This window comes from Cryobacterium sp. TMT4-31, assembly GCF_004403385.1.
Lineage (GTDB): Bacteria > Actinomycetota > Actinomycetes > Actinomycetales > Microbacteriaceae > Cryobacterium > Cryobacterium zongtaii.
Genome location: NZ_SOGI01000010.1, coordinates 1 through 56665, shown reverse-complemented (window position 1 = coordinate 56665; position 56665 = coordinate 1). Strand labels below are relative to the sequence as shown.

The 56665-nt window shown below is 69.4% G+C and carries 52 protein-coding genes (1 of these 52 cut by a window edge); 23 read left to right on the top strand and 29 right to left on the bottom strand.

Annotation, left to right across the window (positions count from 1 at the left end):
- Nucleotides 1–298: the 3' end of a hypothetical protein gene (locus E3T19_RS02210; protein WP_166788766.1), read on the top strand. It extends 653 nt beyond the left edge of the window; only the last 298 of its 951 coding nucleotides appear in the window; its start codon lies beyond the left edge, outside the window; the stop codon is at nt 296–298.
- A 40-nt stretch (nt 299–338) separates the two neighbouring features.
- Here E3T19_RS02210 and E3T19_RS02205 read toward each other — a convergent pair whose 3' ends face one another.
- Both E3T19_RS02205 and E3T19_RS02200 read right to left on the bottom strand, forming a co-directional pair.
- Nucleotides 339–878 carry a helix-turn-helix domain-containing protein gene (locus E3T19_RS02205; RefSeq protein WP_134407986.1) on the bottom strand — a complete coding sequence of 180 codons (540 nt, stop codon included), beginning with the start codon at nt 876–878 and terminating at the stop codon, nt 339–341.
- A 62-nt stretch (nt 879–940) separates the two neighbouring features.
- Complete coding sequence (locus E3T19_RS02200; protein ID WP_166788765.1) at nt 941–1345, bottom strand: DUF1801 domain-containing protein; 405 nt, start codon at nt 1343–1345, stop codon at nt 941–943.
- A 139-nt stretch (nt 1346–1484) separates the two neighbouring features.
- Between E3T19_RS02200 and E3T19_RS02195 the strand changes: the two genes are divergently transcribed.
- The 3 genes from E3T19_RS02195 to E3T19_RS19205 all read left to right on the top strand — a co-directional run bounded on the left by E3T19_RS02195 (nt 1485) and on the right by E3T19_RS19205 (nt 5131).
- Nucleotides 1485–1688 (top strand): hypothetical protein, encoded by a 204-nt coding sequence (locus E3T19_RS02195; protein WP_134407984.1) that lies wholly within the window; start codon nt 1485–1487, stop codon nt 1686–1688.
- Nucleotides 1689–1718: 30 nt separating this feature from the next.
- Nucleotides 1719–2696: an aldo/keto reductase gene (locus E3T19_RS02190; RefSeq protein WP_134407983.1), complete on the top strand. Its 978-nt coding sequence runs from the start codon at nt 1719–1721 to the stop codon at nt 2694–2696.
- Nucleotides 2697–3175: 479 nt separating this feature from the next.
- Nucleotides 3176–5131, top strand: a complete 1956-nt coding sequence (locus E3T19_RS19205; protein ID WP_194092040.1) for a DUF2207 domain-containing protein — start codon at nt 3176–3178, stop codon at nt 5129–5131.
- Here the strand turns inward: E3T19_RS19205 and E3T19_RS02180 are convergent.
- Both E3T19_RS02180 and E3T19_RS02175 read right to left on the bottom strand, forming a co-directional pair.
- On the bottom strand, nt 5128–5637 hold the full coding sequence (locus tag E3T19_RS02180) for a GNAT family N-acetyltransferase (RefSeq protein WP_088456835.1): 510 nt from the start codon (nt 5635–5637) through the stop codon (nt 5128–5130). The genes E3T19_RS19205 and E3T19_RS02180 overlap by 4 nt on opposite strands.
- Nucleotides 5638–5815: 178 nt before the next feature.
- A complete protein-coding gene (locus E3T19_RS02175; protein ID WP_134407982.1) occupies nt 5816–6550 on the bottom strand; it encodes an HAD family hydrolase in 735 nt (244 codons plus the stop codon).
- Nucleotides 6551–6739: 189 nt separating this feature from the next.
- Between E3T19_RS02175 and E3T19_RS02170 the strand changes: the two genes are divergently transcribed.
- Both E3T19_RS02170 and E3T19_RS02165 read left to right on the top strand, forming a co-directional pair.
- On the top strand, nt 6740–7759 hold the full coding sequence (locus tag E3T19_RS02170) for an LLM class flavin-dependent oxidoreductase (protein ID WP_088456833.1): 1020 nt from the start codon (nt 6740–6742) through the stop codon (nt 7757–7759).
- 268 nt (nt 7760–8027) lie between these two features.
- Nucleotides 8028–9899, top strand: coding sequence for a GGDEF domain-containing protein (locus E3T19_RS02165; RefSeq protein WP_134407981.1), 1872 nt, complete (start codon nt 8028–8030; stop codon nt 9897–9899).
- Between the two features lie 30 nt (nt 9900–9929).
- On the opposite strand, the gene E3T19_RS02160 is transcribed toward E3T19_RS02165, so the two are convergent.
- From E3T19_RS02160 to E3T19_RS02150, 3 genes are read right to left on the bottom strand one after another with little or no spacing between them, the layout of a single operon-like run.
- Nucleotides 9930–10907 (bottom strand): NAD(P)H-quinone oxidoreductase, encoded by a 978-nt coding sequence (locus tag E3T19_RS02160; RefSeq protein WP_134407980.1) that lies wholly within the window; start codon nt 10905–10907, stop codon nt 9930–9932.
- 36 nt (nt 10908–10943) lie between these two features.
- Nucleotides 10944–11945, bottom strand: a complete 1002-nt coding sequence (locus E3T19_RS02155) for a DUF2332 domain-containing protein (protein ID WP_241979946.1) — start codon at nt 11943–11945, stop codon at nt 10944–10946.
- Nucleotides 11938–12177 carry a hypothetical protein gene (locus tag E3T19_RS02150; protein WP_134407978.1) on the bottom strand — a complete coding sequence of 80 codons (240 nt, stop codon included), beginning with the start codon at nt 12175–12177 and terminating at the stop codon, nt 11938–11940. The genes E3T19_RS02155 and E3T19_RS02150 overlap by 8 nt, the downstream gene beginning before the upstream one ends.
- A gap of 264 nt (nt 12178–12441) precedes the next feature.
- Here E3T19_RS02150 and E3T19_RS02145 point away from each other — a divergent pair, with 264 nt between their 5' ends.
- Entirely contained in the window at nt 12442–13308 is an 867-nt protein-coding gene (locus E3T19_RS02145; RefSeq protein WP_134407977.1) for a phospholipase, read from the top strand.
- Between the two features lie 22 nt (nt 13309–13330).
- Here E3T19_RS02145 and E3T19_RS02140 read toward each other — a convergent pair whose 3' ends face one another.
- Both E3T19_RS02140 and E3T19_RS02135 read right to left on the bottom strand, forming a co-directional pair.
- Entirely contained in the window at nt 13331–13663 is a 333-nt protein-coding gene (locus E3T19_RS02140; RefSeq protein WP_134407976.1) for a DUF4190 domain-containing protein, read from the bottom strand.
- 14 nt (nt 13664–13677) lie between these two features.
- Complete coding sequence (locus E3T19_RS02135; protein WP_088456826.1) at nt 13678–14409, bottom strand: META domain-containing protein; 732 nt, start codon at nt 14407–14409, stop codon at nt 13678–13680.
- 168 nt (nt 14410–14577) lie between these two features.
- Between E3T19_RS02135 and cls the strand changes: the two genes are divergently transcribed.
- The 3 genes from cls to E3T19_RS02120 all read left to right on the top strand — a co-directional run bounded on the left by cls (nt 14578) and on the right by E3T19_RS02120 (nt 17371).
- Nucleotides 14578–16032: a cardiolipin synthase gene (gene cls, locus E3T19_RS02130; RefSeq protein WP_088456825.1), complete on the top strand. Its 1455-nt coding sequence runs from the start codon at nt 14578–14580 to the stop codon at nt 16030–16032.
- 22 nt (nt 16033–16054) lie between these two features.
- On the top strand, nt 16055–16741 hold the full coding sequence (locus tag E3T19_RS02125; RefSeq protein ID WP_088456824.1) for a GAP family protein: 687 nt from the start codon (nt 16055–16057) through the stop codon (nt 16739–16741).
- Nucleotides 16742–16867: 126 nt separating this feature from the next.
- Complete coding sequence (locus E3T19_RS02120) at nt 16868–17371, top strand: cupin domain-containing protein (RefSeq protein ID WP_134407975.1); 504 nt, start codon at nt 16868–16870, stop codon at nt 17369–17371.
- Here E3T19_RS02120 and E3T19_RS02115 read toward each other — a convergent pair.
- Nucleotides 17333–18034 carry a DedA family protein gene (locus tag E3T19_RS02115; RefSeq protein WP_134407974.1) on the bottom strand — a complete coding sequence of 234 codons (702 nt, stop codon included), beginning with the start codon at nt 18032–18034 and terminating at the stop codon, nt 17333–17335. The genes E3T19_RS02120 and E3T19_RS02115 overlap by 39 nt on opposite strands.
- A 265-nt stretch (nt 18035–18299) precedes the next feature.
- Between E3T19_RS02115 and E3T19_RS02110 the strand changes: the two genes are divergently transcribed.
- The gene (locus E3T19_RS02110; protein ID WP_134407973.1) at nt 18300–19166 is read left to right on the top strand and encodes a DUF4433 domain-containing protein; all 867 of its coding nucleotides are present in this window, start codon (nt 18300–18302) and stop codon (nt 19164–19166) included.
- 93 nt (nt 19167–19259) lie between these two features.
- Here E3T19_RS02110 and E3T19_RS02105 read toward each other — a convergent pair whose 3' ends face one another.
- From E3T19_RS02105 to E3T19_RS02095, 3 genes are all read right to left on the bottom strand, one after another.
- On the bottom strand, nt 19260–19853 hold the full coding sequence (locus E3T19_RS02105) for an MOSC domain-containing protein (protein ID WP_174776696.1): 594 nt from the start codon (nt 19851–19853) through the stop codon (nt 19260–19262).
- Nucleotides 19854–19888: 35 nt separating this feature from the next.
- A complete protein-coding gene (locus E3T19_RS02100; protein WP_134407972.1) occupies nt 19889–20713 on the bottom strand; it encodes a DUF4097 family beta strand repeat-containing protein in 825 nt (274 codons plus the stop codon).
- 105 nt (nt 20714–20818) lie between these two features.
- Nucleotides 20819–21028, bottom strand: a complete 210-nt coding sequence (locus E3T19_RS02095) for a hypothetical protein (protein WP_088456819.1) — start codon at nt 21026–21028, stop codon at nt 20819–20821.
- Nucleotides 21029–21176: 148 nt separating this feature from the next.
- Between E3T19_RS02095 and E3T19_RS02090 the strand changes: the two genes are divergently transcribed.
- Both E3T19_RS02090 and E3T19_RS02085 read left to right on the top strand, forming a co-directional pair.
- The gene (locus E3T19_RS02090) at nt 21177–21908 is read left to right on the top strand and encodes an endonuclease/exonuclease/phosphatase family protein (protein ID WP_088456818.1); all 732 of its coding nucleotides are present in this window, start codon (nt 21177–21179) and stop codon (nt 21906–21908) included.
- Nucleotides 21909–22021: 113 nt separating this feature from the next.
- The gene (locus tag E3T19_RS02085; protein ID WP_134407971.1) at nt 22022–23272 is read left to right on the top strand and encodes an exonuclease domain-containing protein; all 1251 of its coding nucleotides are present in this window, start codon (nt 22022–22024) and stop codon (nt 23270–23272) included.
- 141 nt (nt 23273–23413) lie between these two features.
- Here the strand turns inward: E3T19_RS02085 and E3T19_RS02080 are convergent, their stop codons facing one another.
- Nucleotides 23414–23704, bottom strand: a complete 291-nt coding sequence (locus tag E3T19_RS02080; RefSeq protein ID WP_088456816.1) for a GNAT family N-acetyltransferase — start codon at nt 23702–23704, stop codon at nt 23414–23416.
- 96 nt (nt 23705–23800) lie between these two features.
- On the opposite strand from E3T19_RS02080, the gene E3T19_RS02075 reads away from it, so the two are divergent.
- Nucleotides 23801–27313, top strand: a complete 3513-nt coding sequence (locus E3T19_RS02075) for a bifunctional RecB family nuclease/DEAD/DEAH box helicase (protein WP_241979940.1) — start codon at nt 23801–23803, stop codon at nt 27311–27313.
- Here E3T19_RS02075 and E3T19_RS02070 read toward each other — a convergent pair.
- Nucleotides 27310–27669, bottom strand: a complete 360-nt coding sequence (locus E3T19_RS02070) for a hypothetical protein (protein ID WP_088456815.1) — start codon at nt 27667–27669, stop codon at nt 27310–27312. The two genes, E3T19_RS02075 and E3T19_RS02070, sit on opposite strands and share 4 nt — an antisense overlap.
- 3 nt (nt 27670–27672) lie before the next feature.
- Complete coding sequence (locus E3T19_RS02065) at nt 27673–28179, bottom strand: MarR family winged helix-turn-helix transcriptional regulator (protein WP_103461655.1); 507 nt, start codon at nt 28177–28179, stop codon at nt 27673–27675.
- A gap of 110 nt (nt 28180–28289) precedes the next feature.
- Here E3T19_RS02065 and E3T19_RS02060 point away from each other — a divergent pair, with 110 nt between their 5' ends.
- Nucleotides 28290–28922: an NADPH-dependent F420 reductase gene (locus tag E3T19_RS02060; RefSeq protein ID WP_088456813.1), complete on the top strand. Its 633-nt coding sequence runs from the start codon at nt 28290–28292 to the stop codon at nt 28920–28922.
- Nucleotides 28923–28933: 11 nt separating this feature from the next.
- On the opposite strand, the gene E3T19_RS02055 is transcribed toward E3T19_RS02060, so the two are convergent.
- The 4 genes from E3T19_RS02055 to E3T19_RS02040 form a co-directional block, all read right to left on the bottom strand.
- On the bottom strand, nt 28934–31954 hold the full coding sequence (locus E3T19_RS02055; protein ID WP_134407970.1) for an SNF2-related protein: 3021 nt from the start codon (nt 31952–31954) through the stop codon (nt 28934–28936).
- A gap of 48 nt (nt 31955–32002) precedes the next feature.
- Nucleotides 32003–32458, bottom strand: a complete 456-nt coding sequence (locus E3T19_RS02050; protein WP_134407969.1) for a GyrI-like domain-containing protein — start codon at nt 32456–32458, stop codon at nt 32003–32005.
- A 66-nt stretch (nt 32459–32524) separates the two neighbouring features.
- On the bottom strand, nt 32525–34810 hold the full coding sequence (locus E3T19_RS02045; protein WP_134407968.1) for a bifunctional diguanylate cyclase/phosphodiesterase: 2286 nt from the start codon (nt 34808–34810) through the stop codon (nt 32525–32527).
- Nucleotides 34811–34934: 124 nt separating this feature from the next.
- A complete protein-coding gene (locus E3T19_RS02040) occupies nt 34935–37133 on the bottom strand; it encodes a S9 family peptidase (RefSeq protein WP_134407967.1) in 2199 nt (732 codons plus the stop codon).
- Nucleotides 37134–38622: 1489 nt separating this feature from the next.
- Between E3T19_RS02040 and E3T19_RS02030 the strand changes: the two genes are divergently transcribed.
- The 3 genes from E3T19_RS02030 to E3T19_RS02020 all read left to right on the top strand — a co-directional run bounded on the left by E3T19_RS02030 (nt 38623) and on the right by E3T19_RS02020 (nt 41980).
- Complete coding sequence (locus tag E3T19_RS02030; protein ID WP_241979939.1) at nt 38623–39360, top strand: HNH endonuclease signature motif containing protein; 738 nt, start codon at nt 38623–38625, stop codon at nt 39358–39360.
- A gap of 133 nt (nt 39361–39493) precedes the next feature.
- A complete protein-coding gene (locus E3T19_RS02025) occupies nt 39494–40276 on the top strand; it encodes an HAD-IA family hydrolase (protein ID WP_198415084.1) in 783 nt (260 codons plus the stop codon).
- A gap of 9 nt (nt 40277–40285) precedes the next feature.
- Nucleotides 40286–41980 (top strand): CYTH and CHAD domain-containing protein, encoded by a 1695-nt coding sequence (locus E3T19_RS02020; protein ID WP_134407965.1) that lies wholly within the window; start codon nt 40286–40288, stop codon nt 41978–41980.
- Between the two features lie 25 nt (nt 41981–42005).
- Here E3T19_RS02020 and E3T19_RS02015 read toward each other — a convergent pair whose 3' ends face one another.
- The gene (locus E3T19_RS02015) at nt 42006–42431 is read right to left on the bottom strand and encodes a MarR family winged helix-turn-helix transcriptional regulator (RefSeq protein WP_240632234.1); all 426 of its coding nucleotides are present in this window, start codon (nt 42429–42431) and stop codon (nt 42006–42008) included.
- A gap of 69 nt (nt 42432–42500) precedes the next feature.
- Here E3T19_RS02015 and E3T19_RS02010 point away from each other — a divergent pair, with 69 nt between their 5' ends.
- Complete coding sequence (locus E3T19_RS02010; RefSeq protein WP_088456807.1) at nt 42501–43310, top strand: tryptophan-rich sensory protein; 810 nt, start codon at nt 42501–42503, stop codon at nt 43308–43310.
- Complete coding sequence (locus E3T19_RS02005; RefSeq protein ID WP_134407964.1) at nt 43307–44908, top strand: MFS transporter; 1602 nt, start codon at nt 43307–43309, stop codon at nt 44906–44908. The genes E3T19_RS02010 and E3T19_RS02005 overlap by 4 nt, the downstream gene beginning before the upstream one ends.
- Here the strand turns inward: E3T19_RS02005 and E3T19_RS02000 are convergent.
- The 7 genes from E3T19_RS02000 to E3T19_RS01970 form a co-directional block, all read right to left on the bottom strand.
- Nucleotides 44886–45767 carry an FHA domain-containing protein gene (locus tag E3T19_RS02000; protein WP_134407963.1) on the bottom strand — a complete coding sequence of 294 codons (882 nt, stop codon included), beginning with the start codon at nt 45765–45767 and terminating at the stop codon, nt 44886–44888. The two genes, E3T19_RS02005 and E3T19_RS02000, sit on opposite strands and share 23 nt — an antisense overlap.
- A gap of 4 nt (nt 45768–45771) precedes the next feature.
- The gene (locus E3T19_RS01995) at nt 45772–46014 is read right to left on the bottom strand and encodes a hypothetical protein (RefSeq protein ID WP_088456804.1); all 243 of its coding nucleotides are present in this window, start codon (nt 46012–46014) and stop codon (nt 45772–45774) included.
- A 160-nt stretch (nt 46015–46174) separates the two neighbouring features.
- A complete protein-coding gene (locus tag E3T19_RS01990) occupies nt 46175–46453 on the bottom strand; it encodes an HPr family phosphocarrier protein (protein ID WP_088456803.1) in 279 nt (92 codons plus the stop codon).
- 96 nt (nt 46454–46549) lie between these two features.
- Nucleotides 46550–48235 (bottom strand): phosphoenolpyruvate--protein phosphotransferase, encoded by a 1686-nt coding sequence (gene ptsP, locus E3T19_RS01985; protein WP_134407962.1) that lies wholly within the window; start codon nt 48233–48235, stop codon nt 46550–46552.
- Nucleotides 48236–48277: 42 nt separating this feature from the next.
- Nucleotides 48278–50323 (bottom strand): fructose-specific PTS transporter subunit EIIC, encoded by a 2046-nt coding sequence (locus E3T19_RS01980; protein WP_134407961.1) that lies wholly within the window; start codon nt 50321–50323, stop codon nt 48278–48280.
- Nucleotides 50320–51291, bottom strand: a complete 972-nt coding sequence (locus E3T19_RS01975; RefSeq protein WP_103461643.1) for a 1-phosphofructokinase family hexose kinase — start codon at nt 51289–51291, stop codon at nt 50320–50322. The genes E3T19_RS01980 and E3T19_RS01975 overlap by 4 nt, the downstream gene beginning before the upstream one ends.
- Nucleotides 51288–52076 carry a DeoR/GlpR family DNA-binding transcription regulator gene (locus E3T19_RS01970; RefSeq protein ID WP_088456799.1) on the bottom strand — a complete coding sequence of 263 codons (789 nt, stop codon included), beginning with the start codon at nt 52074–52076 and terminating at the stop codon, nt 51288–51290. Before E3T19_RS01970 ends, E3T19_RS01975 begins: the two co-directional genes overlap by 4 nt.
- 379 nt (nt 52077–52455) lie before the next feature.
- On the opposite strand from E3T19_RS01970, the gene E3T19_RS01965 reads away from it, so the two are divergent.
- A complete protein-coding gene (locus E3T19_RS01965) occupies nt 52456–52650 on the top strand; it encodes a hypothetical protein (RefSeq protein WP_134407960.1) in 195 nt (64 codons plus the stop codon).
- Between the two features lie 3 nt (nt 52651–52653).
- Here the strand turns inward: E3T19_RS01965 and E3T19_RS01960 are convergent, their stop codons facing one another.
- Nucleotides 52654–53391: a glucose 1-dehydrogenase gene (locus tag E3T19_RS01960; protein ID WP_088456797.1), complete on the bottom strand. Its 738-nt coding sequence runs from the start codon at nt 53389–53391 to the stop codon at nt 52654–52656.
- A 107-nt stretch (nt 53392–53498) separates the two neighbouring features.
- On the opposite strand from E3T19_RS01960, the gene E3T19_RS01955 reads away from it, so the two are divergent.
- Complete coding sequence (locus E3T19_RS01955) at nt 53499–54644, top strand: exonuclease SbcCD subunit D (protein ID WP_134407959.1); 1146 nt, start codon at nt 53499–53501, stop codon at nt 54642–54644.
- A partial coding sequence (locus tag E3T19_RS01950; protein ID WP_166788764.1) for an AAA family ATPase occupies nt 54641–56665 on the top strand: 2025 nt, incomplete at its 3' end. The genes E3T19_RS01955 and E3T19_RS01950, both read left to right, overlap by 4 nt.

Below are 56665 nucleotides of genomic sequence, written 5' to 3'. Positions count from 1 at the left end.
ACTGCCCGGGCGGGACTATGTCTTGTTCGTCGCGGGCATCCGCCGGTTCGTCGACCCAGCCTGGCTGACTGATGCGCCATGGACCGATTCGACGTGGCCGCAGTCGCCGAACCTGATCTGGCCGGACGACCACGCCTGGGTGCTGGTGAGCGAGATCGACTTCGACTCCACGGTGATCGCCGGCACCCAGGCGCTCGTGGACGCGCTGGTCGCCGATCCCACGATCGAGGTCCTGGAGCTGCGGGAGGGCGCCGACCTCACCTCTGAGGGTGACACGGTCAACCTTCCGCCGAACTGACCGCAGCGCCGGCCGCCGGCGGCCCAGGCGAGCCCGGCGATCAGGGGTGCGCGGCGGCGAGGGGGCGGGTGGGGCCGATATCAGGGTCGTTTTCGCCCGGCCCCGGCACGATGGCGATGTCGGCCAACGGCACCACGACGCCGGCGGCGGTGACGAACGCGACCGAGGTGGGTTCGCTGGTGTCGGCGTACTGGTAGAGCCGGCTGGGGCCGTGACCGGACGGCCGGTAGTCGTCACCCCACTGGGCAAGCGCGCCGAGCACCGGGAGCAGCGCGTCGCCGGCGGCGGTGAGGTGGTAATCGAAACGTTCACGGGCGCCCGGCTCGCGGTAGCCGCGGCGTTCGAACACCCCGGCGGCCACGAGCGAGCACAGCCGGGAGGTGAGGATGTCGGTGGGGATGCCGAGCACCCGTCGGAAGTCGCTGAACCGGGTGTGTCCGCGGAAACCCTCCCGCACGATCAGGATCGTCCACCGGTCGCCGAGCACCTGCATAGTGCGCGCGATGGAGCAACGCAGGTCGTCGCCGGAGCGTTTCGAGGAGACGGGGTGCGTTCGAGCATCGGAGGGTCCCGTTGTCATGTGCGTATTCTATCTTTGGTTGGATTATCCAACCCAGCCCGTAACGACACCGGGACCTTCGGTCATGGGGAGTCGGTGCCCTCGGCGAGCCAAGCGCGCACGACTTCGACGGCCGCTGCACGTTTGTGCTCCAGATCGGCGAGATCGGTGACGAGCAGGCTCGCCCGGATATCAGAGTGCCAGGTGAGCAGGCCGTTCGGGTCACCGATGAAAGCAGATGCGGCTTCCGGGTTCTCGGCGGTGGTCGCGCCCCGGTGCAGCACCAGCCGCACCCCGTTTTTGCCCTGAGCGCTGATCGTGACTTGGTCGACCCCGGCGAGTACAAAACTGGGGGAGTTCCACTTGATGTGTTCCTCTGCGACCGGGTTGGCCTCCAGAACGAGCTGCCGCAGCGCCTGGATCACGGGCAGTCGTTCTGCGGGCTGCGCGGCGAGGTACTCCTCCACTGAGCGATAACGATCGACCATGAACGGAGCGTACCGCGGGAGTGCCGGCACCGGGGGGGGCATCCGCGACGGCACAATTGACGCCGGCGCGCCCAGACGGTAGACCTTTGTGAAGGCCCAACCGGCCCGAGTGACCCATCCGCAACGCTTGGAGGACCTAGTGTCCGAAACGTTCAGCCTGATCCTGGGGATCCTCATCCTGGTGGTGGCGATCGCCGTCTCCGTGTTCCTCTACGTGATCTCCCGCCGCCCTCGCTCAGCTCCGCTCTCCGCTCAGGAGCGCGCCGAGCACGACTCCCGCAGCGAGACCGAAGCGGCCCAGAGCCCGAAGATTCGGAACACCGGGAGGGGCGCCGGCCTCTAAGCGGCTCGGCTTCGCAACGAAGGGAACGCCATGAAATACGTGCGACTGGGCAGCACCGGACTCGAGGTGTCGGCGATCACGCTGGGCTGTATGAGCTTCGGCAACCCGATGCGCGGCAATCATTCCTGGACGCTGCCGGAGGAGACCAGTCGCCCGCTGATCTGGCAGGCGCTGGAAGCCGGCATCACCACCTTCGACACCGCCAACGTGTACTCCGACGGCAGCAGCGAGGAGATCCTCGGCCGGGCGCTGCGGGACTTCAGCTCGCGGGACCGGTACGTGCTCGCCACGAAGGTGCACGGGCGGATGCGGCCGGGCCCCAACGGTGCCGGACTCTCGCGCCGCGCCATCCTGGCCGAGATCGACCACAGTCTCACCAGGCTGGGCACCGATCACGTCGACCTCTATCAGATCCATCGCTGGGACCCGCTGACGCCGATCGAAGAGACCATGGAGGCGCTGCATGACGTGGTCAGGGCCGGAAAGGCCCGGTACATCGGCGCTTCGTCGATGTACGCGTGGCAGTTCGCGAAGGCTCAGTACACCGCCGATCTCCATGGTTTCACCCGCTTCGTGTCGATGCAGGACCAGTACAACCTGCTCAACCGCGAGGAGGAACGCGAGATGCTGCCGTTCTGTCTCGATCAGGGCGTTGGCGTGTTGCCGTGGAGCCCGCTGGCCCGCGGCAAGCTCACCCGCGATTGGCATGAGACCACCGACCGCTCCGAAACCGACACCTTCGGCCAGACCCTGTACAAACAGCAGGAGGAGGGCGACCGCGAGATCGCGGGCGCCGTGGCCCAGGTGGCCGCAGAGCGCGGGGTGCCCCGCGCCCAGGTGGCGCTGGCCTGGGTGCGCCAGCAGCCGGCCGTGTCCTCGCCCATCGTGGGCGTCACCCAGGCACACCACCTCCTGGATGCCGTCGCGTCCGTGGACCTCACCCTCACCGCCGACGAGCTGGTCCGGTTGGCCGCCCCCTACCGGCCGCACACGCCCGAGGGCTTCTAGGCCCGCGGATGTCGGTGGCTCCGTCTAGCCTGACGTCACCTACTCACTCACCCTCGTGCCGAGTAAACGGAGCAGATCATGAGGGTACTCGTGGCGACATCGGCAACCCAGGGCGCGCGGGCAACGGATTTTGCGTATTGCATCGAGGGCGAGCTTGTTTGGCTGCATGGGGTGTGTTCGGCGAGCGAGCGCAACCCGTCCGGAGCGTGCGGGTGCGGACGCTCGTTCTCCGGCCTGAGCTCTACCAGGCACACGACCACAGCCTTGGTGCGGGACATCCCCGGGCTCACTCGGCAGGAGTACCTGGCCGCGTCGATGGCGGGACTCGAGCTCATGGGATGGTGCCCGGACTGCAGCGGCTTTCCGGTGGCTGACTTCGTCGATTGGCTGTTAGCCGTGGCCGGGGACCTGCCCGAGGGGACAGTCGTGGAGCGGCATGCCTTCGATCTCAATGTGAGGTGGTCACTAGGCTCGGGGGCGTGACGCGTCTTCTGAAGGTCCTGTCCGCTGTTGTCGTTGCTGCTGTGCTGGCGCTCGGCGCCCCGCTGGCGGCGAACGCCACTGCGCTGAGCCCGGTAACGGCGGCATCGGCAGCTCCGGCTGCGCATTCGAACGTGGTCGGGAGCGTGCGCGCGGCTGTGCCCGCCGACACCTCGGATTTCACCTTCGCGCTGTACGCGGGGGAGTACTACCTGGGCCGCGACGATGCCGGGCTCTCCACCCTGCGCACTGTCGAGACCTTCGTGGCCGAGTTCCCCGACTTCGACCAGAACCGCGGCATCATCCGCGCCATCCCCAACGACTATGACGGTGTGCCGCTGAACACGACGGTAGAGTCCGTCACCGATGCTCAGGGCGAGCCGGTGTACTTCGAGACCGAGATCAACGGTGGTTTCACCGAGCTTGCGCTCGGAACCGACGAGTTCGTGCGCGGCACCCAGACCTACGTCATCAGCTACACCCAGCAGAACGTGGTGCGCGCGTTCGCTGACACCAACGACGACGAGTTCTACTGGGACACCAATGGCACCGGTTTCGACCAGCAGTTCGGTACCGTCGCCGCCCGGGTGCACGTCGATCCGGTGATCGCCCCCTTCCTGACCGGCAACAACGCCTGCTACACCGGGGCTCAGGGGGAGAGCGGCGATTGCCAGATCGTGCAGGAAGCTGACCCGGATGCCGCCGCCCCGGCCGGCCAGATGTTCACCGCCGAGGCCGCCGATCTGGGCCCGGGCGAGAATCTCACCATTGCCATCGGTTTCACGCTCGGCACCTTCGTGCAGGTGCCCGCCGAGGCGCGGTCCGACGCCGACAACTCGTCCGGCTTCGGCGGGTTCCCGTTCGGGCTGCTGGGCATGGCCATGCTCGGCGGGGTGTTCGTTCTCGCCCGGAGCTTCGCGCGCCCTCGCGATCCGAAGGGCGACACCATCATCGCCCAGTACAGCGTTCCGGACGGCTACAACCTCCTCGAGGCCGCCGACCTCATCGGTCGGCCGAAGTCGGCCATGGCCGCGCAAATCGTGAGCTTTGCGGTGCGCGGTAGCGTGCGCATCCTGGACTACCCGGTCAGCGCCGACGGCGGCGACTACACGCTGCAGCTTCTCCGCACCGACGGCGTCGACGATCAGGAGCTCGCCGTGCTCGCCACCTTCTTCCCCGGCCTGCCGGCTGGTGCGGTGTGCGAACTCGGGGTCACCAACGACCCGCTCGCCCGCGGGCTCAAGGCCGCCACAGCAGATGCGACGGTTCGCAACACCGCCCGCGGCTGGCGCGCTCGACCGGCCCTGACCCCGGCAAGGATCCGTCTGCTCGTCGGTCTCGGCGTGCTGGTCGCTTCGGTCGTGGCAGTTCTCGTGATCGGCGACCCGCCCGCGATCTGGTGGTCTCCGTTGTTGCTCCTCGCCGCGTCCGCCGTGATCGTGGGCATCGTCGCGGGGAGTCGGCCGCTGCTGCTCACCGCGGCCGGCCTGGAACGGCGCGACTACCTCGCCGGCATGAAGATGTATCTCGACCTGGCCGAGGCGGACAGGTTCCGCATGCTGCAGAGCCCGGATGGCGCCCTGCGAGTGACCGTGCCCCGTACCGTGCCCGGGATGGAACCCGCCGCATCCACCCTCGACACCGTGGAACTGGTGAAACTCTACGAAAAGCTCCTGCCGTTCGCGGTGCTCTGGGGTGTGGAGAAGGAGTGGGCCGCTGAGCTCGAGGTGTACTACGAGCAGGCCACGACCGCGCCGGACTGGTTCCTCTCGCAGAACGCGTTCAGTGGCATCCACCTGGCCACGGCCCTCGGCGGCATGGTCAACTCGATGAACGCCACCCAGACGCCCACGTCCTCGTGGTCGAGCAGCGGTGGCGGCAGCTTCTCCGGCGGATCCGGTGGCGGCGGCTTCTCCGGCGGTGGTGGCGGCGGCGGTGGCGGCGGTGGCCGCTAGAGCGGCTTGACCATCTCGATCTCCATGGCGCTGGAGTCCAGGACGTACTTCACCCGGTGCCCGGTCTCGGTGAATCCCCGGCGCAGGTAGGCGGCGCGGGCGCGGGCATTGTCCTCGTGCACGTGCAGGGTCAGCCGGTCGCCCTCGCCACGGGCCCACTCCTGGATCGCGACGAGCAGGGCATCGAAGACCCCGGAGTCGCGGCCGCGGTGGTCCGGCGACACGTACACGCCCACGAGCAACGCGCCGGTGGTCGCGTCGGGCACGTACCCGCCCATGGTGCCCACCCAGCGACCGGCGGGGTCGATCGCGACCAAAACCGTGCCGCGTTCGGCGGTGCCGCGGGCGGCGCGCATCCGCCATTCACTGTCGGTGTGGCCGAGGGCGTCCTGCAGGGTCTCGCCGAACGCGATCGGGGTGTCCTGCAGCATCTCCAGGCGCAGCGAGCGCACCTCACGCCAGTCGTCCACCCGTGTGGCGCGGATGCTGAACCCCTCGGTAGTCATTCGCCGAGCTTACCCAGTGACGCCCGCAGGGCGCCGCGCTGGGGCCTTGCGCACGCCGCGGTCCTGTGGTTCACGGCCTGGATGACGTGGCGGGCCCACCTTTTTACGACACCCTGCTCGCCGATTACGCCGAGCGGCCCCGCTGCGCGGGTGGACGCGGCGCCGGGAACCGCCGGAGTTAGGCCACCCCGCGGGTGCTGATGGGGCGGGTGCTCGGGTAGCGGAACGAGAGCAGGTCGGGCAGGTCGAGCACCGAGGTGACCCGACGGGTCTCCGGCACCCCGTCGCGCGGGGCGGGCGCCACGAGCACGGCCTCCATGCCGTGCGCCCGCGGGCCGTCGAAGTCGGCATCCCAGGTGTCGCCGACGAAGATCACCCGGGCCGGATCGGCCTCCGCCGTGTCGAGGGCCGCCTGGTAGATCGCCGAATGGGGCTTCCGAAAACCCACCTCGAGCGACGTCACAATGTTGGCGATGAGGTCGGTGGCCCCCATGGCCGCCAGCTGGCGGGGTACGACGGATGCGCTGTGCGTGTTCGAGACGATGGTCAGCGTGAAGCTCTGGCCCAGTTCCCGGAGCGTCTGGGCCATGCCGGGGATCAGCACCACGCCCCGCTCCCAGTCCGCCATGTTGCTCGCCGCTCCGGCGGCGATCTCGGTTGCGTCGGGTTCCCGGCCGAGCAGCCGCACGAACGCGCGCCGCGACAGCTCTTCCATGGTGAACTCGCGGTGGTCGACGTCGGACTCGGTGTTGAGCTGGTGGAAGGCAGCCAGCCAGGCATCGGCGGTCTCCTGCTCGGTGCCGCGTGCGCCGAAGGCCCGCATGCTCGCGTGCGTGTCGGCGTAGCCCTGGCCCGCGCGGGAGTCCGCGTAGTTGACCAGGGTGCCGAAGAAGTCGAGGAACAGATGCCGCATGTCCTCAGCTTGGCAGGGTGCGGGGCATCGTCCGGCTAACGACCCGGCGCCGTTCTGCGGGTCACGCGCCGGTATGCGGGTGGCGCGCCACCCGCACACCGGCGCCTACCCCGCACAGCTGCGTCCCCGCGGCACAGAACCGCGGATGAGATCGGGAATACGTCACAGCCGGGGAACGCTGCACGAACCATGAAGAAGATCGGGTTCTTGTCCTTCGGCCACTACCAGGCGGTGCCGGGATCGCTCGTGCGGACCGCACGCGATGCCCTCCTGCAGACCGTGGAGCTCGCGGTGGCGGCCGAGGAGCTCGGTGTGGACGGCGCGTCGGTGCGGGTGCACCACTTCGCACGGCAGCTCGCCTCGCCGTTCCCGCTGCTGGCCGCGATGGCCGCCCGCACCAGCCGGATCGAGCTGGGCACCGGCGTGATCGACATGCGCTACGAGAACCCGCTCTACATGGCCGAAGAGGCCGCGATCACCGACCTGATCAGCAACGGCCGGCTGCAGCTCGGCCTCAGCCGCGGCTCACCCGAGACCGCCCTGCGCGGCGCCGAGGCGTTCGGGCATGTGCCCGGCCCCGGCCACAGCGACGCGGATGACGCCCGCGAGCGCACCGCACAATTCCGCCGCGCCATCCGCGGGGCCGGCATCGCTGCCGCGAACCCACAGTTCACCGGGCACGGCAACCTGCTTGCCATCGAACCGCAGTCGCCCGGACTGTCCGAGCGCATCTGGTGGGGCTCGGGCAGCCGCGCCACCGCGAAGTGGACCGGCGAACAGGGCATGAACCTGATGAGCTCCACCCTGCTCACCGAGGACACCGGCGCCGACTTCGGCGACCTGCAGGCCGAACAGATCGGAATCTTCCGCCAGGCCTGGGCGGACGCCGGGCACCCCGGTACCCCACGGGTGTCGGTGAGTCGCAGCATCATGCCGCTGGTCACCGAGCAGGACCGCCGCTTCTTCGGTCTGCGCGCGCAGGCCGACAACCGCGACCAGGTCGGCCACCTCGATGGTGGCCTCGCCCGGTTCGGCAAGAGCTACATCGGCGAACCCGACCTGCTCGTCGAGCAGCTGGCGCAGGATGCGGCGGTGGCGGCGGCCGACACCGTGTTGCTGACCGTGCCCAACCAGTTGGGTGTGGACTACAACGCGCAGCTGCTCGATTCTGTGCTGCGCTTCGTGGCCCCCGGCCTGGGCTGGCGGTGACCGGAGCGCGGGACCGGTCCACGCACCGCCTCGTGTGCCGACATTCGTGAGAGCGCGATCATTTGCGGTGAAATCACCCGCGAACGGGGGCTCAGGACAGCGCGACACAGCCCCGGCGGCCGGTGCGGCGCTGCTAGGTTCGGAGATACGAGCAGTTTGGGGACTGAGCCGTGCAGGCACCTGGCGTACCAACACAGCACTTCCCGCTGAGACGAGCGGGCAGGACGCTCGGCCTGTCTCCAGGTAATTTCCGGGCCTGTGAGTCGTCATGACGACCTTCGATGACCTGGTGGCCCCGCTTCCGGCCGGCGCCACGGTGCCGTCCGAACAGCCGGCATCCGACGCCCTTCTGGCCTCCGTGGATTCGGTGGCCGATGGCATCGCCGACCTGAGTCTGGCCGACGGTGGGCGCGACACGACCCTGCCCGGCGGTTTTGTGGAGCTCGTCGACCTGCCGAACCCGGCCTCCGACGATGAGCTGCACCAGACGCTGCGGACGGCCGGTCTGCCGGCCTCGCTCGCCCGTCGGTCCACGATCGAGAGGCTGCTCGCCGAGAGCGCCCAGGCCAATCAGGACGGCCAACACCATGCCGGCGCCGCACAGGCCGAACAGGTGCTCGCCGACCCGTTCATCACCCCCGGCCAGGAGGCCCGCGCCCGACAGCTGCTCTCCGGCCACCGGCTGCGGTTGGGCGAGTTCGAGGCATCCGTGCGGCACGGTCTGCTCGCCCTGGAGTACCTCACCGCCAGCGGTGACCTGCTCGGCCAGTCGATGGTGCACTGCACCCTCGCGCTCGCGTTCCACGAGACAGCGCTGGAGGAACCAGCGCTCGGCCACGTGCTCGGCGCCCTCGAAGCCGCGCGGCTCTGCGGTAGCCGCACGGCGGAGTTCTGGGCGCTGTCGCGTTCGTCGATGGTGCACCAGGCCCTCGGCGACGCCGATCGCAGCATCGAGCTGGGCCGGCAGGCGCTCGCCCTGGCCGACACCCTCGGTGACTCTCAGGCCGAGTTCGCGGCGCGCAACAATCTGGGCGACAGCTACCTGGAGATCGCCCGGGCGCGGCGGGCCAGGGGCGAAGACGCCCACGTGGCCTTGACCGACGGGATCGCCATCATCCGTGCCGCCGTGGCGCGGGCGGTCGAGCAGGGGCACGCGTTCGACGAGACCATCGCGCGCACCAACCTTGTCGGGTTCCTCATGGAGCGCGGCGAATACGCCGAAGCGCGCCGGCAGGCCGGCCGGTCCAAGACCATCGCCGTCACCAACGGCTACCGCAACCTGGCCGTGAACAACGACTCCCAGCTGGCCGAGGTGGCCCAGGCCGAGGGCCGCGTCGACCTGGCCTGCGCCATGATGGACGCCCAGCTCGCCGACCCGTCGGTGGCCGAGGACGCGGCCCTGAACGTGAAGCTGCACAGGTCGCTCTACGAGATGCACCGGGGCGCCGGCCGGTTCGAGCAGGCCCTGCACCATCACGAACGGCTGCACGTGCTGATTCTCGGACTCACCAGGCAGACCGCCGGGTTGCAGTCGCGGATGCTGATCAACTCGCTGGAAATCGAACAGGCCCGCCACGAGGCGCAGCGTTCGCAGCTGGAAGCGGAGATGCAGCGCATCCGTGCCGAGGAGCTTGACCAGCAGGCACACACCGACCCGCTCACCCGGCTGCCCAACCGCCGGGCCCTCGACCGGCAGCTGCCCGAGATGATGCGCCTCGCCCGGGAACGTGCGGAACCACTGTGCGCGGTGATGGTCGACATGGATCACTTCAAGCGGGTCAACGACGATCACGGCCACGCGGCCGGCGACCGGGTGCTCACCACCATGGCCGAGATCCTCGGCGAGTCCACCCGCGACAGTGATCTCGCGGTGCGGGTCGGCGGCGAAGAATTCCTGCTGGTGCTCGGCGACACCACCCTCGACCAGGCCGCGCAGATTTGTGAGCGCCTGCTCGGCGAGGTGCGCAACCATCCCTGGGGCGCGGTCACCGAGGGGCTTCGCTGCACCGCCAGCGTGGGGGTGGCTCTGCTCAAACAGGGGGAGAGCGTCTCCCGCTGGCTCGGCCGTGCCGATGCCGCCCTGTACGAGGCCAAGGCCGCCGGCCGCAACCGGGTCGAGCTCGCCGCGGCCCGGACCTGACGATAAGCCCCACCCGAACCGGGCGTCGGGTCAGGGCACCAGCACGATCTTGCCCACGTGCGCGGATGCCTCCAGCCGGCGATGCGCCTCCGCCGCGTCGGCGAACGAGAACCTGCTGTCGATCACCGGTTTCAGTGCGCCGGAGTCCAGCCACGGCCACACCCGGCTGAGCAGGTCGGCCATGATGGCCGCCTTCTCCACGGCGGGCCGGGCGCGCAGCGTGGTGCCCCAGTAGCGGCCCCGCTTCTGCATGAGGTGGAACGGGTTGAAGACGGCGTCCTCACCGCTCTGGTTGGCGATCACCATGATGGTGCCACCCAGGGCGAGCGCCGCCACATTGCGGGCCGCGTACGAGCCGCCCATGATGTCCAGGATCACGTCGGCGCCGTGCCCTCCGGTCGCGGCGAGCACCTCGGCCACGAAGTCCTGCTCGCGGTAGTTGATCAGCACGTCTGCGCCGAGTTGCCCGCACACCGCCAACTTCTCGGCGGAGCCGGCCGTGACCAGGACGCGGGCCCCGGCCAGCCGGGCCAGCTGGATCGCGGTGGTGCCGATGCCGCTGGCGCCGCCGTGCACGAGCAGGGTCTGGCCGGTCGTGAGTCCCGCGCTCATGAAGACGTTGGACCACACCGTGGCCAGCGCCTCCGGCAGCGCGGCGGCGTCGATCAGGTCCACGGCGTCGGGAACCGGCAGGGCCAGGTCCTGATGAACCACGGCCTCGGTGGCGTAGCCGCCGCCGGCCAGCAGGGCGCAGACCCTGTCGCCCACGGCGAAGCGGGTGACGGCGACTCCGATCTCGGTGACGGTGCCGGAGACCTCCAGGCCCGGCCACTGGGGCGCGTCGGCCGGCGACGGGTACAGGCCCATCCGTTGCTGCACATCGGCCCGGTTCACGCCGGCCGCGGCTACCGCGATACGGATGTCGCCGGCGCCGACGACCAGGTCGGGGACGGTATCGAGGGTGAGGGCGTCCGGGCCGCCTGGGGTGTGGACCACGAGTGCACGCATCCAGCCATCTTAGAAGCGCCCCCCCCGGGGGGAGACCTAGCCGACGAACCAGTCGAGGCTCTGCCCGTGCGCACCGCACCGGGCGAGGGGCCGGCCGTCGAGGGAAACTGTGAAGTCGCCCGGCACCGGCGTCTCGGGCAGCAACGCGTCCACCCGGGGCAGCACCCCGACGCCGTCCAGCGAGATCCAGCGGCCGAAGCCGGTCACGGCATCCGCGAAGGCCGCCCGCTGCTCGGGGGCCAGGTAGACCAGGACCGCGGGACTGACGATGACCAGCGGCACCCCCGCCGGCGCGCGGGCGACCAGCGCCTCGAGGTCGTGGGCGGCGTCCCCGCGCACCAGCAGCGGTGGGTCCCGGCGCACGATCGAGATCGCCGCATCCAGTCGCCGGCGGCGCGCGGCCTGCTCGGGCCAGACGAGTGTGTCGAGCCAGCGAACGTCCTCAGGGTCGTGCACGTGCAGCGGGTTCAGATCGAGGCCGGCGCGCCAGAGTACCTCGGGCGGATGCTCCGGCAACGGCACCGGCCCGGTGGTCTCGGCTGAGAGCAGCACCGGGCTGGGTCCGTCGGCGGGATCCACCCGCCGACCCGAGTAGTCGTAGCTGTACCGGTCCGGATAGAGACAGAGTCCCGCGCTGGCGCCGACCTCGATCAGGGCCACCCGCGGGCCGATCGAGGCGAGGATCGGCATGACCGCGGTGAGGCGGCGGGGCTCGTTGGTCTGGGTGGCGCGCACCAGCGCCTCGGCGGCGACCGCCGGCCAGTGCTCGAGAAGCCAGCGGCGGAAGACCGGATAGCCCGCCAGCGGTGCGCCGAACAGACGTGCGCAGGCGAAGACCAGGTTGGGCTGGCGCTTGGGCCGGGGCAGAGTGATGATCAGCGCCAGAACCTCGGCATCGTCCTCGACCCCGCCGGCCCAGTCAGCGTAGAGCCCGGACTGGCCCGGAGTCTCGAACAGTCGGAAGCGCCGGTACCAGTCGGCGGTCTTCTCCAGGTCGAGGGCGCGCTGCTCGACGGGCGTCCGGGAGAGGTCAGGCACCGGTGCGGATGCGCTCCAGGAGCAGGGCGAACAGCAAGCTGGAGCGCTGCTCATCGTTGATGATGTCGATGAGCTCGAGGACGGCCGCCCGGTCGGGTTCGGGGGAGTTGGCGACGTCGACGTCGTTGATGCTCTCGATTGCCGCGATGAGACGGTCGGCGCTGGTGGGAGCCCCGGTTGGAGCTGAGGAGTGATCGGCGGCGGCCTGCGAAGCGGGGTCTGTGGTGGGCATCTTTTTACGCTACCCCACAGGACAACCTGCGCTCGCCGCAATGCGCGGTGCGAATAACCGTCTGGCCGGGCATTCTGGTCGCAACCTGGGCACCTTCACGTGGCGGTGTGGCGCCCGTTCACATGGCTTTGGCAGGAAAAACTGAGGTTCCGTTCAGGGAGTTTAGGCAGGCTAGGCCGCTTGCCCGCGCCGCTTCTGCGCGCGTGGGCCCACCCATCAGTGAGCGTGCCCGATGGAGCGCACCCCGACACGACCTGGAAGTCTATGCGCCCCGAAAACACCCAGAACGCCACGCCCGAAATTCCCAGCACCAGCACCACCAGCAGCACCAGCACCCGCGCTGGGCGCAAGAACCGCCGCTCGCGCAGCACACGCCTCACCCTCCTCGCCGGAGGCCTCGTGCTCGCCGGGGTCGTGACCGGCACCGGTTTCACCGTGCAGTCCGCCGTCGCCGACCAGCAGCAGCAGGCCGAGCAGGAGCGCGACGACCGTGCCGCTGCCAAGGCCGCGGCCATCAGCAAGACGCACCTCGCCGCATCCGTGGCCCTCGTCGACGCCGACACCGCGCTCGAAGCCGCCGCGAACAAGGTGGACGCGTCGGCCCTGTCGGCCACGTCCAGCACGCTGGCCGGCTACTACTCGATGCCGCTGTCCGAGGTCAGCGAGCTCACCACCCAGGCCAAGGAGCAGACCGCGACAGTGCAGGCCGCCGCCGTGGAAGCCGACCGGGTGGCCGTGGAGGCCGCAGCCGCTCAGGCCGCCGCCGACGCTCAGGCCGCCGCCGAAGCACAGGCCGCCGCCGACGCCGTGGCCGCCGGCAACACCCCCGCCGGTGCGAAGGCCACCGCCGCGAGCCTGGCCTCGTCGCGCTACGGCTGGGGCGAATCCCAGTTCTCCTGCCTGGCTCAGCTGTGGCAGAAGGAATCCGAGTGGAAGTACACGGCCTACAACGACAACGGCGGGGCCACCGGCATCCCGCAGGCGCTGCCCGGCAGCAAGATGGCCTCGGCCGGCTCGGACTGGGCCACGAACGCCAGCACCCAGATCGCCTGGGGACTCGAGTACATCAACGGCTCCTACGGTACCCCGTGCGCAGCCTGGTCGCACTCGCAGGCGATGAACTGGTACTGATCAGCCCGCGCCCCGGCGCCGGTCAAGCCCAGTAGTTGTTCTGGTACAGGAAAATGATCACACCCAGTTCCAGGGCCAGCAACAGGTAGCCCACCCACAGCGCCGAATAGGCGAAGGTGCGCCCGCTGGCCTGGCCGCGCGCGATGCGGGACAGCGTGACATGGCCAAGCACCACCCCGATCACCGGCAGGATCAGCGCCAGGATGAAACTGAGCACGGCCAGGGCGCCCGTCGCATCCGGGTCCGGGTCGACGGCGGCCGCGGCGGCGTTCTGGCGGATGCCGAACCGCAGCAGGAATACCAGCGCGATCGCGACTCCCACGATGAGCACGATGGTGAGCGGATAGGTGCCCATGCGTCGCCTCTTCCCTAGCGGGCCGTCAGTTGGCCGAGCACGGTGCCGTCCGCGGCTTGCAGGGTCATCACGCCGGCCTGCACCCGGCCCTGGGCGGCTTGGTTCAGCCACTGATCCACGCCCTCGCAGGCCATCAGCGTGGTAACGCCGCCGGTGAAGAGGATCGCCTCGTCATCGGCCTGCTCCCACGATCCGGTGAGCACGTTACAACCGTCGTTGCCGGAGTAGGTGCCGTCGGCCTCGATCGACAGGAACGGCGCCGTCGGAGTATTCGACTCCACCCAATAGCCGATCGGGAGACCCTGCGGGCCGACGGTGCTGTCGGTGGACCGCACCAGGGTTGTCGCCGTCGAGTCGAACGAACTGTGAATGACCAGGGTGTCACCGTCCACCTCCACCCGGGTGCCGCGGGTGACCGCCAGCGGCAGCTGCGCGCCGGGGCAGGCCATCATGGTCTGCGGGCCGGAGGTCGTCGTGAGGGTGCCGTCGGAGTCGACCTCCCAGGTGCCCTGCACCCGGTTGCAGCCGTCGGAGGCGCTCCAGGTGTTGTCCTGCACGAAGGAGATGTACGGCTGCTCGGGGCTGTCGAAGGTCTCCTCGAGAACCCAGGTGCCCACGAGGGCGCCGGCCTGAACGGTGCCCGAGCTGGAGGCCGAGTTCGGCGTCTGGATGCTGCAGCCGGCGAGGACGAGTAGTAGCACCGCAGCGGAGGCCACCAGGAATCGGGTGGGGGGATGGGTTGCCATGCGTGTCACCTCTCGACCTGGCGAATGCTGTGCAGCGTGCGGCGCAGCTGACGATGATGCGATGCTCGCCGCACACCGCAATGTAGTGCGTCACGGTGGCTCCGGCAAGCTGCGCCAACCGCCACCGGCGATGCCGGTGTACGTTCACGACGAGGTCAAGGGAGAACGATGGTGGATTTTCAGCTCGGTGCCTGGCTACTGGTGGCGCTGCACGCCCTTCTCGTGCTCATCGCCACGGTGTACGTCTCCGCCAACCGGCGGCCATCCGCGGCCATCGCCTGGGTGCTGGCGATCATCTTCATCCCTTACCTCGGCGTGCTGATCTTTCTGTTGGTGGGTGTGGGGCGGCTGCCGCGGCGGAGGCGGGAGAAGCAACGCGAGGTGAACGAGCTGATCCTGGCCCGCACCGAGGGCCTGCACCTGGTGAGCCACCGCGACGAGTGGCCGCCCTGGCTCGGCTCGGCCGTGCAGCTGAACCGCAACCTCGGGGCGCTGCCCATGGTGGGCGGCAACCGGGTGGAGCTGCTGCCGGACTATGAGGGCTCGATCGAGCGGATGGTGGAGGCCGTCGACGAGGCCACCGAGTTCGTGCACGTGCAGTTCTACATCCTGGTGCTCGATACCGTCACGCAGCCGTTCTTCGACGCCCTGGCCCGGGCCATCCAGCGCGGCGTGCAGGTCAGGGTGCTCTCGGACTACCTCGCCTGCCTGATGCTGCCGCGCCGCAAGGAGACCATCGCGGCGTTTGCGTCGATGGGCGCCGAGTGGCATGCGCTGCTGCCCCTGCGGTTCTGGAAGGGCCAGTGGCGCCGGCCCGACATGCGCAACCACCGCAAACTCCTCGTCGTCGACGGGCGGCTGGGCTTCAGCGGCTCGCAGAACATGATCGACGCCACCTACCTCAAGCCTGGCAACCTCAAGCGCGGACTGCGCTGGCACGAGCTGATGATGCGCATCGAGGGGCCAGCGGTGCGCGAGCTGAACGCTGTGTTCCTCGCCGACTGGTTCAGCGAGACCGACGAGATGCTGCCCTTCGACACGTCGCCCATCGTGCTCGACCCCGCCCCGGATCTGCTCGACGCCCAAGTGCTGCCGAGCGGTCCGAGCTTCGAGAATGACAACAACCTCAAGCTCTACGCGATGCTCATCCAGAAGGCCGAGCGCCGGGTGAGCATCACCAGCCCTTATTTTGTGCCCGAGGAATCGACGATGCTGGCCATCGTCACGGCGGCATCGCGCGGGGTGGAGGTGGAGCTGTTCGCCTCGCACATCGGCGATCAGGCGCTGGTCTACCACGCGCAGCGGTCCTACTACGAGGAACTGCTACGGGCGGGAGTGTCGATCTACCTCTACGCGGAGCCCACGGTGCTGCACGCGAAGCACTTCACCATCGACGACGACGTGTCGGTGGTGGGGTCCAGCAATATGGACATCCGCTCGTTCAGCCTGAACATGGAGGTCTCGGTTCTGGTGCACGGCACCGAATTCGTGAAGCGGATGCGGGTTGTGCAGGACGGCTACCGGGCCAACAGCAGCAAGGTCGAGCTGGCCGACTGGCTCCACCGGCCGGCCGGCGCCAAGGTGCTCGACAACCTGGCCCGGCTGACCTCGTCACTGCAATAGCTGGAGTAGGGGAGGAGCGCGGGTGAACGAGTGGACACAGCTCTTGCCGCTGGCGTTGACCATCGCGCTCAGCCCGCTGCCGCTGGCGGGGCTGCTGCTGATCCTGCTCGCCCCCGACGGGTTCAAGGCGGCTGCGGGGTTCAGCATCGGCTGGTTTCTCGGGGTGCTGTTCTCGGCCACCCTGCTGGCGCTGCTGTCATCGCTGCTGCCGCACGACAGGTCGGCCGGCACCCGCACCCTGCAGGTGGCGGTGCCGCTGCTGCTCGGTATCGCCCTGATCGTGCTGGGCCTGGTGCAGTGGCACGACCGGCCGCGGCGCGACGCGGAGGTGCCGCTGCCGCGCTGGCTGAGCGCGCTGGACCGGCTGACCCCGGCACGGGCGACCATCATCGGGGTCGGCTACGCCGCGTTCCGGCCGAAGAACCTGGTCATGGCGGCCGCCGCCGGGGTGGTGATCCTGGGCGCCCACAGCGACCCCACCGGCATCGTGGTCTCGGTGGCCCTGTTCACCGCGCTGGCGTCCATCACCATGCTCAGCCCGGTGCTGGCGTACGCGTTCGGTGGCCCCGCGGTGCGGGAGAAGCTGGTGCGCCTGCGCGGCTGGTTGGTGCGCAACATGCCGGTGATCACGGTGATCACGGTGTTGCTGCTGGGCGTGTTCCTGGTGCTGGCCGGACTCAGCGAGTATGCCGGCCAGCTGCTGCGCTGAGCATAACTCCTGCTGGATTCCAGGCGCCGACCCGGCATCAGTGGACTGACGCGGCGGAGGTCGACGGGCGGGGAGAATTGCAGGAGTTATGCATCCTCCGCACCCTCGACACCAGGGAGACTTCTGATGGCCGCACAGGACCGAAACAGCCGACTTGCCACCCGCCGCACGGCCGCCGGGGAGTTCATCGAACGTCTGGAGCGCCCGGCGCTGGCGATCGAACTTGGTCTGGAACCACATCCGGAGGGCGGCTGGTACCGGCGTACCTGGACGTCGCCGGTGCCGGTGACGCTCACGGATACCGACGGCTCCGAACGGGTGCGGCCGGCGGCCACGCTCATCCACTTCCTGCTGCCGGCAGGGGAGTTCTCCGCTTGGCACCGGCTGTCCTCCAGCGAAATCTGGATCTGGAACGGCCAGGGCGCCGTGCAGCTGGAACTCGGCGGCGACGGCGATGAGCCGGATGCCGAGTCGAGCCCGGTCCTGGGCGGCCGGCTGCTGCGCGGCGAACACAGCCAGGTGATCATCCCGGCGGATGTCTGGCAGCGCACAGTGCCGAGCGAGGAGGACGCCCTGGTGAGTTGCCTGGTGTCACCCGGCTTCGACTTCGCCGACTTCTCGATGGAGTAGCTCCCGATGTGGTGTCGGCGCCGGCGTTCCCCAGCTGCGGATACCGGCCCGCCGGTCGGTGCGCCGACGCACGATCCGCAGCACGATGGCGTCGATGACAACGCCCAGAAGCAGGGCGGCGGCCACGGCCAGCAGTGCTCCCAACAGCGGGTTGTGCCGCAGCCAGGCTCCGGCGATCATTCCGACCAGCACCGAGTATGTGGCCCAGCAGAGCCCGCCGAGAGCCGCGAACGAGACGAACCGGCGCGGCGGAAAGCCCGTGGCGCCCGCGGTCATGTTCACGGCCACCCGACCGACCGGGATATACCGGGCCGTGAGCAGCAGCGATGCCGGTCGGCTCAGCAGGGCCGCGCGCGCCCTGTCGGCGATCCGCGCCGCGCCGGGACGCCGCTGCCAGCCGAAGCGGGTCAGGCCGATCCGGCGGCCGATCAGGTAGGCGATGCTGTCACCGAGCACCGCGCCCACCATGGCCACGCCGATGAGCCCGACGGGGTGCGGTGTGCCGGTGGAGACGGCCAGGGCGCCGAGCGCCACGACCACCGTCTCGCTGGGAAACGGGGGGAAGAAGCCGTCGATGACCACAAAGACGAACACGACAGGGTAGACCCAAGCCGACCCGGCAAGGGTGAGGACCAGGTCGTTGAGGGCATCAAAAACAGGCATGTCCTCACGGTAGGGAGAGCCCGATCCCGCTCGCGTCGGTCGGAGGGACGATTCCCTGCACCGGTGGGATGATCCGGGCCGGTACAGCCGTTCTGCGCCCTCGTCGGGGCGTCAGTGACCCGATTGGTTCCGGATCGACACCGGATCACCCCCGGATGGCCCTTGATGTGTCACCGAGACCGCCGAAATGACCGTAACTTAGATAGGTAGGAACATGTCCGTCGAACCCGACGTGGTCGAGCCTGCGCACACGAAAGGTTGAGTTGTGAACGAGGAATGCATCCACGGACTGGACGGGGAGCTGTGCGCCCTGTGTTTCCCACCCGCCGCCCCCGTCGCACCGACCGTGCCCGCTGCCCGCGCCCCGCGTGCCAGCCGAGCCCGCACCCCCGAAGCGCCGACGGCGTTGCGTACCATCGTCGCCCCGATCACCACGGGCACCGCTCGCACCAAGCGCCACGACGACAAGGTCGGTGAGCAGCGGATCTACCACCTCACCCACATCCGCAACCTGCCCGGTATTCTCGCCACCGGCCGGCTTCTGGCCGACACCAGTGCCGACTGGACCGACCGTCCCGTCGTCGACATCTCGTCGCCGGAAAACCGCAGTGCCCGACGCGACGTCCGCGTCTCCGGCGCCGACAGCCTCGCCGTTGCCGACCACGTGCCCTTCTTCCTTTCGCCCAACGCCCTGGTCTGGGAGAACATCCGCGCGCAGTCGCTCGACCCGCGCCTGTCCGACGACGCCCACGACGCCGCCGCGTACGACTTCGTGATCCTGGTCTCGACGGTCAAGAAGGTGCTCGACGCGCAGGTCGACGCCGCGGCCGACCCGACCGCCAGCCACTTCACCGTGACGGATGGCGACGCCGCATTCACCGCCACCCGCTTCGGTGCCACGGCCGAGTCGGCCGACCGGATGCTGCAGATGCTCCGCGCCGACCTCGACTCCGACGCGATCCTCAAGGCCGAGCTGCTCGTGCCCGGCGAGGTCCCGTTCGGCCTGATCACGCTGATCGGCGTGGCCAACGACCGCGTGCGCGATGCGGTCAAGCCGATCCTGGCCACCCTGAGCCACACGCCCAAGGTCGCCGTGTACCCGCCGTGGTTCCACCCCACCGAAGAGCTCTAGCCGCCCGGGTTTCCCTCGTGAGTTGCCGCACATCGCCCTTTCGGGAGCGGTGAAGCGGCACTTTCCGGCAACTCGGCGCGCGGGGAACCGGCGCTAGACGACGCCCAGGGGAAGCGGCTCGCCGGCCGGCAGCTCCACGCGCAGCTCGTCACCGGCAGCCACGCTGCCGTCGGCGACGACGACGCCCATGATTCCGGCTCTGCGCAGGATCCGGCCCGCTTCATCAGTGTGCTTGAGCGTCTTCTTGAGGCCCGACTGGAACTTGTCGATCATCGAGCACGGGTCGCGCATGCCGGTGACCTCGACCACGGCGTCGGAGCCGAGGTGCAGCCGGGTGCCCAACGGCAGCGCCAGCAGATCGATGCCGGCGGTGGTGACGTTCTCGCCGAGCTGGCCGGGGGAGACGTCGAACCCCTCGGCGGCGAGCTCGGTGAACAGCTCTGAGCGCACCAGGTGCACCTGGGTGAGATTGGGCCGCGTCGGGTCGGTGCGGATCAGGTACCGGTGCTGGGTGGTGGCCCCGGCGTGCGAGTCTCCCTCGATGCCGTAGCCGGCCACCAGACGGATGCTGGGCACCACCGGCTTGCTGAACCGGTGCCTGTCATCCCGGCTCACCGCGACAATCGTGCCGGTCTGCTGCTCGCTCGTGCCGCCATCCCGCTGGGCCGTGCCCGCCTGCTCGCTCATGCCGCCATCCTGCCAGATCCGGCCCGGCGACCGCACTAGCGGGTGCTCTCGACGGTGATGCTGCCGTTGGTGGTCCGCGCGGTGATGGAGCGCCGCGAGGTGCTGTCGGTGGGAACGGTGTCGTCGGTCACGGTGCCGTTGGTGGTCTGCGCGGTGATTCGGTAGGTGACTCCGCCGACGGGAACCAACACGGTGATCTCCCCGTTCGTGCTGCCGGCCTCGACCGACTCCGGGGCATCGACGAACTGCAGCGAGACCGATCCGTTGGTGGTGGCGGCGGCCACGGACTTGGAGACGGCATCCGTCACCCGGATGTCGCCGTTGGTGCTCTGCAGATCGACCGGCCCCACGGTGCCGTCGGTCTCGATGTCACCGTTGGTCGTGGTCAGCGTGACCCGGCCGGAGAGCCCGGATGCCGCGATGCGGCCGTTCTCACCCGCCGCGGTGACCGGCAGCGCCGTGGGCAGTTGCACGGTCACGGTCACGGAGCATCTGGAGAAGAATTGGGCGCGGCAGCCGCCGCGCACCTCGGTCACGCCGCCGTCGGTGCGAGCGGAGAGGGTGGGCTCGTTGCCGAAGTAGGACCCCGTCATGCGCACGTGCACCTCGTCGTCGGTGCTCGGTTCGAGGATGATCACGGCGTTGGGCAGTTCCACGCTCAGGCTGGTGCCCGCTTCGAGGTTGGCGCTCTGGTCGACCGGACCGCTGCGGCCCCACAGAGCTGCCACGAACGCCGCGATAAGCAGCAGCGCCCCCACGATCGGGATCAGGATGTACAGCAGGGTGCGCCACCGGGGAGTCGGGCTCTTCCCGGCCGGTGGCGTCGGCGGTGGCGTCGGCGCTGCTGAGGTATCGGTCATGGCAGGCTCCCCGGGTCAACGGCGCCGGGCGCGCCGAACTGCCGCGCGAGGCATCCGTGCTCGGGACGGTAGCAGGGTTGCGGGCGCCTCGATATGGCCGCAGAGTCAGCGCTTGGTGATGTCCCTGCCGCGGTAGCGGAGCACGCGGGCCCGAACCGAGAGGATGCCGCCGAGCACGAGCGCACCGATCGCCACGGGAAGCAGCGTCGTCAGCATGGTGTTGCCGGTGGCGGCGTTGACGATCATGAGGGCTACGGCGAAACCGCTGCACGCGAACGCGGCGACCGTATAGGTGGTGAACGACCAGGATTTCATGGGTAAGTCCATTCTGTGGCGGTCGGAGTTTCGGGCGCCGGCCTGACTACACGGTAGCAGCGTGCCCCAGCACGGTCGCTCGATGCGGTATTCGCCGCCGAGCGAAAGTAGGCTGGATGTCTACCACCGATTCAGAGATAGGTCTGACGTGAAGGTCATCAGCTACAACCTGCGCAAGAACAGTGCCAGCGGGGAACTCATCGCCCTGGCCGAAGAATACGACCCCGACCTGCTGTGTCTGCAGGAGTGCGACACCTTGGCCCTGCCGGCAGAGGTCGGGCTGCTGCACCTGGCGGATTCCACCACCCGCAACCGGCTGGGACTGGCCGTGTATTACCGGCGGGACCGGTTCACCGCCCAGAAGACGCAGACCTTCGCGCTCAAGAAGTCGCTGCACGACCTGGTGCTCACGCCGGCGCACGAACGCCTGATCGGCACGCGCCTGTTCGACATGGCCGCGCAGCGGGAGCTCGTCGTGGCGTCATTCCACGCCGCACCGCTGACGGCGCTGAACTCGCTGCGGCGCAACCAGATCCGCTCGGCACACGAGGAACTGGCGGTGCTCGGCCCCAACCTGCCGACCCTGATGGTGGGCGACTACAACTACCCGATCTTCAAGAAGCACCTCAGCAGAGAGGTCAAGGAGTCCGGCTACGACCTCACCCTGAGCGACAGCCGTACCTACACGCGGTATAAGTTCTTCCGCGGCCACTTCGACCTGGCCACCTCGGTGGGACTCACCATCGACAACGTGGAGACCCTGCCCCGCGGCACCTCCGACCACATGCCGATCCTGGTCACTTCGTCGTACTCCAACGAACCGACCGAGCGTTCACAGGAGGCCACCGTGGCCCCCGTCGACGGCGAGTTCTCGATCTAACCGGCACCCGCCACACCCCGTCCGGTCACCGGCCGGTCCACTGCCGCGCATCCGCGGCGCACTCGACCCTGCCCGCGGGCTAGAGTCAGGCATACAGATTGCGAAGGAGCCCCATGGCCGGTCCTGGTTTCGCCGTGATCGATTTCGAAACCACCGGCCTCTTTCCCGCTCACCACGACAGGGTCATCGAGCTCGCCGTGGTGCACGTCAGCGATCGGGGCCGCATCGAGGGCCGCTGGGAGACGCTGGTCAATCCGGGCCGGGACCTCGGCCGACAGGACATCCACGGCATCCGCGCGGCCGACGTGCTCGACGCCCCCTCCTTCGCCGAGATCGCCCCGCGGCTCATCGAGCTGCTGCGCGGCCGCGTGCTCGTGGCGCACAACGCGAGCTTCGACATCCGGTTTCTGCTGGCCGAGCTGAGCCGCGCCGGCCATGGCGCGCCCGCCGAGATCGTCAGCCTGTGCACCATGCAGTTGGCCCGGGACTTCCTGCCCGGGGCAGGGCGCTCCCTCGCCGATTGCTGCGCGGCCCTCGACATCGATCTGGACGGCGCCCACCGGGCCTCCGTCGACGCTCTCGCCACCGCCCGGCTGCTCGCCGCGTACATCGAGGCGGCGGATGCGCCGGAGTTCTGGTTCGCGCACCTCGCCGCTGCCGCCGCCGCGGCCTGGCCGGCCGGCGCGGTGTCCTCCACGGCGTGGTGCGCCCGCACTGTCTCGTCGCACCCGATGACCGCGGACTCCTTCCTCGAGCGCATCACCACCCGGTTGCCGGATGTGGCCGGCCCGGCCGAATACGTCGACTATCTGGCCCTGCTCGATCGGTGCCTGCTCGACCGGGCGCTGTCGGTGCACGAGGCCCAGTCGCTGGTGCGGCTGGCCGGCGAGCTCGGCCTGAACCGGGCCACCTGCGAGGCGCTGCACCGGCAGTACTTCGCCGCGCTGACCGCGCTCGCCTGGTCGGACGGCATCCTCACCGGCGCCGAGCTCGCCGACCTGGTGAGCGTGGGAATGCTCCTCGCGATTCCCACCGCGACCATCGCCGCGGCGCTCGACGAGACCCGACAGCAGACCCCGGCTCCGGCCGGCGCGGCGCCGGCCGGCGCCGACTTCGTGCTGGTGGCCGGCGATCTGGTCGTGCTGACGGGCGAGATGAGCCGCACTCGCAGCGAACTGGAGCGGGAGCTGCGCGAGCTCGGCCTGGTGCCGTGGCGGGCGGTGACCAAGAAGGTCAAGCTGCTCGTGGCGGCCGACGCCGATTCACTCTCCGGCAAGGCCCGCAAGGCCCGCGACTACGGCATTCCCATCGTCGACGAGGCCACACTCGCCCGGCTGTCCAGCGCCCGCTTCGCCGGGGCCTGATCCGCTCGACTACGGGTCGCGCGGCACGGTTCGGTCCCGGCGGCACAGGTTAGTCCCGGCGGCACAGGTTGTTTCGTGTGCCGCGAGGCGCGCGGATGCGCCTCGAGCGCGGCAGCGTGGCGACGGCGGCGAACAGGTCCGTTAGCCGCGCACCCGCAGCAGGTTCGCCCGCTCCGGATGCTTCGCGAACCACTTGCCCACGTACCAGCAGTCTGGGGACACAGCCCGGGTGCTCGTCGCCTCCACGTCGTCCATCGCGAAGGACACAACTTGCCCGGCCAGGCCCTGCCCGCGGCGGCGAGGATCGGTGAATGTGTGGTTGAACGACACGGTGTCGCCCCGCACGAGGTAGTCGGCCAGGGCGGCGAGCTCGCCGTCGATGTAGAGAGCGTAGCGGGAGGCATCCGGTTCGTGCACGAGAACTGTGGTCACCAGATAAGCGTAGACCGGCGGGCGCGCTGCGGGGTGCGGGCCGGTGTCGGTGGCCTCCGGTAACCTGACCAGATCCCAGCAGGTGGAGGCGCACCAGTGTTCTTGCTCGATTCGACGCTCGACAAAACAGTCATCTTCAGTGCGAGCGACCTCGGCGCCGCCGCGGGCTGCGAGTGGGCGCTGATGCGCAAGCTCGACGGCAAACTCGGCCGCATCGACACCGTGCCCGACGAGGGTGACGCCATGCTGCGCCGTGCCGGCGCGCTCGGCGACGCACACGAGCTGCGCTACCTGGAACGGCTGCGGCAAAGCCGCGACGTGGTCGAGTTCGCCCGCCCGTCGATGAGGGAACTGCCGGAGGCGGCCGCCGTCACGGCCGACGCGTTCCGGGCCGGGTCCGACGTGCTCTTTCAGGCCACCTTCTTCGACGGCCGCTTCGTCGGGTTCGCCGACTTCATCATGCGCACAGACGACGGCGCCTACGAGGTCTACGACACCAAGCTGGCGCGCTCCGCGAAGATCACCGCGCTGCTGCAGGTGGCCGCGTACAGCGACCAGCTGGACAGGCTCGGCATCCGCACCGGCGAGCAGGTGCACCTGCTGCTCGGCGACGGACGCACGAGTTCGCACCGGCTGCGCGACATCCTGCCGGTGTACCGCAAGCGCCGTGCGCGGCTCGAACGCCTCATCGACGAACGAATCGCCGACCCGGAGCCCACCCCGTGGGGTGACCCGCGCTACACGGCCTGCGGGCGCTGCGCGGCCTGCTCCGTGGAGGTGGAGGCGCACCGGGACGTGCTGCTCGTAGCCGGCATGCGGCTCACCCAGCGCCGGCACCTGCTGGAGGTCGGCCTGACCACGATCGAGGCCCTGGCGGCGAGCACCGGGCCGGTCGACGGACTGGTCGACGCCACCGTGGCGGCTCTGCGCGCCCAGGCCCGGCTGCAGCTGCAGTCCCGCCAGCTCGCCACCGGGCAGCCAGGCCACGCCGACGCCCCCGCGGTCGAGGTCTACAACCCGGTGGCGCTCGGCGCCCTGCCGGAGCCCGACCCCGGCGACATCTTTTTCGACTTCGAGGGTGACCCGCTCTACAGCGAGACCGCCGCGGGCACCGACAGCCCGGATTGGGGCCTGGACTACCTCTTCGGCCTGATCGAGACCGACGGCACCTTCCGTGCGTTCTGGGCGCACGACTATGCCGAGGAACGCCAGGCCCTGATGGACTTCCTGGTCTACGTGACCGAGCGCCGCGCCCAGCACCCGGCCCTGCACATCTACCACTACGCCGCCTACGAACGTACCCACCTGCTCGCCCTGGCCGCCCGGCACGGGGTCGGCGAAGACGCCGTCGACGATCTGCTCCAGGGCAATGTGCTCGTGGACCTCTACCCCGTGGTCAAGAAGAGCCTGCGGGTGGGCTCCCGCAGCTATTCGATCAAGAAGCTCGAACCGCTCTACATGGGTGACGACCACCGCGAGGGCGTCGACAACGCCGCCGACTCGATCACCGAATACGCCGACTCCCGCGACCTGTTCCGGGCCGGACAGACGGATGCCGCCCAGACCAAGCTCGACGCCATCGCCGACTACAACGAATACGACTGCCTCTCCACGCTGCGCCTGCGCGACTGGCTGCTCGCCCGCGCCGACGAGGCCGGCATCCCTCGCGCCGCCGCCCGCGACCTGGAGCTGGCCATCCCGGTGCGGGAGCCCAGCCCGGTCTACCTGGCGCTGGCGGCCGAGGTGGCGGATGCTCCGCCCGGCGACCGCACGGCCGACCAGACCGCGATCGCCCTGGCCTCCGCCGCCATCGACTACCACCGCCGGGAGGGCAAGAAGTTCTGGCAGGAGCACTTCGACAGGCTGCGCAACCCCGTCGACGAGTGGTCGGCGACCCGCGACGTGTTGATCGTGGCGCAGGTCACGGTCGAGCGTGACTGGGCGCTGGTGGGCCGGGACCGCAACCTGTCCAGGCTGCTGCGCATCGAGGGCGAGCCGGCGCCGGGCAGTTCGCTCAAGCTCGGCCAGAAACCGTTCCTGCTCTATGACGCGCCCTACCCGCCGCTCGCGCAGACCGGCGAGCCCGGCTCCCGGCTGGCGCACGAGCGCACCGAGATCACCGGCCTGGTCGATGAGGCCACCGGTGAAGAAGTGCTCTACGTCACCGAGAAGCTCGGCCGCGGCGTCGACGCCTACGACCAGCTGCCGATGGCGCTGTCCCCGGCCACGCCGCCACCGCCCGGCACGCAGGTGCCGGCGATCGCCGAGTGGGGGCAGCGGGTGCTCGACGCCCTGCCGGCCATGCTGCCGGATGCGGCCCTGGACGTTCTGCGGAGGGTGCCGCCGCGGCGCTCGGTCTACTTCGACAGGCTCAGCACGGCGTCGACAAGCTCGACCAACGAATCGCTTCCACCGGTGAACGGCGACATCACCACCGCCATCCGCGACAGCCTGCTCAGCATCGACAGGTCCTACCTGGCGGTGCAGGGCCCGCCCGGCACTGGCAAGACCTACACAGGCTCTCGGGTGATCGCCGAGCTCGTACGCGATCACGGCTGGAAGATCGGCGTGGTCGCCCAGTCGCACGCGACAGTGGAGAACATGCTCAGCGCCGTGCTCAAGGCCGGGCTCGCATCCGGGCACGTGGGAAAGAAGGCCAAGGCGGGGGAGGAACCGCGGGAGAACGGCTGGACCGCGCTCGCACCCACCGGCTTCGCCGAGTTCACCGGTCAGGCCGGCGGCTTCGTGCTCGGCGGCACCGCCTGGGACTTCAGCAACGCCACCCGCATCGAACCGGGCTCGCTCGACCTGCTCGTGATCGACGAGGCCGGCCAGTTCTCGCTGGCCAGCACCATCGCCTCCGCGGTGTCTGCGCGGCGCCTGCTGCTGCTCGGCGACCCTCAGCAGCTGCCGCAGGTGAGCCAGGGTTCGCATCCGGAGCCCGTCGACGTATCCGCGCTCGGCTGGCTCACCGACGGGCACGATGTGCTGCCGGCCGAGTTCGGTTACTTCCTGGCCAAGAGCTGGCGCATGCACCCCGCGGTGTGTGCGCCCGTCTCCAGGCTCTCCTACGAGGGCAAACTCGAGTCCCGGGCCGCCGCCCGGCACCTCGACGGCGTCGAGCCCGGCCTGCATCCGCTGCCCGTGCCGCACACCCTCAATTCCACCTCGTCATCCGAAGAGGCCGACGCCGTGGCCGAGCTGATCGGCTCGCTGCTGGGCCGCCCCTGGACCGTGAACGGTGAGAGCACCCCGCTCGGCCAGCACGACCTCATCGTCGTCGCCCCGTACAACGCGCAGGTCGAGGTGATCCGGCAGCGGCTGGCCAGGGACGGCTGGCACGAGGTCAGCGTGGGCACCGTCGACAAGTTCCAGGGCCGGGAGGCGGCCGTGGCCATCGTGTCGCTCGCCGCATCCAGCGCCGAGGAGGTGCCGCGCGGGCTCGAGTTTTTGCTCCTGGCCAACCGGCTCAACGTGGCCATCTCCCGCGCGCAGTGGGCGGCGTACCTGCTCTATTCGCCCGCGCTCACGGATGCCCTGCCCCACAACGCGGGCACTCTCGCGCAGCTGAGCGCCTTCATCGACCTCGTCGAGGGGCCCGCCGTCTAGCGCTCGAGCTCAGCCGCGAACCGCTCCGGCAGCACGACATTGGCGCCGACCCCCGCGAAAAACGGGGCGACCTCGGTGGGCGTGTAGCCGGCGATGCCGCAGCCGATCTCGGTCACCAGAAACCTGAGCTCCGGATGCTCGGCCGCGAACCGAACGAACCCGGTCACCTCGTGCTGCAGTACCGCCAACCCGCTCATGCTGTCGATCGCATACGACTGACCGTGCAGCCCATGGCCCTGGCCCCAAACCGCGCCGAACCTCTCGTGCGCCAGGGCGGCGGCACCGGCCGCGTGCAGCCCGGTCGCGTTGGACCCGAAGACGAAGACCTCGCCGGGTTCGAGTCGGGTGATCCGCATGGCTCAGACTCCTTTCGGGGCCCCGGGGTTGAGACGGTTGGTGGGGTCGAGCTTCATCAGCAGCTGGTTCGAGATCGCGTCCAGCTGCGCCACCTGCTCGTCGGTGAGCGGGTCGATCACGTTCTCCCGCACCGTGCGCACGTGCCCGGGCGCCGCGGCCTGCACGACGGCCCAGCCCTCCTCGGTGAGACTGGCGTTCGTCGCGCGCCGGTCGCTCGGACACGGTGTGCGCTTGACCAGGCCACGGTCTTCGAGCCGGCGCACCACGTGCGAGAGCCGGGGCAGGCTGGAATTGGTCATCGAGGACAGCCCGGTCATTCGCAGGGTGTGGTCGGGCGCTTCGGAGAGCATCGCGAGCACGTAGTACTCGAAGTGGCTCAGGTCGGAGTCGCGCTGCAACTGGGAGTCGAGCAGCCCGGGCACCAGCTCCACCACCGCAACGAAGCGCAGCCAGGCGTGCAGCTGGGCCTGGTTGAGTCCCTGCACGGCGGGCGTTTCGTTCGTGTCCATGGGGATAGCTTATCAAGCAGGTCCCGCTTTGGTTGACGCGACAACTAAAAGCCGGTACGTTACTTGTATCAACAACTAATTATCCGCCGCAAGGCGAGAGGGAGTATGTCATGACGAGCATCAGCATCATCGGAGCCGGCAACATGGGAACCGCCATCGCGACGATCGCGGCGAAGGGCGGCGCTTCGGTTCAGCTGCTGGCACAGGACGCCGAGAAGACCGCGGCGGCGGCGGCTCTGGCCGGCGAATCCGTCACGTCGGGAGTCGCCGGTGATGCCCTCACCGGTGAAATCGTCGTTCTGGCCCTGCCGTACCCGGCGGTCGCCGGGGTGCTGGCACAGTACGCCGGCCAGCTGGACGGCAAGATCCTGGTCGACATCAGCAACCCGCTGGACTTCGCCACCTTCGACTCGCTCGTCGTGCCGGCGGATGGCTCGGCCGCGCAGGTGATCGCCGAGACCGTTCCCGGCGCCCGGGTGCTCAAGGCCTTCAACACCACCTTCGCCGCCACCCTGGCCACCAATGGTGTCAACGGCGTCGCCCCCACCACGGTGCTCGTCGCCGGCGACGACGCATCCGCCAAGGACGCCCTGATCGCCCTGCTGATCGCCGGTGGTGTACTCGCCCTCGACGCCGGCGCCCTCAAGCGCGCCCGTGAGCTCGAAGCCCTCGGCTTCCTGCAGCTGACCCTCGCGGCCGGCTCCTCCATCGGCTGGACCGGCGGCTTCGCCCTCGTCAAGTAACCCCGAGGACCCTATTCGAGTAAGCCCCGGATGTCTTCGGGGGTGAGGGACTGTGCGAAGACCGCGTCGTCGTCGAGGACCGCCTCGACCAGCTTGGCCTTGGACTCCTTGAGCGCCATCACCTTCTCCTCGATGGTGTCGGCGGCCACCAGCCGGTAGACCATCACGTTGCGGGTCTGGCCGATGCGGTGGGTGCGGTCGATGGCCTGGTTCTCGCTGGCCGGGTTCCACCAGGGGTCGAGCAGGAACACGTAGTCGGCCTCGGTGAGGTTCAGACCGAAGCCGCCGGCCTTGAGGCTGATCAGGAACACCGGGGCGTCCCCGGCCTTGAACTGGTCGATGACGCCGGGCCGGTCGGCGGTCGAGCCGTCGAGGTAGCTGTACCGCACCCCGCGGGCGTCCAGACGGGCGGCCGCCAGGGCGAGGTAAGAGGTGAACTGGCTGAAGATCAGGGCCCGGTGCCCCTCGGCGATCACCTCGTCGAGCTGCTCGAACAGCGCGTCGAGCTTGCTCGAGGGCACTCCGGCGTACTGGTCGTCGACCAGCGAGGCATCCAGGCTCAGCATGCGGAGCAGGGTGATCGAGCGGAACACGATGAACCGGTTGGCCTCGAGGTCGTCCATCAGTCCCAGCAGCTTCTGCCGCTCGCGCTGCAGGAAGGTGTCGTAGATCTCGCGGTGTTCGGGGTCGAGGTCGATGCGCAGCACCTGTTCCTGCTTGGCCGGCAGGTCCCTGGCCACGACATCCTTGGTGCGCCGCAGCATCAGTGGGCGGATGCGCCGCCGCAGCCGGTCGATCAGCTCGCGCTGGGAGCGCACCTTGCGTTCGGCCGGGCGCAGGTACTCCTCGGTGAAGCGGCGGGCCGAGGGGAACAGGCCCGGCGCCACGATGGCGAACTGCGCCCAGAGTTCGAGCAGGTTGTTCTCCAGGGGTGTGCCGGTGACGGCCAGCTTGAAGGGCACGTTCAGGTCGCGGGCCGCGCGGTGCAGCTGAGAGGTGCGGTTCTTCACGAACTGGGCCTCGTCGAGGATCAGCCCCGACCAACCGTGCGCCTGGTAGGCGTCGAAGTCGAGGCGGAGCAGCGCGTAGGAGGTGACGAGAACGTCGACGCCCTCGGCCTGGTCGGCCAGGCTGCGGCCGCTGGTGGCCTGGGTGCTGGTCACCGAGCGCACGCGGAGGCCCGGCGTGAACCGGGCCGCTTCGGCGAGCCAGTTGGAGACCACGGAGGTGGGCGCCACGACCAGGAACGGCCGGCGGGGCTCCGCAGTCTCCGCAGGCTCGTCGGCCGGGGTCTGCACGGCGTGGCTGAGCAGCGCCAGCACCTGCAGAGTCTTGCCCAGCCCCATGTCGTCGGCAAGGATGCCGCCCAGGCCGTGCTCCCAGAGGAAGACCAGCCACTCGAATCCGGCCAGCTGGTACGGGCGCAAGGTGGCGGTCAGCCCGGCCGGCAGCGGCGTGGCCCTGGGCAGGGCCGCGGCATCCGCGGCACCGCGGTCGAGGGCAAGCAGCCCGCCCACAGCGGCCCGCCATGACACGGCCTGCTCGGTCTCGTCGGCGAGGTCCTCGAAGTCCGACCACAGGCTGGCCTGGTGCCGATTGATGCGCAGCCCGGTTTCCCATTCCGACAGCGCCCTGGCCTCCTCGATGAGCTCCCGCAGCCTGTGGAACACCGGTTGGGTGAGCGAGAGGTAACTGTTGTCCACCAGGAGCAGCTTTTTGCGCCCCTTCGCGAGCGCCGTGAAGATCGGGTTGAACGGGATGCTGCGGCCGTCGATCCGCACGATCACGCCGAGGTCGAACCAGTCGCGCTTCTCGGTCTCCACCGTCGTCACGATCAGCTGCGGGGCTCCGGTGAGCTCGCGGTAGTCCGGCTTGTCGCCCACCAGCTGCACCCGCACCCCCGCGATCGTCTCGAGCCTGGGCAGGGTTCGGTCGGTGTACTCAGCGGCGGGGAGGCCCTTGAGGATCACGGTTGGTGCGTCAGGATCGGCCGGCGCCGACAGGTCGGGCACGGCGGTCGTCACCCGGTCCAGCACCTCGGTCTCGGCCTGCTCGTCGCGGTCGCCCTGCCACTGCCAATCCAGCCGCACCGCCTGCTTCGGCTCGAAGCTCACGGTGTGCACGAGCACCGGCGGGGGCGGCGGCGGGAACTCGATGGAGGCATCCGTGCTGACGATCGGCAGGCTGCGGCGCAGGGTGGGGTAATACTCGCGCAAGAACTCGTCGACCTCGCCGGCCGGCACCACCAGGCCGGGCCGCACCGCGGCCCGGTCGCCGGTGCCGCCGAGGAGCCGGCGCTGTTCGGCGCTGAGCGGCTCGAGGCTCGGGGCCAGCACGATGGCGGGGTCGGCGCCGAGCCTGTACGCGTAGACGCCGTGGTCGCCGAGCGCGCCCGCGTCGCCGACCGGATGCCGGTGCCCGTCGATGCTGAGCACGGGGGAGAGGGTGAGGGCCTCAGTAGTCTGCACCGCATCGAGCAGCACACTCGCCGTGGCGGCCACCGTCACGGCGGCGTCCTTGTGGCTGCCGGTCAGGCCGATGCCGAGCCGCTGGGCCTCGGCGAGCAGGTGCCAGAGCAGGGGACTCTCGAACTCGTCGAGGTAGAGCCACTCGGTGTCCTGGCCGTTGTAGACCGGCCGGTCGACCCTGTGCAGCGGCACGAACTGGCAAAACCAGCGGTGCTGCGCCACGTTGAGGTTCTGCCGATTGAGCTGGTAGCCCACGTTGCTCCAGGTGATCGTGGACTTCACCCACTTGCCGGAGTCGCTGCGGAGGACCGGACGCACGCCGAGCCGGATGGCGCCGGTCCTTGCCCGGCCGGCCGAGGCACGCACGGCGGTGGCCCCGCGCCAGCGGTCGTTGCTGCGCGGGGTCTGCTCGCGCAACTCGAAGAGCAGGCCCATGGCCGTGCGGGCGCCGTCGCCGGGCTCGGCGACGGGCGGCAGGGTCGGCTCCGCCGCGGCCGGGCCGGTCAGGGCCTCAACGGCCGACTTCCAGTCGGCGGCGCCAGGCGACGGCGGGGTGGGCGGCATGGCTCAATGGTCTCACGCACCCGCCGACAGCCGGGCCGGGGCGTCCGCTCAGGTCAGCGGGAAAACGATCCGGGTCTGCCAGGTCGCGGGGTCGGGATTCGTCTCGGGATCGCTGAGGTATTCCTCCCACATGTCCATGCCGGGGGTGAGGTGCTGCTCCCGCAACCAGGCGGCGATCTCGTCGTAGGTGCGGGTCATCCCGTCGTACGGCCCCGTGTAGACGCTCGCGATGGCTGATCCGGCCGGCAGCTCGGTCACGACGACATCGGCCGTGCCGTGGGCGGGCCCGGCGATGGGGAAGCCCGCCGTGACGTCGACGGTGTCGGTGGGCATGCCGTGATACAGCGCCAGCGGCGGCCCGGCGGGCGTCAGCCCCTGGGCGGCCATGGCCGCGGCGGACACCTCGAAGGCCCGCCCGAAGTACTCGGTGAGGTCAGCCATCTTCACGTTCTCGTGTACCCCCAGCAGGGTGCGCGGTTCAAGTTCGACCCTGTCGATCTGCATGGTGTGCTCCTTCGCTCGGGGTCACTCTATTCCCACTCGCGCGCCGGGCACACCCGCAGCGGCCGGCTACCGGATGGCCCGCATCCCGGCAGGCAGCGCCGTGCGAGCGTCGAGCCAGCGTTCCAGCTCCGCCGCGGGAATCGGGCGGGACAGCTGATAGCCCTGGGCCACGTCACAGCCGAAGCGTTCCAGTTGGTGGAGCACCTCCGCGGTCTCCACGCCCTCGGCCACGATGCGTATGCCCAGGCTGTGGCCGAGGTGGATCGAGGACGCGACCAACGCCGACGCCCTGTCGTCGTCGAGCATCGGGATGACAAAAGACTGGTCGAGCTTGAGTTCGTCGATCGGCAAGTCCCGCAGGTAGGCGAGCGAGCTGTAGCCGGTGCCAAAGTCGTCGACGGCGATCAGTACGCCGGCGTTCCGCAGGCGCAGCAGGATGTTGCGGGCGCGGTCGCGGTCCACCAGCAGGAATTCCTCGGTGACCTCGAGCATGAGGGCGGAGCCGGGCAGCCCCCGGTCGGTGAGCATCGAGATGACCACCCCGGCGAGCTGGTAGTCGGCCAGCGACCGCGACGACAGGTTCACGGCCACTGTCACCGTGCGCCCCTGGGCCTGCCAGAGCACGGCCTGGTCGAGGGCGAGTTCGAGGACCACCCGGGTGAGGGTGCGCATCAGGCCACCGTTTTCGGCCACATCCAGGAACGCGGCGGGGTACAACAGTCCTCGCGTGGGGTGGTTCCAGCGCACCAGTGCCTCGACGCCCGGCACGGTGTCGGTGGCCAGGTGCACCTTGGGTTGGTAGTGCAGCACGAGCTGGTTCTCGGCCAGCGCGATGCGCAGTTCGTGCAGGGTGCGCAGGCGGGCCTCGTCGTTGCTGTCGTCGCCGGGGGAGTAGACGTGCTGGCCTACCCGGCTGGACTTCGCCGTGTACATGGCCATGTCGGCCTTGCGCATCAGCCCGCTCAGGTCTGAACCGTGCTCAGGTGCCAGAGCGATGCCGATGCTCAGCCCGACCTCGAGGCTGAGGCCGCCGATGACGATGGGCCGTGCGGTCACCAGGCGTAACCGGCGAGCCATGGCCGTGGCGCGTTTGCGGTCGGCGTGGTGCAGGTGAACAGCGAATTCGTCGCCGCCGAGCCTGGCGAGCAGATCACCGGCCTGGAGGGCGGCGGAGAGCCGGGCGCCGATCTGGCCGAGCAGCTGGTCGCCCGCTTCGTGGCCGAGGCTGTCGTTCACTTCCTTGAACCTGTCCAGGTCCAGCACCAGCAGGGCGCTCGGCCGGGCGTCGACGTCATGCAGCCGGGCGGCGACATCCACCGCCAGGGCGCGGCGGTTGGGCAGGCCGGTCAGGTCGTCGGTACGTGAGAGCGAGTGCAGCTGGCGCTGCCTGAAGGCCAGCGGGATCGCGGCCAGTGCCAGAGTGCCGCCGGCGAGGCCGACGGCCAGTACCGAGACGTGGGTCTGGCTGGCCAGCAGCAGCACGGTCAGGGCGGCGGCCGTGGCCGACATCGGGGCCGCCACCGAGGTGGCGGCGTAGACGGTGCCGTCGGCGACGGCGGTGATCGACGAGTGCCCCGGCAGGGTGCGGCGGCGCACCGAGGCGAGCACCCACGCTGTGATGAGAGCGAAGCCGATCGCCCATGCGCCGGTAAGGGCCGATCCGATGAGCACCGACTCGACCTGCGCCTGCCCGGCGTAGACGGTGTCGGCCCCCGCGAAGAGCAGCAGACCGGCGGTCAGCAGTAGCCCGGAGCGACCTAACACCCGGCCCGGGATCGCAGCGACGCCGGCGAGGGCCGCGATGAGCAGCAGGTCCAGCACCGGGAACGCCATGCTGAGGAAGACGGTCACCGAAAACGGGCCGCCGGTTTCCAGGGCGGGGGAGAGCAGCACGGCGAGCACCGAGGCGGCGCCCAACGCGCCGACGGCGCTGTCAAGGAGCACCGGCCAGGCCTGAGCGCGCAACCCACGGTGGGCGATCACGGCGAGCACGCCCACCATGAAGACGTAGAACATCAGATAACAGGTGTCCGCGAGCGAGGGTATGAGTTCGGCGCCGGCATCGTCGGGCAGCAGCCTGTACGCGGTGTCACCCACGGCCAGTGCGGTCACCGCTGCCGCGGCGAGGAGGATGTCGGGCCGGGTGAGGCGTACCCGGTTGACGGCCAGCCAGACCAGAACCACGGCTGCCCAGTTGCTGAGCACGGCCAACCAGCCGTCAACGAGCGGGTTGGATCCGACGCCGTGGAAAACCAGGTCGATGAGGTTGACGAGCAGCACCACGCCGATGCCACCGAACACGACGTAATCGGCACGCGACAGCCGCGGTCGAGGACGCGGGATGGCCGACACAGACGTCACTGTCGAGTCCCCCCTCCGAGACCAAGTAGCTTGCGGACACACTGCCGCGACCTGCTCACTTTACTGGGTCACACACCGTCGCCGACCAGGTTCCCCCCATTCGGCCATCGGCAGGCTATGCAGTACCGCCGTCTGCGCCGCTGAGGGAGGCGAATTCGCCCTCACCAGACGGATGCGCCCCGGCCGCGTCAATCAGCCAGGCGTAGTCGAAGGCCCGCTCGCGCCAGCCGGCGTAGCGACCCGAGACGCCGCCATGGCCGGCGGACATCTCGGTCTTCAGCAGTGCATCCGCCCCCACCTCGCGGAGTCTCGCCACCCACTTGGCCGGCTCCACGTAGAGCACCCGGGTGTCGTTGAGGCTGGTGACGGCGAGGATCCGCGGGTAGTGCGTCTGGTGCACGTTCTCCAGCGGTGAGTAGGTCTTCATGTAGGCGTACACCTCGGCGTCGTGCAGCGGGTCGCCCCACTCGTCCCACTCGATCACGGTGAGCGGCAGGCTCGGGTCGAGGATCGAGGTGAGCGGATCGACGAACGGCACCCCGGCGAGGATGCCGGAGAACAGGGACGGCGCCATGTTCGCCACGGCGCCCATCAGTAGTCCGCCGGCGCTGCGGCCCTCGGCGACGAGCTTGTCCGGCGAGGTGTAGCCGCAGTCGATGAGGTGCTCGGCGCAGGCGACGAAGTCGGTGAACGAGTTGCGCTTCTGGTGGGTCTTGCCGTTTTCGTACCAGAGCCGGCCGAGCTCGCCGCCGCCGCGCACGTGGGCGACCGCGAAGATCATGCCGCGGTCAAGCAGGCTGAGCCTGGAGATGCTGAAGGACGGGTCGATGCTGATCTCGTAGGAGCCGTAGCCGTAGAGCAGGGTGGGGGCCGGGACGCCGGGCTCGACGAGGTCGGAACGGTAGACGATGGAGATGGGTACCCGGGTGCCGTCGGCGGCAACGGCCCATTCGCGGCGCTGTTCGAACAGGGTCGGGTCGTAGTGGCCGAGCACCGGCTGCTGCTTGAGCAGGCGCAGCTCGCCGGTGGCGACCACGTAGTCGTAGACCGTCGAAGGGGTCACAAAGCTTGTGTAGCCCAGACGGATGGTCGGCTGGTTCCATTCGGGGTTGCCGCCGGTGCCCACCGAGAAGAGTTCCTCGTCAAAGGTGATCTCGGTGAGGCCGCCGCCGCGTTTGGTGGCGTAGGCCACCCGGGTGAGGCCGTCTTTGCGATATTCAACCACCACGAAGTCGCGGAACGCGTCGACGCTTTCCAGGCGGATGCGCTCGCTGTGCGGCAGCACCACCCGGCCCGGGTCCTTCGGATCGGCGGCCGGCACGCTGACGAGCTCGAAGTTCACAGCGTTGTGGTTGTGCACGATCAGCAGGCGGTCTTCGCCGTCGATGACGGCGTGCTCCACGTCGTACTCCACGTTGTCGCGCCGCGGCCAGACCACCGTGAACTCGCCGGTGGGGTCGGCGGCGTCAAGAAGGAAGGTCTCGCTGGTGACGCTGGAGCCGGCCTCGATCATGAGGTATCGGTTGCTGCGCGAACGGCCGACGCCCACCCAGAAACGCTCGTCGGGCTCGGTGAACACCGTCACGTCAGCCTCGACCGAGGTGCCGACCTCGTGGCGCCAAACCGTATCGGGGCGCCAGGCGTCATCGACGGTCGTGTAGAACACGTATCGGCCGCTCGGGTCGAAGAGCGCGCCGGCGCTGGTGTTCGGGATTTCGTCGGCCAGGTTCTCGCCCGTGGCGATGGTGCGTATCCGCACCGTGTAGCGCTCGTCGCCCTCGATATCAACGGCGTAGAGCAGGGTTCTGCCGTCGTCGCTCACGTCGAAGCTGCCGAGGGAGTAGAAGTCGTGGCCCGCGGCCTCGGCGTTGTCGTCAATCAGCACCTGCTCGCCGGGCAGGCCGGGGGCGGCGTCACCCGTGTGTGCGCCGGTCGAGTCGGTGCCGGTCGCGTCTGTGCCGGTCGCCGGTTCGATGACCGGGGGAGTCCAGTCATCCGGACCCGAGATGGGCGCGCGGCAGTGGATGCCGTATTCCTGTCCCTCCACCGAGCGGGTGTAGTGCCACCACTGCCCACGGCGCACCGGAACGCTGAGGTCGGTCTCCTGGGTGCGGTCCTTGATCTCCTCGAAGATCTGCTCCTGCAGCAGCTCAAGATGGCTGGTGCGGGAATCCGTGTATGCGTTCTCGGCAGTGAGGTGCGCGATGACCTCCGGGGCGTCCTTGTCGCGCATCCACTCGTAATTGTCGACGAACACATCGTTGTGGTGGATGCGCCGCGTGGGCTTCCGGGCGGCGACGGGAGGAAGGTTCATGAACTCAGCGTAGCCATCTCGTCCGACCATGTCCCGTGGAACTCCGCAGCAGCAGCCGCCGCGCGCGGGATTCCTGTTCGGGGGGTGCCCTGAACCGCCGTCGACGCCGCGCTGGCCTCGTCGAACCAGCCCCGCACCCCGTCCCCGACAACGCGCCCATCCCGTCGGTCGAGCTTGCCGAGACCCCGCACCCCGTCCCCGACAACGCGCCATCCCCGTCGGTCGAGCGTGTCGAAACCCCGCAACCCGTCCCCGACAACGCGCCCATCCCCGTCGGTCGAGCCTGTCGAGACCCCGCGAGCCATCCTCTGCAGTTAAAAAATGTTTTCGATATCCGTTTCGGAACTTGCTGGCATTTCCTCGCATATAGGTGCGATTCGTTAGAGAATGGGGGTATGGACGACGAGCTGGATAATGGCTCCACCGCACCGACGGGAACGACTCCCACCGGGTCGAACCTGCACGACTGGAACACCGGTCTGGCCGGTCCGGATCCCCTCCCGGCACTGGATGCCACCATTTTCACCGACACGACCGACACTTCCACGAACACTGCGGCTGGCCCCACCAAAGGCTCGCCCCGTCCCGGCCAGATTGGTCGGGGCCGCTCCAAGCCGCGGCCCGAGTGGCGGGATCCGGCCGAGCTGCCAGGGGTGCAGCGCGCGCATACCGGTGCGTTCGGTCAGAAGCTCCAGGCGTTGGATGATGCTGCCCGGACGGTGATGGCGGTAATGGATTCCATTGACGTGAACGCGTTGAGTGACCCGGAGGTGGTCGCGTTGACGCAGATGGTCGAGCGCACCGGCCGGCCGGTGGACGCGGCCCGGGTGGCCACGGCGACCGTGGTGGGTTACCGGTCCCGCAGCGGGCTGGGCACGGAGTCGTTGGCCTGGCGGTTGGGGGCGTCGCACCAGAATGATCTGCTGATCGGGCTGACCGGCACGTCGGTGCCGGAGATGAAACGACGCGTATCCCTGGGTGAGAAGGTCGCCCCGCGGATGCTGGGCGGCATGGTCCTCGGGCCCGAGTTCCCCTACGTGGCCGCGGCACTGAGCGCCGGGGAGATCGGTCTTGATGCGGCGGAGAACATTGTGAAGGGCCTGGCCGACTACAAGGTGCACGGCCGCTTCGACGCGGACCAGTCGCTGGTGGACGGCGGTGAGGCCGAGCTGGTGGAGTCCGCGACCGGGTCCGTGTTCGCCCGCACCCCCGGACCCGGCGACACCAACACCGATACCGACACCGATACCGATACCGATGGTGCCGGGCCTGCCTGCACGGGACCGATCGCTCGTCTGGGTGCGTCGGCGGGGTTCACGTTCCCGGCGGACCGGATCCGGGAGATGGCGGCGACGTGGCAGGCGGTGTTGAACCCGGACGGGGCCGCGCCCACCGCGGAGATCCTCGAGGCCAAATCCACGTTCTCGTTCGGCAAGCTCAGCCAAGGGTTGCACCCGCTGCGCGGCGGNTGCACCCGCTGCGCGGCGGGGTGACGCCGGAGCTCAAGGGCATCATGCAGACCCTGTTCAACACGTTCCAGTCCGCCCGCAGCGCTCCCGCGTTCCCGTCCGCGGAGGAGCAGCAGCGTATCGAGGCCGGCGAACTCGTGCCCGGCGAGATCCTCGACGAACGCGACGGTGGCCAGAAACGCGCCGATATTCTCCGTGGCATCCTGGTCCAGGTCGCCCAAGACCCTCGCACCCCGACCATGGGCGGGATGCCGCCGACGGTGATGGTGCACGTGAACGCAACCGACCTGAGCAACGGGGTCGGGGTTGGTTGGATCGACGGCGTCGAGGGGCCGATCTCGATGAAAACGATCAACCAGATGGTCGACAACGGCGGCTTCCGGCCGATCTTCTTCGGCGGCACCGGCGCCGTCCTCGCCCTCGGCGACACAGTCCGCTGCTTCACGCCGCTGCAACGTAGGGCGATCACCGCCCGAGATGGTGGTTGCATCATTCCGGGCTGTACCTGCCCACCGCAATGGACCGAGGTGCACCATGTGACACCGTGGCAGCACGGCGGCCCGACCAACGTCTCGAACGGGGCACTGCTGTGCTGGCGCCACCATCACGGCATCGACAACGCCGGCGGCTGGAAAATCCGGATGGTCCTGGGCATGCCCGAAGTCAAAGCCCCACACTGGATCGACCCCACCGACACCTGGCGAAAACCACCCCAACACCGCGCCCACGACCCCAAAACCCGACGACAAAACGAGTAGCCCCCGCCCGAGGGTCCGCCGGTCGCGTGAGCCTGTCGGCACTCGTGCAATTACCGCCCGCCAACCGGCTTCGTTAGGGTCGAAGGAGAAGCATGACTGTGACCACGAAGGTGCTTCGGAAAAAGGAATCACCATGACGACCTCCGAAAACTCGGCCGGCACCATCGGCGAAAGGATGGCCGGCGCTGATATCGAGGCCGATCTCCAGAGCATTTTGCAGGCGGTTCCGGAGCCTGCTGCCGAGAGTGAGGCGCACGCCGTGCTCGGGCGGGTTTTTCAGGGCGTACTTTTCGACATGGACGGCACCCTGGTCGACTCGACCAAGGCCGTGAACCGGTCCTGGCAGCAGTGGGCCGACGAAATGGGTCTGGGTGCGCTCTTCGCCGGCGTGCAGCATGGCCGTCCGGGCCGCGAGATGATCGCCGATCTGGTCCCGGCTCACCAGGTTGAGACGTCGTTCGCCCGGGTCAACGAGCTCGAACTCAGCGACACCGACGACATCACCATCCTGCCCGGTGCTGCCGAGCTGATGGCCGTCATCCCCGAAGAACGCCGAGCGATCGTGACGTCCTGTCCTCGGGAGCTGTGCCGCACCCGTCTCGCATCCGCCGGATTCACGGCCCCGGCCACGGTGGTGACCGTCGAAGACACGGTCAAGGGAAAGCCGGCGCCCGATCCGTTCCTCGAGGCCGCCGACAGGCTCGGCCTCGACGCCCGCCAGTGCGTGGTCGTCGAAGACGCTCCCGCCGGACTCGCCGCGGGTCGCGCAGCCGGCTGCGCAACCATCGGCGTTGTCGGCACTCACTCGGCCGACGAACTGGACGCCGACCTCGTTGTGTCCAGCCTCGACCGCCTGAGCATCGAACTGCACGATCACGGCGTGGTCTTTGTTCTCCAGACCGAGCCGAGGGAGTAGACAGGACACATGACAGGGCGAGAGCAGACCGAGATCGAGCGCAAGTACGACGTCGAGGGGTTGCGGCCCGTTCCGTCGCTGCAGGGGCTCGACGGCATCACCGCCGACCCGGCCGAGGTGCCTTTCGTGCTCACGGCCGTGTACTACGACACTGCCGATCATGACCTGGCCCGCCACCGCATTGTTCTGCGGCGCCGTGAGGGTGGCGGCGATGCCGGCTGGCACCTCAAGATGCCGGCTGCCGAGGGGCGCATCGAGGTGCACTGGCCACTGGACATCGGCGACGCCGACGGTACTGAACACATCCCCGACGAGGTACTCGAGCCCGTTCGCGCGATTGTGCGCGACCGGCCGCTCACCCCGCTGGCCCGGGTGAGCACTGTGCGCACCACGGTGCGACTCACCGACACCGACGGTCAGGCTCTCGCCGAGATCGCCGACGACCTCGTCTCCGCCTCCGATGTGCGCGGTGGAACGTACCGCAAGTGGCGCGAATGGGAGCTCGAACTTCTGGATGGCGCTCCCGACACCCGCAGGAAGCGCACCAGACTGCTCGATTCGGTCGAACAGGTGTTGCTCACCGCCGGAGCCACCCCGTCCACGAGTGCGGCCAAGATCGCTCGTGCCGTGGGCGTGGAGTCCCTGACCGAGCTCGACGGCGCCGAGGTGCTGCCGGGGCTGCTCCCCGCCCCCGCCCTGCAGCAGCCGGACTCCGCTGGTGCCGTCGTTGTCGGAGCGCTCCGCGACCTGACCGCGACCCTCGTCGACGCCGATCCCCGGGCGCGAGCGGATGCCCCGGACGCGATCCATCACATGCGGACCACGGTGCGCCGCCTGCGCAGCGTCCTCGCGGTCTACGCGAGGTTGTTCGACAAGGCCCCGGTGAAGGAGCTGCGTTTCGAGCTCAAGCACCTCGGAGTCGAGCTGGGTCGAGCCCGCGACGCCGAAGTGCGCGCCGCCCGGTTGGTCGACGAACTTGCCGGCGTCGCCGAATACCCCACCGAGGATGCGCGAACCCGGCTCGTCGGTGGAGCCCGCCGGGACTACGCGGAGGGCCTCGCCGCGGTGCGGGAGTATCTCCTGAGTACGCGTTACTACCGGCTTCTTGATGCCCTCGAGAGCTTCACGGCCTGGCCGCCGATCACCCCGAAGGCGGAGCGTCCCGCCGCCGCCGAGATCAAGCGGGACCTCGGCAGGGCCGTCGCCGCGCTTGAGCAGCTCACCGCCACGGTGTCCGACGCGGATGAGCCCGAGCCGGCATTGCACGAGGTGCGCAAGGCCGCCCGCCGGCTGCGTTACGCCGCTGCCGCCGTGGCGTCAGCCGCCCCCGTGGCCGAGGCGACGGCGACGAAGCCACCCACAAAGAAGTCGGCCGCCAAGAAGTCGGCCAGGACGGCAGCGAAGAAAGCGGCCGCGAAGCGCGCCCACGCTGCCGCACGATTCGCGAAGCTCCGTCGGCGCTACGCGCACGTCGCCCGGGCGGCCAAACCGCTGGTGAAGCGGCTCGGCGACCGGCACGACAGGCTGCTCTACATCGAGGAGCTCGGCCAGGCCGCGCGGGCCGCCCACGAAAGCGGTGAGAACACCCTGGTCTACGGCTTGCTCGTAGCCCGGTCCGAGCGCAGCGACGCCACGGTCCCCGTTGTCCTCGACGACACTGCTCGATCGGTGCAGCAGCTCAAGCGACTCGTCGGCGGGCTCTGAGCCAGCAGGGACAGAGCGAGCCGGACTACCAGCGCTCTGCGGACGACGCTGTGATGATCTGCAGCAGGGCTGCGCGCAGCTCGTCGGCGTTCTCGAGCGGCGGAAACACGTCGGCCTCGAGGGTGCGGGCCTGCTGCCACGCGGCGGTGCCCGCGTCGGTGCGGGTCACCAGGTGGCGCCGGGCGTCGCGCTCGTCCCGGATGCGTGCCACCAGACCCTCCCGCTCCAGCCTGTCCAGGGTGCGCGACATAGTCTGAGTCTGCACCCGTGCCTGCCGGGCCAGTTCGGTCTGACTTCGGGCTCCGTCGCCGAGCAGGTGCAGCACAATCAGGCCGGCATGGGTGAGGCCGAGGGAAGCGAGGGCTTCGACCCAGGCATGCTCCACCAGCCGGGCAGCCGTGGAAAGCAGTCGACCGTTCGGCCACTGGGCCATGGCATCGGGAGTGGTCACCCCCTCAATGTACTGCTACCGTGAGTTAGTCAGCTAGCTGACCAATTCGCCGCGACGGAGGAGAACCCCATGTCCACATCTCGCGATCTGCTCCGCCAGAGCACCGTCCTGATCAGTGCGATCCTCGCCCTCGTCGGATCGTTCATCGGCTCGGGCGCCGCGGGCGGCACGCCCATCCAGAACGCCTCCGGGGGAGCGCTGGCCGCCGATGCCACTCCGATCGCCCCGGGTGGACCGGCCTTCGCCATCTGGACGCCGATCTACGCCGGGCTGGTGCTCTACGCCATCTGGCAGTTCCTGCCGAGGCAGAAGACCGACCCCCGCCAGCGCCGCCTCGGCTACCCCGTGGCCGCCTCGCTGCTGCTGAACGCGGCCTGGATCCTCAGCGTGCAGTTCGACCTGCTCTGGCTGAGCGTTCCGGTGATAGTCCTGCTTCTGGCTGTGCTGGTCTGGGCGTTCCTCATCATCCTTCACACCCGCCCGCGGTCCCTGCTGGAGACCGTTCTGGTCGACGGCACCATGGGCCTCTACCTCGGTTGGGTCTGCGTGGCCACCGCCGCCAACATCACGGCAGCCCTCGTCGCCGCCGGCTTCGACGGGTTCGGCCTGGCCGCCGATGCCTGGGGTGTCCTGATCGTCGCGGTGGCCGGGCTCGTCGGCGTGCTCCTGGCCGTGGTCGGCCGCGGCAGGCTCACCCCCACCCTCGCCCTCTGTTGGGGCCTGGGCTGGGTGGCGTTCGCGAGGCTCAGCGGCGACCTGCTCTCCACCCCCACAGCGATCACCGCGATCGTGGCGGTCGTCGTGGTGCTCGTCGTCACGCTGGTCCTCCGCATCCGCGCGCCGCGCCGGCTGAACACCACCGCATCGGCCACCGCATGACCGGGGCACGCCGCCGCTGGTTGGGCCTGGTCTTCATCAGCATCGCCGTCGCACTGATCATCGTCGATTCCACCATCGTCAACGTCGCGATCCCCTCGATCATCGACGACCTCGACATCACCTCCACCCAAGTGCAGTGGGTGCAGGAGAGTTACACCCTGGTGTTCGCCGCCCTCCTGCTGGTCTTCGGCACCCTCGCTGACCGCTACGGGCGCCGGCGCATCCTCCTCACCGGAGTAGTGATCTTCGCATTGGCGTCGGTGCTGGCCGCGATGGCCCAGACCGGCGACCTGCTCATCGCCGCCAGGCTGGTGCAGGGCATCGGCGGCGCCATGGTGCTGCCCACCACCCTGTCGCTGATCAACGCCACCTTCCGCGGTCGGGACCGCGGCATCGCCTTCGCCATCTGGGGCTCCACGATCGGCGGTATGGTCGCCGTCGGCCCGCTGCTGGGCGGTTGGCTCACCACCTACTTCTCCTGGCGCTGGGCTTTCGGCATCAACGTGCCGCTGGGCATCCTCATCGTTGCCGGGATCCTGGTCTTCGTCTCCGAATCGCGCGACGCCGGCGAACCACGCCGGATCGACGGTGTCGGCGCGGTGCTCTCGGTGATCACCAGCGCCACCCTGGTGTTCGGCCTCATCGAGGGCCGCACCTACGGCTGGTGGCTCACCGAGACGGCACCGACCCTGGGCGATTGGACCTGGCCGTTCGACCTGTCGATCATCCCGGTCGCCTTCCTCGTCACCCTGGTGTCAGGCACCGCCTTCATCCGGTGGGGCCTCCGCCGGCAACGGCAGGGCAAATCCACCCTGCTGGCGTTCTCGCTCTTCCGAATCCCGTCGTTCCGCAACGGCAACATCGCCGCGCTGATCGTGTCGCTCGGCGAATTCGGCATCATCCTGTCACTGCCGCTCTGGCTGCAGAACGTGCTCGGCTACGACGCCCTGCAGACCGGGTTCGTGCTGCTGGCCCTGGCCATCGGATCGTTCGTGGCCAGCGGCGTCGCTGGGGCCTTGGGCAACCGGGTCTCGCCGCTCACCATCGTGCGGGTGGGCATCGTCGCCGAGATCCTCGGGGTGGCGGGCCTCGGCACCGTCATCACGGTGGACGCGACGTGGCTGTCGATCGTGCCGTTCCTGTTCGTCTACGGCATGGGCGTCGGCCTGGCCACGGCCCAACTCACCGGCGTGGTGCTCGGCGACGTGCCGGTCGACCAGAGCGGCCAAGGCTCCGGAACCTCGAGCACGGCCAGGCAGATCGGCTCTGCTCTCGGCATCGCCGTGCTCGGCACCGTGCTGTTCACCTCGGTCGGGCTGTCCCTGGACGCCAGGCTCGACGAACTCGAGGTGCCGGCGGCGACGAGCGCGCAGATCGTCGATGTCGTCGTCGACAGCGCGGGAGCAGCCATCCCGTCGCTGGATGCCCAGAGCCCGGCAGTGGCCGACGCGGCCCGCGAGGCATTCAGCGAAGGCACCCGCTACTCGGCGTACGCGGCCGCCGGGTTCCTGGTTGTGGGGCTTCTCGCCAGCCTGCGGCTGACGGGCAGGCCCCTCGAACGCGAAGAATTGCCGGTCACGGCGGAGGTCGCCGGGTAGTCCGGTCCCGGGACGGCTGCGGTTTCTGTACCGAGAGCTCCCCGCCGAGTCGGCCACCGAACGGCCGGCCGTGGTCGGCGTATTCCTCCCGGAAGAACCCCATGCGCCAGCTACCCATCTCGAGGCGGGCGCCGGTGCGCAGAATCTGGCCCGACGACGGGTCATCCGTTCGGGCGCCGCCGCCCACAGGGCCGAGTGCCACGAGGAGATACTCGTCGTTCTCGTCGTGCCGGATCTCGGCGTGCAACGCGTCCAGCCCCTCCAGACGCAGGTCTGCGTCTTCAGCGCTGCCGATCCGGGTCACGCCGGGCAAAAGGTCGAATTCCCGCGGCGGCTGGCCATTCCAGTACTCCGACCCCACCACGAAGATCAGGCGCGGCCGGCCGGCTCCGGGGGCGTAGTGCGTGGTTGTGACGCGCCGCCGGATGCGCCGGGCCAGGGTGGGCACCAGCGGGAACGGGGTCGGGGGAGGAAGCGGCAGCGTCCGCTCCGGTGCGGTGGGCTGCCGCCAGCGCCGCAGCAACGGGCTTACCGCGGCGGTGCTGCCCACTATGAGGTGCGGAGACTTCGTGACCAGACGCTGGGCAAGCGGTGCCTGCACGGCGCCCATCCGTGCGATCACCCCGTCGGGCCCGCTCACCGAGACCACGAGTCCGCGTTCGGCCAGATCGGCGGCGAGGCTGCGGAGGGCCGGCAGCGATGACATCCGAGCACGCACGAATCGTTCGGGATCGCTGAGGAACACCTCGATCTCCAGGCCGTTCGCACGAATGGTGCCGTGGGCCTGGTCCTCGGCCGGTTCACCGTCGGCCGGGTCGATCGAGAAGACCAGATCGATATCGAGCCGGGTGCTGCCCATGGGTCTAGTCGGCCGGGTTCTCGCTCGTGGTCACCCTCAGGGTGCCATTGAGCTTCCAGATTGCCCGTGGCGCGTCTGGCCCGATATCGCGGGGAACCTCGACCGTCATGTCGATGAAGCTGTAGTCGATGACGGCACTCTTGCCGGTCAGGTACGACCACATTTCCTTGCCCAGGTCGGTCCAGTCCTGGATGCTGTGTGCGTCTGGTCCAGAGGCCGGCGCGGGGTCATTCTGCAGATCGGTCATGAGGCAGGTCCTATTCGCTCGTCGTTGAGGATAGGGGACACGATAGCCGGGGCCGGCGGCGCGGAACTGGGTATCTGCCTAAATCACGGCGCACCTGGCAGCACATGTGAAAACAGCCCGCCCGCCGGAGGCGAGCGAGCTGTTTTCGGTGACGGGGGTTTTACTCGGCGTCGAGGTCAGTCTCGAGGATCTTGACGAGGCCTTCGAGGGCCTCATCCGCTCCGTCGCCCTCTGCGCGCAGCACGACGACCTGGCCGTTTGCGGCACCCAGGCTCATGAGCGACAGGATGCTCGACGCGTCCATCGCGTCGTCGGCCGGGTCGCCCTCGAGGGCGATGGTGACCTCGATCGGCAGTGCGCCGACGGCCTCAGCGAAGATCGCTGCGGGACGGGCGTGCAGGCCGACGCGGCTGGCGATGGTGGCGGTACGTTCTGACATGGTTCCTCCTGAAACTGTACGGATTACAACTGTATTGCCCGCGCGATGTGCACACGCCATGAGGCGGCAGCACATCGCACGGTTGACGTGTGGGGCTTAGAGCCCCAGTTCGTCGAGAATGGGCAGCTCGGCGCGAACCCGGGCACGTGCCTCCAGGGCACTCGGGGCAGCCAGGGCGATGCCGGCGAGGCGCTGGGCCTCTTCGACGGTGACCTTCGCCAGCACTGCAGCGACAGCGGCGAGGGCGCGAGCGGTCATCGACAGGGTGTTCACGCCCAGGCCGACGAGCACCACGGCCAGAGCCGGGTCGGCCGCGGCCTCGCCGCAGACACCGACGGGCTTGTTGTTGCCCTCGGCGACGGAGCCGGCCACGGTGAGCTGGATCAGGCGCAGCACGGCGGGCTGCCACGGCGTGTTCAGCGCGGCGAGCGGGCCGAGCTGGCGGTCGGCGGCCATGGCGTACTGGGTGAGGTCGTTGGTGCCGAGGCTGGCGAAGTTCACCTCGCCGAGGATGGTCTCGGCCGTCAACGCGGCGGAGGGAACCTCGACCATGACACCCGGGTTCTTCAGCCCGGCCTCGCCGCACATGCGGGCGAAGTCTGCGGCCTCTTCGGCGGTGGAGATCATCGGGGCCATGACCCAGACATCCGCTTCGGTGCCCTCTGCGGCGGTCGCGACGGCGGCCAGCTGGCGCTTGAGCACGCCGGGCGAGGTGAAGTCGGTGCGGTAGCCGCGCACGCCGAGAGCCGGGTTCGGCTCGGACGCGTCGGTGAGGAAGGGGAGCGGCTTGTCGGCGCCGGCGTCGAGCGTGCGTACGACGACCTTCTTGCCGGGGAACGCGTCGAAGACACCGCGGTACGCGGTGACCTGCTCGTCGAGGGTGGGTTCTTCGTCGCGGTCGAGGAAGCAGAACTCGGTGCGCAGCAGGCCAACGCCCTGGGCGCCGGCGGCGGCGGCCTTGACGGCATCCGCTGCACCGCCAACGTTGGCAAGCAGCGGCACGAGGTGACCGTCGGCCATGACGCCCTCGCCGGAGAACACCGCGAGGGTGGCGGCGTTGGCGGCCCAAGCCGTGGCGGCCTCGAGCTGGTCGGCGTCGGGGTCGACGCTGATGCTGCCGGCGGCGCCGTCAACGTAGACCTGGGAGCCGTCAGCGATGGCTTCCACACCGACCGCGGCGACGACGGCCGGCAGGCCGAGGGCGCGGGCGATGATCGCGGTGTGCGACTGCGGTCCGCCCCCGGAGGTGACCAAGGCCAGCACGACGGCCGGGTTCAGCGTGGCCGTGTCGGCCGGCGCCAGGTCGTCGGCGACGAGGATGAATGGTTCGTCGGAGGCGGGGATGCCCGGTGCGGGCACCCCACGCAGTTCCGCGACGATCCGGGAGCGCACGTCGAGGACGTCCGTGGCCCGCTCGGCCATGTAGCCGCCGAGGTTGTGCAGCATTTCGGCCACGGATGCCGCGGACTCCCAGATTGCCCGCTCAGCGGAGGTGCCGGTGTTGATCAACTTCACGGCGCCCTTGATGAGCATGGGGTCCGCGGCCATCAGTGCGGTGGCCTCGAGAACCGACTTACCCGCTCCGGTGGCGCTGACCGAGCGCTGCTTGAGCTCGGCCTGCACCGCCTTCGCGGCTGCGCGCAGTGTGACGGCGGCATCCTCTGCCGTCGTCGACGAGGCCAGCTGTTCTCCTGCTGGCGGCTCGCTCACGGCTTTGGGCATCTGCCGGACGGATCCTACGATTCGTCCGGGGCTGACCCCTACTCCTGTGAAACTCTGCACGGAACTTCCTCTATTCTTCGGCGTTAATGGTGCCCACTAATGTTAGGCGGTCACCAGGGTGTTGTTCTGCTGGATGGACCCCGAAGTCGGGGTCTTTCGGACGTAGCGCTTGAGCACGATTACCGCTATGGCCGAGATGACGGTGCCGATCAGGATCGCCAGGATGAAGCCCAAAACGTTCTCGATGGCGAAGAACACGAAGATTCCACCGTGCGGCGCCTTCGACGTGACACCCCAGGCCATGGTCAGCGCACCGGTGGTGGCCGCACCGAGCATGCTCGCCGGGATCACACGCAGCGGGTCGGCCGCGGCGAACGGGATCGCGCCCTCGGAGATGAACGACGCACCCAGCAGCCAGGCTGCCTTGCCGTTGTCGCGTTCGACCGGGCTGAACAGCTTGCGGTCGAGCACGGTGGCCAGGGCCATCGCGAGCGGCGGCACCATGCCGGCGGCCATGACCGCGGCCATGATCTGCCACGGCGCCTGGTTGGCCAGCGTTGCGGCACCCAGGCCGGCGACGGCGAAGGAGTAGGCCACCTTGTTGACCGGGCCACCGAGGTCGAACGCCATCATCAGGCCGAGGATCATGCCGAGGATGACAACCGACGCGCCGGTCATGCCGCTGAGCCAGTCGTTCAGGGCGACGGTCAGCCAGGCGATCGGTCCACCGAGCACCAGGAACATCAGTCCGGAGGCGAAGATCGAGGCCAGCAGCGGGATGATCACGACGGGCATCAGGCTACGGAGCCAGCGCGGAACATCGAACGAACCGATCCAGGCCGCCGCAACACCGGCGAGAAGACCACCGACGATGCCGCCGAGGAAGCCGGCACCCATGAAGCCCGAGACCGCACCGGCGACGAAGCCAGGAGCGATGCCGGGGCGGTCGGCGATGCCGTAGGCGATGTATCCGGCCAGGGCCGGAACCAGGAAGCCCATCGACAGGGCACCGATCTTGAAGAAGACCGCGCCCAGGTAGATGGCCAGGCCTCCCTCGGGCAGGTTCCACAGGCTGTTCTGCAGCACCACGTCGTCGGCGACGCCGGTGACGTCGTAGCCGCCGAGCAGGAAGCCCAGGGCGATGAGCAGGCCTCCACCGGCGACGAACGGGATCATGTAGCTGACACCGGTGAGCAGGGCACGCTTGATCTTCTGGCCCATGTGCTCGTTCTCGGACACCGAGTCGGATGCCGCCGCGCCGCCACCGCTGACGCGGCGGGCGTTCGGGTTGTCCACGGCGGCGAGAGCCTCCTGGATCATCTTCTTCGGGTCGTCGATGGCGCGCTTGACGGGGGACTGCACGAGGGGCTTGCCGGCGAACCGGCCCTTGTCGCGCACATCGACGTCAACGGCGAAGATGACGGCGTCGGCGGAGTCGATGACCGAGGCGGCCAGCGGGGTCGCTCCGGCGGAACCCTGGGTCTCGACCTGCAGGTCGATGCCCATCTCCTTGGCGGCTGCGACGAGCGCGTCCGCTGCCATGTAGGTGTGGGCGATGCCGGTGGGGCAGGCGGTGACGGCGACGAGACGGCGGGCCCCGTTGGCCGGGGTGCCCTCGGTGCCGGCTCCGGTGGGCGCCGCGGTGACGCTCGGGGCGGCGGAGGTGGAGTGCGCTCCGGCTGTGGTCGCCGCGGTGACCGGTGCGACGATGTCGGTGACCAGGGTCACGATCTCCTCAGGGGTCTTCGCGGCGCGGAGGGCTGCGGTGAAGTCGGCCTTCATCAGCGACCGGGCCAGCTTCGACAGGATCTTCAGGTGGTCCTGGTCGGCGCCTTCGGGGGCGGCGATCATGAAGATCAGGTCGGCGGGTCCGTCGGCCGAGCCGAAGTCGACCGGCTGGGACAGACGGGCAACGGCCAGCGTCGGCTCGGTGACCGCGCTCGAACGGCAGTGCGGGATGGCGAGTCCGCCGGGGATGCCGGTGGAGGTCTTGGCTTCGCGGGCGAGGGCGTCGGCGTACAGCCCGTCGATCTCGGTGGCTCGGCCGGCTCCGACGACGAGCTCGGCGAGGTGCCGAATCACGGTCGCCGGCGCGGCACCGAGGTTCTGGTCCAAAGCAACGAGCTCTGGGGTAATCAGTGCACTCACTGGTCATCCTCCTTTGGATGTGTAGCAAATGCCGTCACTGTGACGGCGCTGGGGTCGGTTTGGGTCACGGCCGGCACGGTTGAGCCGGGCAGGGATGCGGCAGCGGCGCCGTGGGCGACGGCCTGACGCAGGCAGTCCGGGGCGGATGCTCCGGCCAGGTCGCTGAGCAGAAAACCTGCCAGCGAAGAATCTCCGGCGCCGACGGTCGAAACCGCGACGATCGGGGGACGAGTGGCAAGCCAGTAGCCCTCCGCGGTGACCAGCAGGGCGCCCTGGGAACCGAGGGTGGCCAGCACGGCGCCGACTCCCGCGGTGATCAGGGTCTGCGCGGCGCGCGCGGCCAGGTGCGGGTCGGCCTCGAGGCTGTCCGGGTCTGAGATGCCGGTGAGCTCGGCGAGTTCGTCGGCGTTGGGCTTGAGCAGGTCGGGGCCGGCGCTGATGGCCGCGGCCAGGGGGGCACCTGAGGAGTCGATGGCGACTTTGGGGGCCGCGGCGCCGAAGCGGGTCTTGAGCTCCCGGGTGAGGTCGGCGTAGAAGGTGTCCGGCACCCCGGGTGGCAGCGAACCGGCCAGCACCAGCCAGCTGGCGCCCTCGGCCTTCTCGAGGACGAGCTCCACCAGGGCGGACTGCTGCTCGTTGGTCAACACCGGACCGGGTTCGTTCACCTTGGTGGTGGTGCCGTCCGGTTCGGTGATCGCGATGTTGCTTCGCAGGGTCGCGCCGATCGGCAGGCCGAGGTGCGGGATGCCCTGAGCGGTCAGCGCGAGCAGCACCGGGTCATCCGCGTCTCCGGGCAGGATCGCGAGGCTCTCGATGCCCGAGGCTGCCAGGGCACGGCAGATGTTGACACCCTTGCCGCCGGGTTCCTGATGGGCGTCCAGGGCGCGCTGTACGTCGCCGCGCGCGAGCGGGCCGGCGAGTTCGATGGTGCGGTCCAGGCTGGGGTTGGGGGTGAGTGTGACGATCATGCGATTACGACCTCGACATCCGCCGCGGCCAGGGCTGCGGCAAGTTCAGCGGAAGGGGGAGCATCGGTGATGAGCGCGTCGATGTCGCTCAGAGCAGCGAACCTGACCAGGGTTTCCTGGTCGAGCTTGGAGGAGTCGGCCAGCGCGACAACTCGGCGGGCGGAGCGCACGATCGCGGTCTTCACGGCGGCCTCGACCGAGTCGGGGGTGCTGAAGCCGAAGTCGGCGGCCACGCCGTTGGCGCCGACGAAGGCGATGTCGGGGCGCATGGCGTCGAGCATCTGGGTGGTGCGGGTGCCCACGATGGCCCGGGTGAGGCCGCGCACCCGGCCGCCGAGGATCTGCAGCGAGATGGCCTCGTTGCCGGCCAGCTTGTAGGCGATGGGAAGGGCGTTGGTGATCACCAGGAGCTGGTCGCCGGGGTTGGCCGGCGTCCACTCGAGAAGCCGGTCGGCCAGCAGTTCGGTGGTGGTGCCGGAGTCCAGGATGATCGAGCCCGTTGTGCTCGCAGGGATCATGGCCAGGGCGGCGTCGGCGATGCGGGCCTTCTCGTCGTGGCGCTGGGTCTGGCGCTCTTCGAGGCTGGCCTCGGACATGCTCAGCCGGTCGATGGCCACGGCGCCACCATGCACGCGGCGCAGGTGCCGGCTCAGTTCGAGGGCGGAGAGGTCGCGGCGCACGGTCTCCGGGGTGATGTCGAACCGCACGGCCAGTTCGTTCACGGTGACCCGGCTGCGGTCGGACACCATCTCGGCGATCATCGACTGACGCTCTTCGGCGAACATCGGGCCTCCTCGACGGTGAGAACGCGGCCCGGGGGAGTCGCGCAAAAGTTTGTATTCCTGACTTTAGACCCGTTTGTTTTTGCTTGTCAACATAAACACAGATAAACAAAGATCCCTGAATGCAAGCCGACAGTTCCCGGGGTGAGTGGCGGACTTCCCGCTTTCGCAGACGAAATGAAGGCGGGATGTCCGTGGCGACCTCGACCGGCCGTTCTGGGGCATCGGCTCCGGCTCGCGCCGGACGACCTCGTCGAGCGCGGTGTACTGGTTCTCGGCTGCATTTGAGGGCTATTCGGGTCGCAGGGGTTTACAGCGCGCCAGAGCCGCACTCCCGCTTTTTCGCACGCGCTCGGAATCGCCGCGGGAATCGATGCTCCGGGTGATCATCGTGCTCGCCGGGCTTCCGGAACCCGAATGCGATGACAACGTGTTCGACGAGAACGGCCGGTTCCTGGCCAGGGGTGACCTGGTCTACCCCGAGTACCCGCTGTTGCAGTTCACCGACGACGACCTGCTGGACCCGGCCGCCCTGGTGGCGCGGATCACGCGGCGGTTGCGGGCCCGGGGATGGTGAGTCTTATTGATAGTGCGACAGGCCGCTCAGCTCGCCGCCGTCGGTGAGGAACTCGGCTCCGGTGGAGAAGCTCGACTCGTCACTGGCCAGGAACAGCACCAGGTTCGCCACCTCGGTGGCCTGGCCGATGCGGTGCAGCGCCACGTGGTTCTGCGGCACATCGAGCCCGGCGGTCATCGGGGTGGCGATGGCGCCCGGATGCACCGAGTTGACCCGCACGTTGTACTTGCCGAGGTCCAGCGCGACGGACTTGGTGAGCCCGCGCACCCCGAACTTCGCCGCCACGTAGCCGGGGAGCGCCTCGTAGCCCTGCAGGCCGGCGGTCGAGGACACGTTGATGATCGAGCCCGCCTTCGACCGGATGATCATCGGCACCGCCGCCTTGATGCCGAGGAACACCCCGGTGAGGTTGACCGCGATGATGGTGTTCCAGGACTCCAGGGTGTACTCCTCGATGGGACCGAAGTTCACGATCCCGGCGTTGTTCACGAGCACGTCGAGTCCGCCGAAGTCGTCCACCGCGACGGCGACGGCGGCGTCCCAGTGTTGGGCGCGGGTCACGTCGAGGTGCACGTACCGGCAGGCCTCGCCCAGTTCGGCGACGAGAGCCTTGCCGTCCTCATCGAGCAGATCCCCGATGACCACTTGCGCGCCCTCCTCGACGAGGCGACGGGCCATCGCGGCACCGAGTCCCCGTGCTCCACCACTGATGAGTGCGACCTTGCCGCTGACACGTGCCATGGTGTTTCCTCCATTCGAGTCGACCTTCGACAAACGAGTTCGACGGGGAATGTACACGCGCGGGGCTCTGGCCAGCACTGTCGGTGGCCGACGGTAGCGTGAGTGATATGAAGATCCTGCACACGAGTGACTGGCACATCGGGCGCACCTTCCACACCCACTCGACCCTTGACCACTTGGCGCTCGTGTTCGACGCCCTCGTGGGCATCGTGCGCGAACGCGGGGTCGACGTGGTCGCCGTGGCCGGTGACATCTTCGATTCGGCCACACCGTCCGCCGACAGTTACGCCCTGCTCAGCGGCACCCTGTCGCGCCTTCACGCCACCGGCGCCCGGGTGGTGATGACCAGCGGCAACCACGACTCGGCCACCCGGCTCGGCTTCCAGTCGGAGTGGGCGGGGCTCGCCGGCATCCACGTGGTCACCGGGTTCGACCAGTACCGCACCCCGATCTCGATCGACGACGAACACGGCCCCGTGCACTTCTACGGCATCCCCTTCCTCGAACCGGCCCTGGTGCGCCACCACTACCCCGACGAGCTCCTCAAGACCCACGAACAGGTGCTGGGCCTGGCCATGCGGCAGGTGCGCGCCGACCTCGCCGACCGCGGCGGCCGCTCGGTGGTGCTCTCGCACTGCTTCGCAGCGGGAGTCGCCGCCAGCGATGTGGAGCGCGACATCAGCGCCGGCGGCCTGGACCTCGTTCCGGTGAGCGTCTTCGACGGCCCCGACTACGTCGCGCTGGGCCACATCCACGGTCGCGCGCAGATCACCGACAGGGTGCGCTACTCGGGAGCCCCGCTGCACTACTCCTTCGCCGAGGCCGACAAGCCCCGCGGCGGCTGGCTCGTCGATCTCGATGCGAACGGACTGGCCGAGACCGAGTGGGTCGACCTGCCGATTCCCCGGCGACTGCGGGTGCTCACGGGGGAGCTCGAGTCCCTCGCTCACGACGACGCCTTTACCTCGTTCGAGAACGACTGGATCGCCGCGGTGCTGACGGACCGGGTGCGGCCGCTGGACGGCATGCGTACCCTGCAGAAGCGCTTTCCGCACTGTGTGGCCCTCGAGCACCGCCCGACCATCACGCAGGCGACCGAGGAGTCCACTTATTCCGACCGGGTCAAGCACAAGAGCGACCCCGAAATCGTGGCCGGTTTCCTGGAGTTCGTGCGCAACGGTGTGGGCCTGAGCGCCTTCGAGCGAGAGCTGGTCGCCGAGGTCCTGGGCGATACCACCGAGGCCACCGTATGAAGATCACCCGGCTGCGCATCGCCGGCTTCGGCCCGTACAAGACCGAGCAGGAGGTGGACTTCACCCGCTTCGATGCCGACGGAATCTTCCTGATCACCGGCAAGACCGGCGCGGGCAAGTCCAGCATCCTGGACGCCATCTGCTTCGCCCTGTACGGCTCGGTGCCCCGGTTCGACGGCAGCGAACTGCGGCTGCGCAGCGACCACTGCGACCCGGCCGACCCGAGCTTCGTCGAGCTCGAGTTCACCCTCAAGGGCGACACCTACAGGCTCTACCGCACCCCGCGCTATGAGAAGGCCAAGAAGCGCGGCGTGGGCACCACCACGGCGCAGCCGGATGCGCGCCTCGAGCGGCTCAGCGCCGGCACCGACGGCACCGGCGACTGGGTGGGCATCGCCGCCCGCCCGGTGGATGTGGGCACCGAGCTCAGCCGGATCCTGCCGTTGAAGCAGGACCAGTTCCTGCAGGTGATCCTGCTGGCCCAGAACCGGTTCCAGCGCTTCCTGCTGGCCAAGACCGACGACAGACTCACCGTGCTCCGCACCCTGTTCGGCACCCTGCGGTTCCAGCAGCTGGAGACCGAGCTGCTCACCCGGCGCAAGGTGCTCGACGACGAGCTGACGCTGGTGCGGCACGAGATCGACGGGATCGTGGCCGCGACCCTGCGCCAGCTGTGGCGCGACGACGACGAGGACACCCGACCCGAGTCCCCGGCCGACCCCCACCTCGGCTGGTTCGACGCGGCGCTCGACACCCTTGATTCCCGGCTGGCGGCCGCCACCCGGCACGCCGAAACCGCCTCCGCGGCCCTGACAGCGGCCACCGCCGAGTACCAGGCCGCCGAGGACCGGCGCCGACGCCAGGACCGCCGGGATGCGGCGGCCCGCACGCTGACCGCTCTCGAGGAGCGCGGGAACGAGATGCTCGGCAGCCGGGAAGCCCTGCGCCTGGCCGAGCACGCCGCCAGGGTCTGGCCGCAGGTGCGCGCCCGCATCGACGCCGACGCCGCGGTCGGCACGGCCGAGGCCACAGCGACCGCCGCCCGGGCCGCCTGGAAGCGGCTTGTCGACGACGACGCAGACTCAGCAGATGCCGCCGGCCTCAGCACCCTGATCGACGACAGGCTGCGCCAGCTCGGAAGCCTCGACGACCTGCTCGTCGAGGAACGCAGGCTGCCCGCCCTCGACCAGCAGATCACCGATCTCGAGCGCCGCACGGCCGCCCAGATCGAGGCGCTCGACGCCGCCAAGCTGCTGCTGCTCGCGCTGCCCGAGCGCATCGACGCGGCAACGGATGCCCTCGCCGCGGCGACCCTCGGCGCCGCCCGCGCCCCGGAGGCCGAAGCGACACTGGCCCGGGCCGAGGCTGCACTGGCCGCGGCCGACGACGTGCGCCGGCTGGAAACCGAACTGGTGGGGGTACACCGCGCCGAACGGGAGGCCGTGGCGGAGAACACCGCGGCCGCCCTGCACTATCAGCAGCTCGTGGACGCCCGGCTCGGCGGTTTCGCCGTTGAGCTCGCCGCCGGTCTCGTCGACGGCGAGCCCTGCGCGGTCTGCGGGGCCACCGAACACCCGGCGCCCATGACCGGCGACGCCGCACCCGTCACCGAGGACGACCTCGACGACGCCCGCGACCTGATGAGTCGCCGGCAGGGGGCCGTCGACGCCGCCCGCACTCAGTCCCGGGACGTCGATACCCTACTCACCGCCGCCCGCACCCGGGCCGGCGACGATGATGCCGACACGCTCGATTCGGCACTCCGGCAGGCAGAGGATGCCCTCGCCGTGGCTGCCGACCACCGCGCCAGGCTGCCCGCCCTCGAGGCCGAGCTGTCCCGCCTGCGCGTCGACCAGGCCGAGGCCCAGGCCGCCCTGGCCCCGCTGCAGCTGGCGCGCGACGAAGCCACCGTGCACCTGGCGGAACGCCGGACCGAGCGCGACGGCATCGCCGGCCGCGTCCAGGCCCAGCGGGCCGGGTTCGACAGCGTCACCGAGCGGGCCGGCCGGCTGCACAGCGAG

What these genes read in the sequence shown, in the direction of transcription:
- E3T19_RS02205 (WP_134407986.1), bottom strand. Translation starts at nt 878, where the DNA reads ATGACAACGGGACCCTCCGATGCTCGAACGCACCCCGTCTCCTCGAAA.
- E3T19_RS02200 (WP_166788765.1), bottom strand. Translation starts at nt 1,345, where the DNA reads ATGGTCGATCGTTATCGCTCAGTGGAGGAGTACCTCGCCGCGCAGCCC.
- E3T19_RS02190 (WP_134407983.1), top strand. Translation starts at nt 1,719, where the DNA reads ATGAAATACGTGCGACTGGGCAGCACCGGACTCGAGGTGTCGGCGATC.
- E3T19_RS02180 (WP_088456835.1), bottom strand. Translation starts at nt 5,637, where the DNA reads ATGACTACCGAGGGGTTCAGCATCCGCGCCACACGGGTGGACGACTGG.
- E3T19_RS02175 (WP_134407982.1), bottom strand. Translation starts at nt 6,550, where the DNA reads ATGCGGCATCTGTTCCTCGACTTCTTCGGCACCCTGGTCAACTACGCG.
- E3T19_RS02170 (WP_088456833.1), top strand. Translation starts at nt 6,740, where the DNA reads ATGAAGAAGATCGGGTTCTTGTCCTTCGGCCACTACCAGGCGGTGCCG.
- E3T19_RS02165 (WP_134407981.1), top strand. Translation starts at nt 8,028, where the DNA reads ATGACGACCTTCGATGACCTGGTGGCCCCGCTTCCGGCCGGCGCCACG.
- E3T19_RS02160 (WP_134407980.1), bottom strand. Translation starts at nt 10,907, where the DNA reads ATGCGTGCACTCGTGGTCCACACCCCAGGCGGCCCGGACGCCCTCACC.
- E3T19_RS02150 (WP_134407978.1), bottom strand. Translation starts at nt 12,177, where the DNA reads ATGCCCACCACAGACCCCGCTTCGCAGGCCGCCGCCGATCACTCCTCA.
- E3T19_RS02145 (WP_134407977.1), top strand. Translation starts at nt 12,442, where the DNA reads ATGCGCCCCGAAAACACCCAGAACGCCACGCCCGAAATTCCCAGCACC.
- E3T19_RS02140 (WP_134407976.1), bottom strand. Translation starts at nt 13,663, where the DNA reads ATGGGCACCTATCCGCTCACCATCGTGCTCATCGTGGGAGTCGCGATC.
- E3T19_RS02135 (WP_088456826.1), bottom strand. Translation starts at nt 14,409, where the DNA reads ATGGCAACCCATCCCCCCACCCGATTCCTGGTGGCCTCCGCTGCGGTG.
- cls (WP_088456825.1), top strand. Translation starts at nt 14,578, where the DNA reads ATGGTGGATTTTCAGCTCGGTGCCTGGCTACTGGTGGCGCTGCACGCC.
- E3T19_RS02120 (WP_134407975.1), top strand. Translation starts at nt 16,868, where the DNA reads ATGGCCGCACAGGACCGAAACAGCCGACTTGCCACCCGCCGCACGGCC.
- E3T19_RS02115 (WP_134407974.1), bottom strand. Translation starts at nt 18,034, where the DNA reads ATGCCTGTTTTTGATGCCCTCAACGACCTGGTCCTCACCCTTGCCGGG.
- E3T19_RS02105 (WP_174776696.1), bottom strand. Translation starts at nt 19,853, where the DNA reads ATGAGCGAGCAGGCGGGCACGGCCCAGCGGGATGGCGGCACGAGCGAG.
- E3T19_RS02100 (WP_134407972.1), bottom strand. Translation starts at nt 20,713, where the DNA reads ATGACCGATACCTCAGCAGCGCCGACGCCACCGCCGACGCCACCGGCC.
- E3T19_RS02095 (WP_088456819.1), bottom strand. Translation starts at nt 21,028, where the DNA reads ATGAAATCCTGGTCGTTCACCACCTATACGGTCGCCGCGTTCGCGTGC.
- E3T19_RS02085 (WP_134407971.1), top strand. Translation starts at nt 22,022, where the DNA reads ATGGCCGGTCCTGGTTTCGCCGTGATCGATTTCGAAACCACCGGCCTC.
- E3T19_RS02070 (WP_088456815.1), bottom strand. Translation starts at nt 27,669, where the DNA reads ATGCGGATCACCCGACTCGAACCCGGCGAGGTCTTCGTCTTCGGGTCC.
- E3T19_RS02065 (WP_103461655.1), bottom strand. Translation starts at nt 28,179, where the DNA reads ATGGACACGAACGAAACGCCCGCCGTGCAGGGACTCAACCAGGCCCAG.
- E3T19_RS02060 (WP_088456813.1), top strand. Translation starts at nt 28,290, where the DNA reads ATGACGAGCATCAGCATCATCGGAGCCGGCAACATGGGAACCGCCATC.
- E3T19_RS02055 (WP_134407970.1), bottom strand. Translation starts at nt 31,954, where the DNA reads ATGCCGCCCACCCCGCCGTCGCCTGGCGCCGCCGACTGGAAGTCGGCC.
- E3T19_RS02050 (WP_134407969.1), bottom strand. Translation starts at nt 32,458, where the DNA reads ATGCAGATCGACAGGGTCGAACTTGAACCGCGCACCCTGCTGGGGGTA.
- E3T19_RS02040 (WP_134407967.1), bottom strand. Translation starts at nt 37,133, where the DNA reads ATGAACCTTCCTCCCGTCGCCGCCCGGAAGCCCACGCGGCGCATCCAC.
- E3T19_RS02025 (WP_198415084.1), top strand. Translation starts at nt 39,494, where the DNA reads ATGACGACCTCCGAAAACTCGGCCGGCACCATCGGCGAAAGGATGGCC.
- E3T19_RS02020 (WP_134407965.1), top strand. Translation starts at nt 40,286, where the DNA reads ATGACAGGGCGAGAGCAGACCGAGATCGAGCGCAAGTACGACGTCGAG.
- E3T19_RS02010 (WP_088456807.1), top strand. Translation starts at nt 42,501, where the DNA reads ATGTCCACATCTCGCGATCTGCTCCGCCAGAGCACCGTCCTGATCAGT.
- E3T19_RS02005 (WP_134407964.1), top strand. Translation starts at nt 43,307, where the DNA reads ATGACCGGGGCACGCCGCCGCTGGTTGGGCCTGGTCTTCATCAGCATC.
- E3T19_RS02000 (WP_134407963.1), bottom strand. Translation starts at nt 45,767, where the DNA reads ATGGGCAGCACCCGGCTCGATATCGATCTGGTCTTCTCGATCGACCCG.
- E3T19_RS01995 (WP_088456804.1), bottom strand. Translation starts at nt 46,014, where the DNA reads ATGACCGATCTGCAGAATGACCCCGCGCCGGCCTCTGGACCAGACGCA.
- E3T19_RS01990 (WP_088456803.1), bottom strand. Translation starts at nt 46,453, where the DNA reads ATGTCAGAACGTACCGCCACCATCGCCAGCCGCGTCGGCCTGCACGCC.
- E3T19_RS01975 (WP_103461643.1), bottom strand. Translation starts at nt 51,291, where the DNA reads ATGATCGTCACACTCACCCCCAACCCCAGCCTGGACCGCACCATCGAA.
- E3T19_RS01970 (WP_088456799.1), bottom strand. Translation starts at nt 52,076, where the DNA reads ATGTTCGCCGAAGAGCGTCAGTCGATGATCGCCGAGATGGTGTCCGAC.
- E3T19_RS01960 (WP_088456797.1), bottom strand. Translation starts at nt 53,391, where the DNA reads ATGGCACGTGTCAGCGGCAAGGTCGCACTCATCAGTGGTGGAGCACGG.
- E3T19_RS01955 (WP_134407959.1), top strand. Translation starts at nt 53,499, where the DNA reads ATGAAGATCCTGCACACGAGTGACTGGCACATCGGGCGCACCTTCCAC.